This is a genomic window from Domibacillus indicus (assembly GCF_023715895.1).
GTDB lineage: Bacteria > Bacillota > Bacilli > Bacillales > Domibacillaceae > Domibacillus > Domibacillus indicus_A.
Genome location: NZ_JAMBOO010000006.1, coordinates 57672 through 115342 on the forward strand (window position 1 = coordinate 57672; position 57671 = coordinate 115342).

The 57671-nt window shown below is 41.7% G+C and carries 59 protein-coding genes and 3 pseudogenes (2 of these 62 cut by a window edge); 15 read left to right on the forward strand and 47 right to left on the reverse strand.

What is annotated here, in order from left to right:
* Both M3221_RS11915 and M3221_RS11920 read right to left on the reverse strand, forming a co-directional pair.
* Positions 1 to 80, reverse strand: the 5' portion of a protein-coding gene (locus M3221_RS11915) for a hypothetical protein (protein ID WP_242233814.1). 91 nt of this gene lie to the left of the window's left edge; only the first 80 of its 171 coding nucleotides appear in the window; it begins with the start codon at positions 78 to 80; the stop codon falls past the left edge of the window.
* Between the two features lie 169 nt (positions 81 to 249).
* A complete protein-coding gene (locus M3221_RS11920) occupies positions 250 to 471 on the reverse strand; it encodes a DUF378 domain-containing protein (protein ID WP_242233815.1) in 222 nt (73 codons plus the stop codon).
* 175 nt (positions 472 to 646) lie between these two features.
* Here M3221_RS11920 and M3221_RS11925 point away from each other — a divergent pair, with 175 nt between their 5' ends.
* On the forward strand, positions 647 to 1909 hold the full coding sequence (locus M3221_RS11925; protein ID WP_251271989.1) for an erythromycin esterase family protein: 1263 nt from the start codon (positions 647 to 649) through the stop codon (positions 1907 to 1909).
* A gap of 15 nt (positions 1910 to 1924) precedes the next feature.
* Here the strand turns inward: M3221_RS11925 and M3221_RS11930 are convergent, their stop codons facing one another.
* From M3221_RS11930 to M3221_RS11965, 8 genes and pseudogenes are all read right to left on the reverse strand, one after another.
* Positions 1925 to 2581, reverse strand: a complete 657-nt coding sequence (locus M3221_RS11930) for a M50 family metallopeptidase (RefSeq protein ID WP_242233817.1) — start codon at positions 2579 to 2581, stop codon at positions 1925 to 1927.
* A gap of 640 nt (positions 2582 to 3221) precedes the next feature.
* On the reverse strand, positions 3222 to 3554 hold the full coding sequence (locus M3221_RS11935; protein WP_251271990.1) for a hypothetical protein: 333 nt from the start codon (positions 3552 to 3554) through the stop codon (positions 3222 to 3224).
* A 17-nt stretch (positions 3555 to 3571) separates the two neighbouring features.
* Positions 3572 to 3988, reverse strand: coding sequence for a hypothetical protein (locus M3221_RS11940; protein ID WP_251271991.1), 417 nt, complete (start codon positions 3986 to 3988; stop codon positions 3572 to 3574).
* Positions 3989 to 4452: 464 nt separating this feature from the next.
* Positions 4453 to 4671: pseudogene (locus tag M3221_RS11945) on the reverse strand (tunnelling fold family protein); the annotation flags it as partial.
* Between the two features lie 44 nt (positions 4672 to 4715).
* The gene (locus M3221_RS11950; RefSeq protein ID WP_251271992.1) at positions 4716 to 5876 is read right to left on the reverse strand and encodes a site-specific integrase; all 1161 of its coding nucleotides are present in this window, start codon (positions 5874 to 5876) and stop codon (positions 4716 to 4718) included.
* 160 nt (positions 5877 to 6036) lie between these two features.
* Positions 6037 to 7587, reverse strand: a complete 1551-nt coding sequence (locus M3221_RS11955; RefSeq protein ID WP_251271993.1) for a caspase family protein — start codon at positions 7585 to 7587, stop codon at positions 6037 to 6039.
* Positions 7588 to 8554: 967 nt separating this feature from the next.
* Positions 8555 to 9541, reverse strand: a complete 987-nt coding sequence (locus M3221_RS11960; protein WP_251271994.1) for a hypothetical protein — start codon at positions 9539 to 9541, stop codon at positions 8555 to 8557.
* A 671-nt stretch (positions 9542 to 10212) separates the two neighbouring features.
* Complete coding sequence (locus M3221_RS11965; protein ID WP_251271995.1) at positions 10213 to 10944, reverse strand: hypothetical protein; 732 nt, start codon at positions 10942 to 10944, stop codon at positions 10213 to 10215.
* Positions 10945 to 11284: 340 nt separating this feature from the next.
* Between M3221_RS11965 and M3221_RS11970 the strand changes: the two genes are divergently transcribed.
* On the forward strand, positions 11285 to 11920 hold the full coding sequence (locus M3221_RS11970) for a hypothetical protein (protein ID WP_251271996.1): 636 nt from the start codon (positions 11285 to 11287) through the stop codon (positions 11918 to 11920).
* Positions 11921 to 12004: 84 nt separating this feature from the next.
* Here M3221_RS11970 and M3221_RS11975 read toward each other — a convergent pair.
* The 7 genes and pseudogenes from M3221_RS11975 to M3221_RS12005 form a co-directional block, all read right to left on the reverse strand.
* Positions 12005 to 12124, reverse strand: a pseudogene (locus M3221_RS11975) (integrase); the annotation flags it as partial.
* Between the two features lie 276 nt (positions 12125 to 12400).
* Positions 12401 to 13246 (reverse strand): HNH endonuclease, encoded by an 846-nt coding sequence (locus M3221_RS11980; protein WP_251271997.1) that lies wholly within the window; start codon positions 13244 to 13246, stop codon positions 12401 to 12403.
* A gap of 29 nt (positions 13247 to 13275) precedes the next feature.
* Positions 13276 to 13509: pseudogene (locus M3221_RS11985) on the reverse strand (tyrosine-type recombinase/integrase); the annotation flags it as partial.
* Positions 13510 to 13638: 129 nt separating this feature from the next.
* On the reverse strand, positions 13639 to 14322 hold the full coding sequence (locus tag M3221_RS11990) for a DUF7003 family protein (protein ID WP_251271998.1): 684 nt from the start codon (positions 14320 to 14322) through the stop codon (positions 13639 to 13641).
* 37 nt (positions 14323 to 14359) lie between these two features.
* Positions 14360 to 14863 (reverse strand): HEAT repeat domain-containing protein, encoded by a 504-nt coding sequence (locus M3221_RS11995; RefSeq protein WP_251271999.1) that lies wholly within the window; start codon positions 14861 to 14863, stop codon positions 14360 to 14362.
* A gap of 37 nt (positions 14864 to 14900) precedes the next feature.
* A complete protein-coding gene (locus M3221_RS12000) occupies positions 14901 to 15575 on the reverse strand; it encodes a hypothetical protein (protein WP_251272000.1) in 675 nt (224 codons plus the stop codon).
* Positions 15576 to 15718: 143 nt separating this feature from the next.
* Positions 15719 to 16204, reverse strand: a complete 486-nt coding sequence (locus M3221_RS12005) for a hypothetical protein (protein WP_251272001.1) — start codon at positions 16202 to 16204, stop codon at positions 15719 to 15721.
* 722 nt (positions 16205 to 16926) lie between these two features.
* On the opposite strand from M3221_RS12005, the gene M3221_RS12010 reads away from it, so the two are divergent.
* Together M3221_RS12010 and M3221_RS12015 are read left to right on the forward strand one after the other, a co-directional pair.
* Entirely contained in the window at positions 16927 to 17604 is a 678-nt protein-coding gene (locus M3221_RS12010) for a GIY-YIG nuclease family protein (protein WP_251272002.1), read from the forward strand.
* A gap of 407 nt (positions 17605 to 18011) precedes the next feature.
* Entirely contained in the window at positions 18012 to 18779 is a 768-nt protein-coding gene (locus M3221_RS12015; RefSeq protein ID WP_251272003.1) for an SH3 domain-containing protein, read from the forward strand.
* A gap of 289 nt (positions 18780 to 19068) precedes the next feature.
* Here M3221_RS12015 and M3221_RS12020 read toward each other — a convergent pair whose 3' ends face one another.
* From M3221_RS12020 to M3221_RS12030, 3 genes are all read right to left on the reverse strand, one after another.
* Complete coding sequence (locus tag M3221_RS12020) at positions 19069 to 19425, reverse strand: hypothetical protein (RefSeq protein ID WP_251272004.1); 357 nt, start codon at positions 19423 to 19425, stop codon at positions 19069 to 19071.
* A gap of 52 nt (positions 19426 to 19477) precedes the next feature.
* Positions 19478 to 19792, reverse strand: coding sequence for a hypothetical protein (locus M3221_RS12025; RefSeq protein WP_251272005.1), 315 nt, complete (start codon positions 19790 to 19792; stop codon positions 19478 to 19480).
* Positions 19793 to 19951: 159 nt separating this feature from the next.
* Complete coding sequence (locus M3221_RS12030; RefSeq protein WP_251272006.1) at positions 19952 to 20131, reverse strand: hypothetical protein; 180 nt, start codon at positions 20129 to 20131, stop codon at positions 19952 to 19954.
* A gap of 226 nt (positions 20132 to 20357) precedes the next feature.
* Between M3221_RS12030 and M3221_RS12035 the strand changes: the two genes are divergently transcribed.
* Positions 20358 to 21023 carry a DUF3885 domain-containing protein gene (locus M3221_RS12035; protein ID WP_251272007.1) on the forward strand — a complete coding sequence of 222 codons (666 nt, stop codon included), beginning with the start codon at positions 20358 to 20360 and terminating at the stop codon, positions 21021 to 21023.
* A 183-nt stretch (positions 21024 to 21206) separates the two neighbouring features.
* On the opposite strand, the gene M3221_RS12040 is transcribed toward M3221_RS12035, so the two are convergent.
* Entirely contained in the window at positions 21207 to 21650 is a 444-nt protein-coding gene (locus M3221_RS12040; RefSeq protein ID WP_251272008.1) for a hypothetical protein, read from the reverse strand.
* A 310-nt stretch (positions 21651 to 21960) separates the two neighbouring features.
* Positions 21961 to 22458: a preQ(1) synthase gene (gene queF, locus M3221_RS12045; protein WP_242233818.1), complete on the reverse strand. Its 498-nt coding sequence runs from the start codon at positions 22456 to 22458 to the stop codon at positions 21961 to 21963.
* 77 nt (positions 22459 to 22535) lie between these two features.
* On the opposite strand from queF, the gene M3221_RS12050 reads away from it, so the two are divergent.
* Positions 22536 to 22856: a thioredoxin family protein gene (locus tag M3221_RS12050; RefSeq protein WP_251272009.1), complete on the forward strand. Its 321-nt coding sequence runs from the start codon at positions 22536 to 22538 to the stop codon at positions 22854 to 22856.
* A 56-nt stretch (positions 22857 to 22912) separates the two neighbouring features.
* Positions 22913 to 23488, forward strand: coding sequence for a beta-class carbonic anhydrase (locus M3221_RS12055; RefSeq protein WP_251272010.1), 576 nt, complete (start codon positions 22913 to 22915; stop codon positions 23486 to 23488).
* Between the two features lie 186 nt (positions 23489 to 23674).
* Here the strand turns inward: M3221_RS12055 and M3221_RS12060 are convergent, their stop codons facing one another.
* Genes M3221_RS12060 through M3221_RS12070 form a run of 3 tightly spaced genes read right to left on the reverse strand, consistent with a single transcriptional unit; the run spans position 23675 to position 25425 of the window.
* Positions 23675 to 24811 (reverse strand): zinc-dependent alcohol dehydrogenase, encoded by a 1137-nt coding sequence (locus M3221_RS12060; RefSeq protein WP_251272011.1) that lies wholly within the window; start codon positions 24809 to 24811, stop codon positions 23675 to 23677.
* 29 nt (positions 24812 to 24840) lie between these two features.
* Positions 24841 to 25200, reverse strand: a complete 360-nt coding sequence (locus M3221_RS12065; protein ID WP_242233822.1) for a spore coat protein — start codon at positions 25198 to 25200, stop codon at positions 24841 to 24843.
* Between the two features lie 18 nt (positions 25201 to 25218).
* Complete coding sequence (locus M3221_RS12070) at positions 25219 to 25425, reverse strand: spore coat protein (protein WP_251272012.1); 207 nt, start codon at positions 25423 to 25425, stop codon at positions 25219 to 25221.
* A 153-nt stretch (positions 25426 to 25578) separates the two neighbouring features.
* On the opposite strand from M3221_RS12070, the gene M3221_RS12075 reads away from it, so the two are divergent.
* Both M3221_RS12075 and M3221_RS12080 read left to right on the forward strand, forming a co-directional pair.
* Entirely contained in the window at positions 25579 to 25785 is a 207-nt protein-coding gene (locus M3221_RS12075; protein WP_251272013.1) for a hypothetical protein, read from the forward strand.
* Entirely contained in the window at positions 25782 to 26078 is a 297-nt protein-coding gene (locus tag M3221_RS12080) for a spore coat protein (RefSeq protein ID WP_251272014.1), read from the forward strand. The genes M3221_RS12075 and M3221_RS12080 overlap by 4 nt, the downstream gene beginning before the upstream one ends.
* 115 nt (positions 26079 to 26193) lie before the next feature.
* On the opposite strand, the gene M3221_RS12085 is transcribed toward M3221_RS12080, so the two are convergent.
* Positions 26194 to 28230 (reverse strand): catalase, encoded by a 2037-nt coding sequence (locus M3221_RS12085; protein ID WP_251272015.1) that lies wholly within the window; start codon positions 28228 to 28230, stop codon positions 26194 to 26196.
* 288 nt (positions 28231 to 28518) lie between these two features.
* On the opposite strand from M3221_RS12085, the gene M3221_RS12090 reads away from it, so the two are divergent.
* Positions 28519 to 29559 carry an N-acetylmuramoyl-L-alanine amidase gene (locus M3221_RS12090; protein WP_251272016.1) on the forward strand — a complete coding sequence of 347 codons (1041 nt, stop codon included), beginning with the start codon at positions 28519 to 28521 and terminating at the stop codon, positions 29557 to 29559.
* Positions 29560 to 29603: 44 nt separating this feature from the next.
* On the opposite strand, the gene M3221_RS12095 is transcribed toward M3221_RS12090, so the two are convergent.
* From M3221_RS12095 to M3221_RS12155, 13 genes are all read right to left on the reverse strand, one after another.
* Positions 29604 to 30593, reverse strand: coding sequence for a lipoate--protein ligase (locus M3221_RS12095; RefSeq protein ID WP_251272017.1), 990 nt, complete (start codon positions 30591 to 30593; stop codon positions 29604 to 29606).
* An 81-nt stretch (positions 30594 to 30674) separates the two neighbouring features.
* Positions 30675 to 31505: a DUF1206 domain-containing protein gene (locus tag M3221_RS12100; RefSeq protein ID WP_251272018.1), complete on the reverse strand. Its 831-nt coding sequence runs from the start codon at positions 31503 to 31505 to the stop codon at positions 30675 to 30677.
* 206 nt (positions 31506 to 31711) lie between these two features.
* The gene (locus tag M3221_RS12105; protein WP_251272019.1) at positions 31712 to 32644 is read right to left on the reverse strand and encodes a sensor domain-containing diguanylate cyclase; all 933 of its coding nucleotides are present in this window, start codon (positions 32642 to 32644) and stop codon (positions 31712 to 31714) included.
* A gap of 76 nt (positions 32645 to 32720) precedes the next feature.
* A complete protein-coding gene (locus tag M3221_RS12110; RefSeq protein WP_251272020.1) occupies positions 32721 to 33935 on the reverse strand; it encodes an NRAMP family divalent metal transporter in 1215 nt (404 codons plus the stop codon).
* A 2-nt stretch (positions 33936 to 33937) separates the two neighbouring features.
* Positions 33938 to 34702, reverse strand: a complete 765-nt coding sequence (locus M3221_RS12115; RefSeq protein WP_251272021.1) for a LamB/YcsF family protein — start codon at positions 34700 to 34702, stop codon at positions 33938 to 33940.
* A 17-nt stretch (positions 34703 to 34719) separates the two neighbouring features.
* Positions 34720 to 35472: an IclR family transcriptional regulator gene (locus M3221_RS12120; RefSeq protein WP_251272095.1), complete on the reverse strand. Its 753-nt coding sequence runs from the start codon at positions 35470 to 35472 to the stop codon at positions 34720 to 34722.
* A gap of 97 nt (positions 35473 to 35569) precedes the next feature.
* Positions 35570 to 36349 (reverse strand): putative hydro-lyase, encoded by a 780-nt coding sequence (locus M3221_RS12125; protein ID WP_251272022.1) that lies wholly within the window; start codon positions 36347 to 36349, stop codon positions 35570 to 35572.
* Between the two features lie 2 nt (positions 36350 to 36351).
* Positions 36352 to 37716: an acetyl-CoA carboxylase biotin carboxylase subunit gene (gene accC / locus M3221_RS12130; RefSeq protein WP_251272023.1), complete on the reverse strand. Its 1365-nt coding sequence runs from the start codon at positions 37714 to 37716 to the stop codon at positions 36352 to 36354.
* A gap of 13 nt (positions 37717 to 37729) precedes the next feature.
* Positions 37730 to 38191, reverse strand: a complete 462-nt coding sequence (gene accB / locus M3221_RS12135) for an acetyl-CoA carboxylase biotin carboxyl carrier protein (protein ID WP_251272024.1) — start codon at positions 38189 to 38191, stop codon at positions 37730 to 37732.
* A gap of 19 nt (positions 38192 to 38210) precedes the next feature.
* Positions 38211 to 39215, reverse strand: coding sequence for a 5-oxoprolinase subunit C family protein (locus M3221_RS12140; RefSeq protein ID WP_251272025.1), 1005 nt, complete (start codon positions 39213 to 39215; stop codon positions 38211 to 38213).
* The gene (pxpB, locus tag M3221_RS12145) at positions 39212 to 39943 is read right to left on the reverse strand and encodes a 5-oxoprolinase subunit PxpB (RefSeq protein ID WP_251272096.1); all 732 of its coding nucleotides are present in this window, start codon (positions 39941 to 39943) and stop codon (positions 39212 to 39214) included. Before pxpB ends, M3221_RS12140 begins: the two co-directional genes overlap by 4 nt.
* 144 nt (positions 39944 to 40087) lie before the next feature.
* A complete protein-coding gene (locus M3221_RS12150; protein ID WP_251272026.1) occupies positions 40088 to 41713 on the reverse strand; it encodes a family 14 glycosylhydrolase in 1626 nt (541 codons plus the stop codon).
* Positions 41714 to 41855: 142 nt separating this feature from the next.
* Complete coding sequence (locus tag M3221_RS12155) at positions 41856 to 43079, reverse strand: MFS transporter (RefSeq protein ID WP_251272027.1); 1224 nt, start codon at positions 43077 to 43079, stop codon at positions 41856 to 41858.
* 194 nt (positions 43080 to 43273) lie between these two features.
* Here M3221_RS12155 and M3221_RS12160 point away from each other — a divergent pair, with 194 nt between their 5' ends.
* On the forward strand, positions 43274 to 44698 hold the full coding sequence (locus tag M3221_RS12160; protein ID WP_251272028.1) for a PstS family phosphate ABC transporter substrate-binding protein: 1425 nt from the start codon (positions 43274 to 43276) through the stop codon (positions 44696 to 44698).
* Between the two features lies 1 nt (position 44699).
* Here M3221_RS12160 and M3221_RS12165 read toward each other — a convergent pair whose 3' ends face one another.
* From M3221_RS12165 to M3221_RS12190, 6 genes are all read right to left on the reverse strand, one after another.
* On the reverse strand, positions 44700 to 45800 hold the full coding sequence (locus tag M3221_RS12165; RefSeq protein ID WP_251272029.1) for a GGDEF domain-containing protein: 1101 nt from the start codon (positions 45798 to 45800) through the stop codon (positions 44700 to 44702).
* Between the two features lie 297 nt (positions 45801 to 46097).
* Positions 46098 to 46355: a YciI family protein gene (locus M3221_RS12170; protein WP_242233843.1), complete on the reverse strand. Its 258-nt coding sequence runs from the start codon at positions 46353 to 46355 to the stop codon at positions 46098 to 46100.
* Between the two features lie 64 nt (positions 46356 to 46419).
* Positions 46420 to 47814, reverse strand: a complete 1395-nt coding sequence (locus tag M3221_RS12175; protein ID WP_251272030.1) for an amino acid permease — start codon at positions 47812 to 47814, stop codon at positions 46420 to 46422.
* Between the two features lie 20 nt (positions 47815 to 47834).
* Positions 47835 to 49226: an NAD-dependent succinate-semialdehyde dehydrogenase gene (locus M3221_RS12180; RefSeq protein ID WP_251272031.1), complete on the reverse strand. Its 1392-nt coding sequence runs from the start codon at positions 49224 to 49226 to the stop codon at positions 47835 to 47837.
* 2 nt (positions 49227 to 49228) lie between these two features.
* The gene (locus M3221_RS12185) at positions 49229 to 50551 is read right to left on the reverse strand and encodes an aminotransferase family protein (RefSeq protein WP_251272032.1); all 1323 of its coding nucleotides are present in this window, start codon (positions 50549 to 50551) and stop codon (positions 49229 to 49231) included.
* A 330-nt stretch (positions 50552 to 50881) separates the two neighbouring features.
* Positions 50882 to 52279 (reverse strand): sigma-54 interaction domain-containing protein, encoded by a 1398-nt coding sequence (locus tag M3221_RS12190; protein ID WP_251272033.1) that lies wholly within the window; start codon positions 52277 to 52279, stop codon positions 50882 to 50884.
* Between the two features lie 80 nt (positions 52280 to 52359).
* On the opposite strand from M3221_RS12190, the gene cidR reads away from it, so the two are divergent.
* From cidR to M3221_RS12205, 3 genes are all read left to right on the forward strand, one after another.
* Positions 52360 to 53256 (forward strand): cidABC operon transcriptional activator CidR, encoded by an 897-nt coding sequence (gene cidR, locus M3221_RS12195; RefSeq protein ID WP_251272034.1) that lies wholly within the window; start codon positions 52360 to 52362, stop codon positions 53254 to 53256.
* A gap of 146 nt (positions 53257 to 53402) precedes the next feature.
* Positions 53403 to 53933, forward strand: coding sequence for an acyl-CoA thioesterase (locus M3221_RS12200; protein WP_242233849.1), 531 nt, complete (start codon positions 53403 to 53405; stop codon positions 53931 to 53933).
* 13 nt (positions 53934 to 53946) lie between these two features.
* Positions 53947 to 54321 (forward strand): hypothetical protein, encoded by a 375-nt coding sequence (locus tag M3221_RS12205; RefSeq protein ID WP_251272035.1) that lies wholly within the window; start codon positions 53947 to 53949, stop codon positions 54319 to 54321.
* A 77-nt stretch (positions 54322 to 54398) separates the two neighbouring features.
* On the opposite strand, the gene M3221_RS12210 is transcribed toward M3221_RS12205, so the two are convergent.
* Entirely contained in the window at positions 54399 to 54950 is a 552-nt protein-coding gene (locus M3221_RS12210) for a DUF1836 domain-containing protein (RefSeq protein ID WP_242233851.1), read from the reverse strand.
* A 138-nt stretch (positions 54951 to 55088) separates the two neighbouring features.
* Here M3221_RS12210 and trhA point away from each other — a divergent pair, with 138 nt between their 5' ends.
* Positions 55089 to 55733 carry a PAQR family membrane homeostasis protein TrhA gene (gene trhA / locus M3221_RS12215; protein WP_251272036.1) on the forward strand — a complete coding sequence of 215 codons (645 nt, stop codon included), beginning with the start codon at positions 55089 to 55091 and terminating at the stop codon, positions 55731 to 55733.
* Between the two features lie 48 nt (positions 55734 to 55781).
* Here trhA and M3221_RS12220 read toward each other — a convergent pair whose 3' ends face one another.
* Positions 55782 to 57671 carry the 3' portion of an amidase family protein gene (locus M3221_RS12220; RefSeq protein WP_251272037.1) on the reverse strand. Its footprint extends 180 nt past the window's final position, so only the last 1890 of its 2070 coding nucleotides appear in the window; its start codon lies off the right edge, out of view — the gene reads right to left on this strand; the stop codon is at positions 55782 to 55784.

Consider the following 57671-nt stretch of genomic DNA (forward strand, 5'->3'; position numbering starts at 1 on the left):
TTGCCGCCTGCATTTTGTGCTTTCTTTTCTTCCAGCTTTTTCATCATTGCTTCTTGCAGCGTCATTTTCTTTTCAGCCATCCTTATTCCTCCATGCTTGTTTTTTTCAGTGTATCATGTTTTTGCTTCATTTGCTTTTTATTTATAGAAACTTGCAGCCGGCTTTTTTGCCTTTTACGCAAAAAAGCTGTTTTAAACATCCAGTAAGCGCGATGCTTAAAACAGCTTTTTATCCATACTCAAAGTAGTGTTAGTGAGTAGTGTGACGTGCATTGTCCCGGTTGATAAGCGACAGAAATTTTAGTGAATATAATGCAGATAATCCAACAAGAATGTAAACGATTCTTGCCAGAAGAGCATCTTGTCCACCGAAAATGGAAGCCACTAAGTCAAATTGCAGCAAACCGACAAGAAGCCAGTTAATACCACCTACAATCAACAAAATGAGTGCAACAGAATCAAGAGCCTTCATGTTTCTGCACCTCCTTTCACTTCGTTACAATTAGTATTACCTTTATCCTCCATTTTGAAACATACAGCCAAAATAAGTTTTAAAAAAGCAGGATTGGGTTATAAATAAAACGTTTTACAACCGCAATGAAGTTCGTGATTATGGCTATACTAAAAAAAACGTGAGGAGTGAAAAAATGCTCAAAACAGAACAGTACGTGGACCGCATTAAACAGCACGCTGTCCGTTTTTCGCATGCTGAAGATCTGTCTCCTGTTGTTCAAGCGGCCAAAAATGCAAAATATGTCCTGCTTGGCGAGGCATCACATGGAACGTCCGAATTTTACACTACACGTGCCGCCATTACGAAACGACTGGTTGCGGAGCATGGCTTTTCCTTTATTGCAGTGGAAGGAGACTGGCCAGCCTGCTTTGAAGTGAACCGCTATATAAAAGGACAGGCGCCGGAGTATGCCAATGCGGAGGAAGTGCTTCGTTCTTTTCGCCGCTGGCCATCCTGGATGTGGGCAAACGATGAAATAGAAGACCTGGTAAATTGGCTATACGATTTTAATCAAACAAATGAAAAACAGGTTGGGTTTTATGGGATGGATGTGTACAGCCTGTGGGAATCCATGGAAGCCATTGTTGATTACTTGGAAGAGATTGGATCGCCTGATGTGGAGAAAGCGAAGCGGGCATTTGAATGCTTTGAACCCTTTCACCGCCAGGCCGAGCAATATGGCATTTCTGCTGCTTTTTACGGTGAAAGCTGCATGGAAGAAGTCATGGATTTACTCAAGACCATCCAGCAAAACCGAAAAACATATACGCATGATCCGGAAGCAGCCCTTAGTATGCAGGTAAATGCCCTTGCAGCGAAAAACGCAGAATCGTATTATCACGCAATGGTAACCAACGGAAATGAATCATGGAATATCCGTGACCGTCATATGGTAGAGGCTCTTGGATTTATTACGGCTCATTACGGAGCCGGCTCAAAAGGAGTCATATGGGAGCATAATACACATATTGGCGATGCGCGTGCCACAGATATGGCAGAAGAAAATATGATAAACGTCGGGCAGCTGACCCGGGAAATATACGGGCACAATCAAGTATTTGCAATCGGATTTGGTACTCACCGTGGTACTGTGATCGCTGCTGACAGATGGGGAGAAGAAATGGAAGTGATGCCGGTGCCGGAAGCAATGCCTGGAAGCTGGGAAGATATGCTTCATAAGGCCGGCGCCTTTAATCAATACATTTTATTTGGTCCTGAAAACCAGGATCTGTTTCGGGAAACAGTCGGACATCGGGCTATCGGTGTTGTTTATCACCCTGGAAGAGAACGATTTGGCAATTATGTTCCGTCGCGCTTATCCGAACGCTATAACGCTTTTATCCATATCGACAAAACGCACGCTTTGTCGCCGCACTTTTTTCATGGACTGCTTTAACAAAATAAAATTTTCCTACCCGGCAAGCAGCTTGCCGGGTAAATAAATGCCGAAATACAAAGCCTGAATCAAAAAAAGCAGTCCCCAAACGCGGCTTGAAATCCCGGTAGAGCGCTTTAAAGCAGAAGCATCTCCCGCTTTTTGAGGAGAAATAAGGCTTAAGTAAAAAATGACCCAGCTGCTGCGGACAGATTCCACCAGCAAAACCGCTGTAATCACATACATATATGCCTGCTGAACAGCCCCGGATGCGTACATATAAATGGCCGCGGTTCCTGCAAAAAACGCTACAAGCCAAAGAAAGCCGAACCAGTTGCGCACCCATAACACTAAACTGACCGCTAAAATCATAAACAAGCCGTAATACAGCCAGCCGGTATAACCATTCAGTGATGCCCAGGCAACAAAAAACGCAGAAGCAGATGCGAACGGATAGCCGGCAAGCGATGTAACAATCGCAGCGAGCCTGTTGGCATGCGTTGTATAGGCCACGCCGCTCGTATCCCAAAACAGCTGAACGTGGTGGATGCCGCCGCCCGACAAGAGACTTGCGAGTACGTGGCCAATCTCATGCAAAAGCGTATTTAACACACGAAAGTATTTCCCCGCTATCGGAATACACGTTAAAAGGATTGCTGCTCCAACGAACAACATCGCCTGGCTGATTGTCATCGCATCCCCTTCTTTATCCGCTTATTTCACACGTATAAGAACTGATTATATGCTTCAATTTATTTATTTTATCATGCACGAATAAAGTCCACCAACTTTCGGATGACTGGTGAAAAAAGCGATGCAGAGCACCGCTTTTTATTCAAGCCCGGCTCTTACATGAGTGGACTGTAAGATCATTTATCTCCATGCTGCCGCTTTTCTAGTCCTTATTAAAAGAACAGCATGTTTAATACGATCGTTAAAACAATCGATAAAACAATGGAAATGAGAATGCTTCCCATACAGGACATACGCATAGTTTATAACCCGCCTTTTGTAGTAGTGCCTTTCTTTTACCCCCTTCTGTTAACGCTTTAAACAAGCTTTATCCGTCCAGCCAGAAAAGCCTCTGCCTCCACTCTTTACTATGGGCATTTTCCGAAAAAAAACCCAATAAAATCCTCTCTCTTCTGTCGTAATGAAGTTCCATGAGAAAGAAGAGACCATTTTTCTTTTCTTCATTTATCCTTTTTACAGAGCGGCTCGCAGCAGTCCAAACAAAAGAAGGTGTCTTCATGAGACACCTTCTTTTGTTTGGACTTTATATTCATCTGGCTATATACGCAGCAGATATACCACGGCCCTGAATGAATCTTTCCTACCATCCGCGGTGCTGGTTATTTGTTTGGATATGGTCTGTTTCAGAATCAATCGTGCGTGCCATTTCTTTTATTTTAGCTAAACCATCATCAATCTGGCGCTTACTTGTACCGATACGGCTAGCTAACTGGGATAGTTGTGACGATTGTGGCGGATACGGTGCATTCGCCAATGCATTCAACTCTTGCTGGGCGGACTCTAAACTGATGGCAGCGTTATTTACCATATCTACGGCAAATTGAATTTTATCGGCAATATGGTCTACTTTATTCGCCACATCATTTGTATGCTGGTTTCCCCAGCCGTTTGAGTTGGAGTTAATATAGCTCATGACAGTACTCCCTTCTTTTAGCCTTGAACTTTATCTGTAATATCGTCAATTTCTTTAACCTTATTGTTGATCCGGTCTGTTAATGTATCAATTTCATCTGTAAGCTTATCGACGTCTTTCACATTTTTCTGTACTTCAGCTAAGTTGTTTAATGTGTTTCTCACTTTGCCGGTAATCCCGTCTGAAATGGTTCCGACCAATACCTTGATATGATCTGGTGCATCCTTGCCAACTTGAGCCACAAGTGAATCGATAAGCGGCTGAATTTCACCTAATGTTGTTTGCGCATTGATCAGCTCACGCGAGCAAGAATTTAACTCGTTGTCAATTTTATCAGAAGAACGGTCAATATCCGATTGAATATCTTTAATCTCTAACAAAACCTTATCAATATTGTTTCCAATTTCCCTTACTGAACTTTTGCTTTTAAACATGGTCAGTTCCTCCCTTAACAAAAATAAATATATAATTATGAGGCATAATTATAGACGATCACAAACACTATAATGCCTGCCCTTTGAGTGGGCGGAGGCCTCTTTTTGTGTGCATACAAAAGGTTCCAATTTCCTTATTTACCAGTATGCGTGATACATACTAGGTAGATAAAGTGAAAAATGACCTATCTCGGTGAAAACGACATTTTTATGAAATGCGATAAAAAGGTTCCTGTTTTGCTATTTCAAAACAAGCCTTCCACTTTTCTCTCATATATACGGATAAATATATAAATGGTTTCGTTCCTTTTTCTCATTCAGATATTTATTTAGACTCCATCGTTTTCCATGAAAAATCAGCGGCTGAAAACAAAAAAGAGATGCCTTATTAAGGCATCTCTTTTTTGTACATGTTATGATGGCGAATCGCTTGAATTCCATTTTAAACGAATACCCTGCGCCTCTTACCGGTTATCCACCGTTTCTGGATACAGGTCATGGTTCATCATGCGGTACTCAGCCATTTTCTCGTATTTCGTGCCAGGCTTCCCGTAGTTCGTGTACGGGTCAATGGAAATCCCGCCACGAGGCGTGAATTTGCCCCATACTTCAATGTAGCGTGGGTCCATCAGTTCAATCAGGTCATTCATGATAATGTTCATGCAGTCCTCATGAAAATCACCGTCTGTAAACCCAGTTATATCAAGGGCTGAGCGGCTTCATTCAATCATTGGTCACCACTATGGTCACTCGACTTGAACAATTCATCAAACGTGCCAGCCGCTTCAAGCTGCATCGATGGTAAAACATGACTGTATGTGTTCAACGTCACCGTTACATTTTTGTGACCAAGCCGCTCCTGAATGATTTTCGGATTCACCTTATTAGCCAGCAAGAACGTGGCATGTGTATGTCTTAGATCATGAAGACGGATTTTGGGAAGTCCTAACTGCTGGACGGTCACCTTAAACGCTCGTCTAAAGTTATTTGGATGCACCCAGTTTCCGTTTTTCGTACAAACAACTAAATCATATTGAAGGTACTCATCTGCCAGCACCTCTCGCTCACGAAGGATACCCTCACGATGTGCTTTCAGGCTACTCAGCAGAGCGTCAGGGACATAGACAACTCTTAGAGCGGCATTGGTCTTCCCTTCATCGATAAAGCCGTACACGCTATCCTCATCGATCTTACTAAGTGTTTGGCGAATGAAGATTCGTTTACCTTCAAAGTCAATGTCACTCCAACGTAATCCAAGGACCTCACCCATCCGCATACCTGTCTGAGCGGAAATATTGAAGCCGATAAAATGTCTTGTTAAGTTCAACACTCGCTGAGGAGCGTCTAAAAACAACATTATTTCATCCGCTGTCCATACCCGAAGCTTTTTTGGCATTCTTGGCAATGAAATATCGTCTAACATTGACTTGTTTAAGATGCCTTTCTGAGAAGCCTTATAAAGCACTTCTGCCACGATACCGTAAGCAGCTCGGATTGTCGCTGGAGACAGTTTACGCTCTTTGTGGAGTGTCTGAATATAGGTCTGTATGATTAATTCATTGAACTCATTCATTCGTACATCCCCAATATACGGCACAATGTTGTAGCGGATTTGCTGCTCATAATTTTGAATTGTACTCGGCTTTAGCTTAATCTTTTTTGCATTGAACCACTGTTCCAGATACTTGTGAAAATGAAGCTTAGATATGCTGACTTCTTTTTCTTCACTGATTTGTACTTGAAGTTTTGCCAGTGCTATCTTAGCTTCTTTTTTTGTTTCAAATCCCCTTCTGCGATATTGATTTCTCTTTCCGCTAAAAGGGTCTTTCCCTGCATCTAAAACAAAATAATATTTTCCCGTATTTAAATCTTTTTTTATTGAAGTCATTGTCACCACTCATCTCTCTAGGTGATGTGACTTACATTATACGCAAATTCATTTTAGCACATTTTTTAATCAGAAATAAGAAAATGCAAAAACAAAAGGAGCTAAACCTTTTCATAGTAAGGTTTAACTCCTTCTTTGTTATATATCCTCTATCTCATTGTTAATCTGTCCCATCAATAAATGCTCTAACCTCTTTCTCCCTGCTAGAATTCCATTTACTAATTTCCTCACTAATATCCCAAAAATCATCGATGTCTAAATCCGAAACTTTAGGCTCTAAATCTTCATCAATAATATAACTGCATGGCAACACCCTACTGTTCTCTATAACGCTATCTTTCTCGCCATCCCAATCTATTTTGAAATAGATAAAGAAAATTACAATGCCCCATTTTGCTTGATAAATAAAAAAGCCTAATCCAAAGGAACACTTAGTTATTTTGTTTGCTTTATATATTTCAATGAAATATTCAAAATGGTCACTATTATAATCAATCACATAATTATATTCCTTAGGTTTAAAAGTACCTGGATAAAAATAATTTTGAAATGATTTAGGTGTACTCATACTTGCTATTTGCTGTAACAAAGAAGTATCTGATTTTAACTTAACTTCTTCCTTAGAAAAAATGTCGTTTAGGGGCATTAGGTTTCTATTTTCTGCTATGTCATAGATTTTTTTATGAAAATCATTTAAATTATATTTTTCTTTGAATAAATAGCCTTGAATATCTTTAAAACTTTCTTTTGTATACTCACTTAAAAGTTCTTCTAAATTTTTTGAAGTAAAGTCTTCTACTTTCTTTAATACAGTCTTATAGACAAACTCCTGGGCAGTAGCCCTTGAATCGAAGTCTAACTTAATCTTACTTCCTATATTATCTGAATCATGAGTTGAATTTAGTTCTTCAGGTTCATCCTGATGCTCTTCATTAATAGGAATTTTTTTTCTTTGTTCAGAAGATTCTTTCTCAGGTGCATTAATTAATTGTTGATTATCTATTTTTGCTAGTGGATATACACCCGCTATTCTATTCTCAATAACAGGAATTTGAGAAAATACACTATCTCTAGCAGTTGCTTTAGTAACATAATCTTGAATTACTGTAGGTGTTAAAATTCCATCACTATCATAAAGAGTATCCTCATAGATTGCTTTAATAAAATAACTACTTAGCAACCCATGTTCTAATGCTGAATATTCACCCGCCCACTCATTTGTCCCACAAGCAAATAACATCATTGCTCCATTTGCTGTAGCTTCATACTGATCTAATATATTTGTAACCTGCCCGCTTCTAGTCATAACTTTACCACCAGATTGACAAGCGTCAATAACATACAACTGAACACTAGGGTTTAATTTAAATGATATTTCATTAAAAATGTCCTCTATTGGGTATTCACTCTCATGCAAACATATTTTAGATTTTTCTTGTTCAAAAAAACCATGTCCAGCAAAGAAAAAGAAAAAGGAATCCTCTTCTGATTTAAATGTCTTTGAAATAGTGCTTACCGCTTCCTTAAACTTGCCTAGCACTTCTTTAACTGGATGCTGTTTATCACTTATAATTAAATGAATATTTTCTTCTTTAAACATACATCTATCTATTAAAGCATCGTTGATGGCATTGGCATCATTTACACAATAATTTAATGGTTTAACGCTGTAATCATTTATGCCAATCACAATTGCATACCTAGTTCCCATTTTTCCATCTCCTTAATAATTCTCTAACTATACTACCTTGATCGGAAATTTGATAAGGTGTATCTACAACATAATCTCATACGCCGTCCATACCCAAAAATTTTTCGGCTTTCTTGGTAGTGGAAAACATCTAACACTATGACTGATTAAGTTCTGTATTTTGGATTTTCTTTTGTGAACCACCTATAATTAGGTCCATCCCATCCCTGGTATTTTGATGTGAACTGTCCTATGGCTGCTTCATATTGCCCAAGAATAAGTACAGCATCGCTCTATTTTGTGGTAAAGTTTCATCATCTAGCAAATCCAAATATTCAACCGCTTCTTCGTTGTTTAATATCTGTTCTTTAATTTTTTTGAGTAACCGATTAATTAATTTCACTTTTAAAAGATATAATTTTATAAAAATTGATAATATTTAATCATTTTTATCTCTACCTATGATTCTACATTATTCCCAATTTTAAGGCAATAAATTCAACATTTTGTCTAAATACATGAATAATTATAGTCTTATGTAATTATTTTCCGAAAATTGATTAGGAAAGAACGATATTCTTTCCCTATTGTGTTGAAATGAAGCATCCGTCAAACAGATGACATTTAAGCGTATCTTAATTTTATTTTGGATTTGTACTTAAAGCGATTTATTATTGAATAATGATGTAATCGCTTTAAATTTTTAAGGTGGTTGTGTTCGAAGGTCGTCAGGTGATAATTACACATTACTAGTTGCTTGATTCTTTATACATTACCTCTAACAATTAAAAAGCATTATTTCTATCATGAGTGATAATCACCTACAATAAGAAAGTACATTCATTTTTTAACAAAAATCTAAAAGGTTATATATTTGACTAATCTTTAAAAGGCTTTAGTCATTGATGACTTTCTCTTCTAGCTTTTACATACAAAATATAATGCGTTTTATAGAATGGTCATATATATAACCTTTTAAAATCATTCATCAATAAGGCAGTGCATCCAATGGTATATCTGCTTTCTTTTTCTTAGATTTTTCTTCTCGCTCCTTTTCCTTTCTTTCCAAGATTGCTTCATATTCCTTCCGACTAATGTGTTTGATTTTTTTATAAAATGTATCGCCTTTGTCATTAAAATTTTGTTCTTTATTGGTTATGTATGTGCTGCTTAATCTTTCTTTTTCCTCTAAGCCCACCGCAAAAAACTCTTGATTATGTATAACTTGTATCATTCGGTATCTTTTTAAAGAATCCATCGTATTTACTAATGTCCCGCGTGAAAATCCTAAATCGTTTTCCAATTGTGTCAAGGATACTGTATAACCTTCTTCATATTTATCGTTCATCATCTTTAAATAACTATATAAATAAAAGCCATTGCAGCCAATCTTTCGATGCTCCATACAAAAAAGAAATATTTCAAATGGGATAAGGGTTGTATTCTCTATATTATAAAAAGTACCGTCTGGATAAATTTCTTCATATACTGAATAGTCATCTTCAATGTCTCTATGAAATGCTTTTAACGGCTTGCTGACCTTTAAATTGTTCTTGTAGATCAGCTTCCATTCATCTCTTAATCCCTTTACATCCTCGATATATTCTTCGTAATAATAAAATTCCAATTCCCTATTTCCTACAAAATCGTCTGTTATTTCCACCGACATCGGGATTTCTCTTGTTAATTTAATATAATTTATTTCTTCGAGAATCCCACCCTTTTTTATCAGATAGTCTACGGGCTTATAAAGTGGTGAATAACCCAGGATACATTTCAAGTCTTTTTGAATAATAATACGATTTCCATATTTAGCATTCCGGTACAGGTAATTAACTAAATAGTAAAATGAGAATGCAAAGGGACGATGATATTTCCTTATTTTCTCATTTTGAAAATCTTTAAAAATTTCGTTTGGTACAAAAATTTTCCCTTCCCTTTCCTCATGTTCTAAATATTTTTTTAAATTCTTCAAACTAAATTCTCCTCTTGCAATAAGATTTTTTTGTTTTTATTTAAGATAGTGTATGTACTAAAACAGATGATTAATCATTTATAAACCCGGTAATATACCTCATAACATCCACCTCACTTTTAATTCTTAATTTCAACGGCTTCAGAAACAGAACATAAGGTTCTACTTTAAAATTTTTATATCCCCTTCAAAAAAATTCTCTTTTTTTATAAATCTGTTGACAAAAGATATTGTAATTGTTTATAATTATTATATGATGGATATTTTTATGTTTTGAAGTAGATTGAATAAATTTTACTATCTTTAATTCTATATGTCAATATTTCTTATTAAAAAAACAGCAATTCCTCATTGTATAAGTTAAAAAGAGAATTTTATGCACACGTAGAACACAAGTAAAAAACCTGTTTATTGAGGGGATTCCGAGTATATGATACGCACATTCACACGTACATAAAAATAAACTGATTGCAGCGATTAAAGTGCCTTACTCCTCTTGATAAAGAGCATTGGGTCAAATGGTGAAAACCAGCCCCCTGATTTGAAAGCTTACAGAGATGTCGATTTAGTTCAGTTACATGAAAAGAACCGCCTTGTATGTGACGGTATCATGCGGAAACTTCATGTTTTTGTTCAAAATGCAACCTTTAATTGGAACACTCAAGACCGCTTTAAAAAATCTTCTCGATCTTCTTCAATTTCCTAATATACTCTTGTTGCTTTTTTATATATTCTTTAGAAGATTCAGTTCCATATCTAGACACTGCTTCTTCCATGTTAATGCCCATTCTAATACCTCGACCTAATATGGCAGTTGGTCTACCATGACGTTCATTAACTGAATCATCCAAATCCTCTACCCAGCGTATTATCCTAGCATGCATAAAGCACTGTTCAACACAATTTCTATATTCCCACTTAGTCATTTTGTTTTTAACAGCCATATATTTAATGGCTTTATCCCAAGCATTTAAATCTAGATTATGTTTTATCGACGCAGTTTCGAACCAGACAAAAGGATTATCGGCTGATTTAGATTTGTTTAAACTGGCGGACAGTGGAAGCATATTTTCATAAGTTGTACCGCCAATACCATATTCAACTACTATTTCTCCTAAATTAATGGGGACAAAGTGATCTAGAACTACTGCTTCACTTGTGCCTGAAAGCATACATTTTGAATTAGCGTGTTCGACCAATATAAGATACTTTTCTTTACTTGTTAGTGTATTAGGAAGCTTTTTTTTCAATTGATTTCTTTTTTTGGAATGATGTCTAAAGCGTTCATTATGACAGGACTTGCATTTACCTCTTCGACCGTGTTTTCCATCTTTGTTCGGATAAAAATCATGTAACGCTTTCTCTTTTTCGCAACGTGTACACCTTTTTAATATTTCGCTCATAATGCCTTCCCTCCAAACTATTTCTTCCAAGTTTTTATTTCACTCTAAGTATTTCTGCCTGACTACCTTATATCCTTTTAAGATTATTATGCCGACGTTACAGTTAGGAAAGCTTTATACATTTTGTAGGGGCGGAAATGCCAACCTTATTCCCCCTTTACAAGCACATCCATTTGGTGAAAAGCACTCTTTCCTTTTGTAAAAACTATTTTCGAGAAGTTCATTTTGCTAGTACATTTAAAGTGGCGTTATGTAACATCAAGAAGAGACGGAAAAAATCATTTCTTAGTAGGTCGCACAAGATTGGAAATTATTTCTCATGTAATGAAAGGGTGATTCTATGGCAAAAAGAGGAGAAGTAAAAACAAGTAGAAAGAAAAAATCAGAGGAATTGGACATAACGGGCTTTAAGTTGCTCCCTTCTGCTAAACCGCCGCTGTTTCATGGATACACAGTAAGAAAGACTGTTAGTAGTTACTTCTGGGGAAAGAAATTGCGTCCTTTCATATTAGAACAGCAAGGGAAAAAATGCGCTGTTTGCGGCTGGACACCTAAACATGAAACTGAAATGAAACGCCTTCACTTGCACGAAATAGAGAAATACGATTTTGATAATAAAGTATGCCACTTAATCGACATTCAACTCATTTGTTGGAAATGTCACTCATTCCAACATATTGTACGAACTAAATCAGTATCGACAAAGGAACAGTGGGAGGATTTGATGCTGCATTTCATTCGTGTAAATGGCTGCCCTGCTGAAATTGTAAACCAGTTTGACTTGGTGGTAACGAAAGCACTACAGCAAGAAGACAATAGTGGAAAGCCCTTAGAAGCACGCTCTTTAGAGGAGATTTTTAAATTAGCAAAAAAGCCTGCAAAGTTTACTATTCATCCTTCCATCCCTTTTGCAGAGGAATTAAAGAAGCAAATAGAAAAAAAGGGGTTGCTCTATGAGTTTGAACAGCAAGAATAACTATATCTTTAAATAATAACCTTCATGCTACCTTTAACAGGGCAAGCATGAAGGATTTCTTATGTGTAGTCTTTTTATGATCGATTAAATGTCCAATGAATTGAGCGGATTATATTTGTCATTTTGCTCCCTCAATTCATTTCCCCACATTGCAACATAACGCATGGTCACGTTGATATTTTTATGCCGTATTAATTTCTGTATAACACGCTATTACTATTACTTAGCTTTATAATCCTCTTTTCATAATCCTTGTTCATATTTTTGTTTTTGGCTCTTACCTTGATTCATAAAATCAAAGTTTTATGCACACGTAGAACACACGGAAAAACCTTGTTTATTAAGAGGATTTTAAGCATGTTATGAAAGCATGCACACGTACAAAAAAATGAAGCTGAGTGCGGGGATGAAGGTGCATTAACCAAACTAGAAAATGCACCTTGGGTATCTGGTCATAAACACCCCCTTGCTAATGTGAACTTATTTTTCTAAATTTCTGAGCATCCTATCTACCGAATGCCAATAGGAATCTTGGTATAAACGCCCCTCTTTGCAAACAAGCACTCTTCCGAATTTAAATTCCCCTTCGTTTGGAAACATATCAGAATTTGCTTTGAGATTGACTGAACCAACATATTCTCCTGCAATACCAAGATGAACGATAACTCTGGTTTTAGACAAAGTAAATAATACAGACGATCCCTTCAAATAATTAATTTGCATTTTTATTAATCCGGCTTGCCCTTTATCTTTGTCTTCAACCTTTCTTAAATTATCATAGAAACGTAATCCATTTACTTTTCCTATTTCTTCTTTTAAATCCTTCGAAAACACAATTCTTCTTAACGAATCATGGTCTGCGTGTTCTAAAAATGTATTGCCGTATACAAAAAAACCGGCTGCTAAGGCAACTTTGCAAATAAATTTTATTCGAATGTGAGGATTAATCATAAACTCTGTTTTTAATTGTAGCGAACCAATGTTAATAATTTCTTTCCTCTTAATTGGATCAAATAATTCTAGACCTTTTTCAGTAAAACTCACAATAATTGGTTTTCCGTCAATTGTTTTTGATTTTTTTAAATCTAGACGGGGCAACTTGCCGGAATGCCCGCGAAAACTGCTTTTTATAAGTTTCATCTTCATTAATGGGTCACTGTGAAAGTTACCGTCAACCTTATTGCCTACTGTAGAATTTAAATGCTTATCCACTAGAATTGTAAAATCGTTTGATCCGCCCAAACTCAAAGGAATGATATGTTCAACATTACATTTTTCACGATCTATTTCTTTATTTGAATAAATACAATATAATTTACTGCTCAATTTTTGCACCCCTTGTTTAAATAAATGAATTAAAGCTTAAATATATCAAAGTCCATCTCGATTTCTTCCGCTGTAATTCCAATATAATCTAGTGGGATGGCTGGATGGGAATGGTTTAGTATCTTTTGCAACTTTGCTACGTCATAGAATTGTTTGTAATGCCAGTATCCGAACGTTTTACGCATCGTGTGTGTTCCAATTCCTGTACTTATATCAGCCATGTCTGCTGCTTTATTCAATTGTCTGTACGCTTGTATGTGTGTTCATTCAACGCCCCTTTTTACAAACAAAAAAGGCACGTGATGGATCACCACGAACCTTGATGCTTTATTTTAATCTCTAGCTAACAGTAGACCGATAGTGTTGATTAAACAACCAAGTCTTTGGGAAACTCACTCTTCGTCCTGTTTTTCAAAATCACTCCATGTCCAGTTTGACCAATGAGTGTTTGGATTTTCTTCATGTATTACATTTTTATCATTTAGCTCAATAGCGTTTGCAAGGCTTTGAAAGAAATGATTTTCACTTGGTTTTTCTTCATCTATGTGTTCCCACTCTTCTGTTTGGTAAAATAAAGGAAGGGAAGGGACAGCATCAATCTCTTGAAACATGTCTGAATTGCTCAGCCAAAATTTCTCTTTGCAATAGGTACTCAAAAAGCGAGCCAGTTTGGTTGGATTAAAGGATTCGGGTTCAATTCCTAACTGTGCGTAATCTCCAGCCTGAGATTCTAGGACAACTGTCTTTTTGTTTACAATTAAATCCAAATGGAAGGGATTCACTAAAAATTGATCGTCATCATCCCATAGTTCTCCCTTGTCTGCTAAAGTCACAATATCGTCTAAACTGATAATAAACCCTTGTTCCTCGGCATCATTCCCGTAAACATAAAGATCATTAGCAATGTTTTGGTTTTTATCGACACCTACGATTTCGAATACAATAAGCCAGTTTTCTTCATCTTTAAAAACCGACAGCCTGCATTGAGCTAAATCGAAATTGTAATTATCCAATACTGGAAAATCAAAATCTTCTGAATAGCTATCTAATGTTTTAAGTATTTCTTTTGCTTTCATTTCGAATTTCACTCTCCAATAAAGCTAGTCAACCAAGTTAGATAAAACTTGAAATAGCTTCCTTTAATTCTTCAAGAACTTCTTCGTCTTCTTCTATGTCTAACCGTTCTTGAAGCATTGGAAGAACCTTTTTGTTACCAATGTAATGTAAAGCATAGATAGAATACGCTCTAATTTCTTCATTTGGATCGTTAATACATGATAATAAAGAATCAACCAATCTTTCATCAGGAAAAGATTTGGCTATCTGTGTACCCCAATACCTCTTTCCTTCATTTTCGCTTTGTATGATTTCAATCAACTGTGGCACTATTTGGTCACTAGAAAAACTTTCTAATACCGCTACAGCATGGTCATATATCCCATAACTCTCACTTAAACTAAATGTCATCATAATAGGTGTAATACAGATTGGGTCTGGATGTTCGATAAAATAATTAATCGCATCAGCATATTCGTCTAACATTTCTTCAGTCATGCCTTCTTCATCAGGCATAGGAGAATATTTTTTAAGTCCTAACAGTGCTTGGTCTTTATTCACCAAAATTCACCTCTATTTTAATGTACACGAGTTGTTATTAGGTGTAAATTTTTGTAATCCAGCTACTGGATTTAGATTTCACCACAATTAAGTTTTCAGTCTGCCATCGAAGTGTCCCCAAAAATCTATTATATACAACCTCATTCCCTACTTCTGTTACTAACAATTGGTCAATCAGTCTTTTTCCACGTTCATTATAAACTTCACAACGCAATTGAAAACCTTCCGAACGATGAATCCCTTTTAAAATAGCTGTTTTTTTGCGGCTAGGACTTTTCTTTGGTGTTTTATCAATCAAAAAAACTGTTTCATAGTTTTGTTTCACAATTTCTGCAAGTGATTCTTCTATATAAGAAGAAAGGATAGGTAAAGGCAATGTTGTGTATTTTTCTAAGACAGGAACAATATAAGAATGAACCAATGATGAAAAACACTGAAATTTCTCTTCGATTGATTTTGAATTTAAAAAGGACATAAAATCATCTGGAACAAATATGCACATTTCCTCGAGAGCTTTATCTTCTTTGTAGGAGACAGATTTTTTTGGATTTGCTAAACAATAAACTCTTATGGTATCAAACCCCCTTAACACAACTCCCAACTTGTTTAGTTTCTCTGAGAAAATCAGTTCAAATATTCTCATTTCATGCAGCCGGTTGTAATGCTTTTTAGGACGGTTTTTTCCCCAATCTTGAAAGTGAATAGAGAGCATTTGTCACAACCCCTTTATCTAACTCTTTATGGTAAGAGAAAATTATATCATAGTAGCCTATACTCAACAGTACGTCCATACAAATGAACAACACTATTCCAGATTGGGAAGCAGCTGACCGTTGTACTAGCAGGGTCGTCAGTTCAATAAGGGATTTCCGCTTCTTTAAATACATTTTCATAAACGTTATCACTTGGCTTTTCAACACCGTTTTGAAGCAACTTTTTTCTAGCGGTATTAAATAAACCACTTGGGATATTTGGAAATTCATTTTCCCAGCCATCTCTTTCATCCAACTGACTTAGAGATTCAACAATAGCAAGATAAATGTTTGGGTATTGCTTCTTAATGTTAGAAGAGTATGTTAAAAACTCTTGAAGATACTTATCAAAATGATGACAGTCGTGTTCTTCAATACCTGTGCAAAACGGAAATCCACTTTCGTCTTCCCAATCTAAGAGAAGACCCCAAAAAGCAAGAAGTGAACCTGCTCTATATCTTGGGTGATTATCATTAAAATGTTCATAATATGTGTACAACAATTTGCCACACCAATCCAAGTCTATGATCCCGCCCATTTCCTTTATTTCATTATGTAATAAGTCCAATTTTCCTTGAATGGAATACATTAATAAATTTCCTTTCCAAACATAGATTTCATAATTATTGTATCAGGTTTCATGTACTACTTAGACTAACCTAACCCATTGGTTTAACAAGAGATTCAACAACGAAGCTTAGGAAAGCTTAAATAAAAACCCCCACGCTACCTTTAACAAGGAAAACATGAAGGTCGTTTTGCTCTTGATATTGATTAAATATCCAGAGAGTTAAGTGGATTATACTTATCATTTTGCTCCCGTAGTTCATTTTCCTACATGGAAACATAATACACTTACACATTGATGTTTTATGCGCATTAATTTCTGTATAGCCCGCTGTTATCCGTTACTCAGCTTTATGATCCTCTTTTCATAATCCTTATTCGTGTTTTTGTTTCCGGCTTTGACATTGATTTATAAAATCAGAGTTTTATGCACACGTAAAGTACACGTAATAATCCCGTTTATTAAGAGGATTTTAAGCATGCTATGAAAGCATGCACACGTACAAAAAATGAAGCTGAACGCGGGGATTGAAGTGCCTTACTCCTCTTGATAAAGAGCATTGGGTTAAATGGTAATAAGGCACGCCCACTCAATTACACATCTTCACAATTAGCCCAAACTTCTAACAATATTTCTTGTTGTATTCTTTTACCTTAATTATTATGCTAGGTTTATAGGAAATTAATACTGCATCTTCAGATCATAGACAGATAAAAAGACATCTTAGAAAGTGAAGTGAAAAAATGTTAAAGGAATTACTATCAAGATTTTCACAGAAGTCTAAACCTAAAGAAATAATAAAAGAAACTGTTGTCACCGCACCTCAAAAAATTTTCTTGTTTCAACCCAATTCAAAAGAGTTAGAAAGTGTTATTAACTCTCCTTATCCAGATGGCAAGGCTCCAGGTTATGTTTATTTTGTTCAAGAACATTTAAATGGTTCTTTTAAAATCGGTAAAACTAAACACATTGACCAGAGAATGAACCTTTTCAATGTTAAATTGCCCTTCGAGAATGAACTTATTTTTCTTATCAAATCGGGGAATCACCATCAAACTGAAGTCGCTTTTCATAAACATTTTGCCCATAAGCGTTTAGAAGGAGAATGGTTCGCTTTAACGCGAGAGGATATTACATGGATTAAAGAAAGAAATTACACAGAAGACATAAATGTGACTATCAATAATCCGTCAGGTTCAGAGCGTAAACAGAAAGATGAAACTATGGCTCTCCCTTTAACAGAGAAACAGATTGAATATGCAAAGTCTATGATTAAAAAGTTAGATCAAGAATACGATTTAATGGTTGATTACTCATCCTTAACCAAGAAGGATTTAGACAGATTAATCGTTTATTTTAGATACAAAAACGTTGGTGCTTTGAATAGCCTAGTTAAAAATGGTGTGCTTAAAGTTAAATAAAAAATCTACTATCATCACAAAATTGGTGAACTACATATTGATATGTGGTTCTTTTTCTTTTTGATAAACAATAGTTTTTAATCACTACATAAGAAAGCTTCTTAACAATAGAAACACGCAGCTAGTTAGCGTGTTCAAAATGGAGGTTTTTGTTGCAAACGCCCTTCCTAAGCGTAGGGTTTTCCTCTCATCAATTCTCCCTCAATTTTTAATTAAGAGGAAATACTGTACCCAAAAGGATATTCTATAAGGCATACCCTCTTTCATAATCGGACTTTAATATACAGGACTATCTCACTTAAAACATTTACAATAAAAGAAAAATATAGAAAAAAACCAGCAACCAAATAAAAAGTTGTGGTAAAATAGTACCGTATCAAGAAAACTATTTAAGCAGGGGGAACAGTATGAAAAAGGTCGTTGGCTTAATTGCAGCTTTATTTTTAATACTCACTTTATTGCCGTTACAAAAAGCAGAAGCAAGTCCAGTAAACAAGAATTACACAGTAAACGTAAGTAAGTTAGATGTACGTGAAAAACCAAGTCCTAAAGCAAAAGTAGTAGGGTCTCTAAAAAAAGGAAAGATTGTATTCGTTTATAGTACCGAATCCGGCGGCTGGTCAAAGATCAAATATAACAACAAAGCAGGTTATGTAGCATCTAGTGGATTAAAAGCAACACAAGGATCAACAACTACCCCTCCTCCTGTCAAAGCTGTTCCGGTTGGTACTGGGAATTTAAAAGGAACAGTAACGTGGCAATATAACAGATATATTGGCACAAAACCAGATGTTGGAGCTAAGGTATTTTTAATACCAATGAATTTCGACTATACAAAATATTCTGAATCGGATTTAACTTTTTACGGTACTATTGGTTCAGTACCCGCAAATTCTAACCTTCATTTTGCGAAGGTAAATGGATATGGACAATATGAAATCTCTGACGTACCAGCCGGAAAGTATCTAGCTGTTATTGTTTCTAACAATACAACTCGTGATTTTAATCAACCGCTTTACATTGAAAGTACATTGAAACCTCTTTTAGGTGCAAAAGCTTATGCAAATTTTAAAATTATGAATTTAAACTTAGACAAGCACGATTGGACTACAATTGAAATTAAACAGGACAAGACACTAGATTACAGCGAGGATTTTGGATACACATACTTGTAATAAACAGATTTGTTAAAGATGTAGAGGGCTATTCCGAAAGAATAGGACTTCCTGTTGGAAGTCCTATTTTTGCTGTTAACGTCTCATACGTATAAAAAAGCTAAGCTGAGTGCGGGGATGAAAGTGCATACGCTGGTTTTAAGAAAGCTTTGCGGTTATTTGGTGATTAATACCCCCATCTATTTGTACACTCCCCCTTTACTTAGAAAAAACACATCTTTAGTTGACATTTAAAAAAATAGTAGCTGCTTAGACAAACTCTTCTTCTAAGCTTGTTATTTTTAGCTAATCACCTTCTCCAGAACTTTATTGCGTTCGCATAGCTTCTTGCTGACGTGGAAGGGGAAAATTTTATTTTGTGCTTTCCTTCCAGTTCCTTCTTTGCTTTTTTAGTCAGTTCTATTCCCTGTCTATTATGCTCTACTTCAAGTTCGATTCCATTGGGCAGCAGCTTGTCTTTATCCCAATCAATCCATTCTCCATATCTTGTCATCCAATCCCGAAGTTCTTCTTTTAATCCCTCCGAAATGGAGATTTCATCTATATCAAGGTTGCTGCCACAATGACTACACCATATAGGATCGCCACCCATATCCCCTTCGATTATCAATTCATAAGGTATGCTTTGTTCACAAGAGCATTCCATTCTCTTCAAGCTCCTTTACTTTCGAATTTCACTGAACGACCTACTGAATTGCTTAAAATTCAATTTTTTTCTTAGGAGAAATGTTTGGTCTGTCTATTAATGCAGCAACCTTCTTTCCTTTTTTAAATCTAATATGATTAAGCCAGTAAACAAAAGCTTCCGTATCGTAATTAACAATATATCCTATCTCTTCATCGTATACCCAATACTTATGGTCATTGTTTCTATCAAAAAGCCAATCGAAAAATTCCATTTGAAGTTGACCAATGTTTCTTCCTACTTTGGCAGGACATCGAACATATTGTGTATCAGGTCCTAAAGACACCTCTATAATCATCTTGTCGCTCCTTTTTGTTTCATTTTCCATTTTAGTCTTCTTTAGCTTTCTTTAACTAACCTAAACAGTCCAACCATACGGATAAACAGCACTAATGTCTAATTAGTTAGTATTTGACCTAAACTGTTGATTAAGAAATCTAACTTTACTAAACATTAATATTGATTTTCAGTTAGTACACAAGGTTTTTTACGCCTTCTTTTCCCGCTCTTTCAAATTCATATAGATAAGAATACTCAAAAAGAAAGCACCTCCGATTGAACTGGTAATCACCCGTAACAATCGAGTTTCATCAAAACCAAAAAGCAAATGCCCTAAAGTATACAATCCTGACAAAACAATAATCCATCGAAGTAATATTTTTTTCATATGCTAGTAACTCCTTATTTTAAACAATAAAAATGTCGTGAAAATATACAATGCTTATGTAAGTTTACTTCTGTCTTCTTTTAAAAGAAAGACGTAGTTAATCAACAGTACGTCCATACTGCACGAAAACGTTTTAAGTTAAAAAGTGAGAGCATCATTTCTTTAATAATAAATAGATGTTAATATGTTATTTTCAATGAATTATTAAAATAAATGGAGAAACAAAATGACTAAAGTGCTGCAATTGTTTTTAGATCAATATTATAATGGTTTAGTTTTAGCACCCGGTTTGTTTTATTCGTGGGAGAATAGTATTCGTTTTGAAATTTCACCGCCTTTCCGATTCGATGAAAAACAAACTTTTCAACGAGCCATCACCTTATTCAATAAGGCTTTTGAGGAAAACAACCATATATTGCTTGTTACAGATGTGCATTCCACAAGCGGGGACAATTTTCTTCAAAGAAAACCTTTAAATGTTTATCTAAAGTACGCGAAACACAAACAAACATTATACAAGCTGCAATATCAACTGTTACCCAGTGTTTTTGATGACCAAGATGAAGAAGACAACGAGGACGAATCGATCACTCATCGTTTTGTTCTTCCTTGTCTGAAAAATGAAATTAAGTATTCCCAACTTTTAAAAGCTATTAGCTATGAAGACTTTGCTCACCCATCTACAATATTGAAAAACAATTATCAAAACGGGTATGATATTTACTTTATTAATCTCTCTAAGAAGATAATTTATCATTTGTATGATGACCGTGGTTGCGATATTCTGGCGGCTGATAAAGAGGATATAAGATTTTTTTACGAAGAATATAGTGATTGGATTTTGGATTATGACCGTGTAAAAATTGATCTGCTGTTTAGAGAGAGAGCATAAGTCTTATTTCAATAATGAGGATTGCTTAATAAAACAAAATAACAACCTTCATGCCGCCTTTTACAGAGGTAACATGAAGGTTGTTTGTTCTTGGTGTTAATTAAATATCTAGAGAGTTAAGTGGATTATATTTATCATTTTGCTCTCTCAATTCATTTCTCCACACGGCAACGCAAGGCAGTGTCACCTTCTAGACGAGGAGGTAAAAAGGGCAACGATAAACAGAAGAAGAAACGCAAATGCCGCTGCGTAAAGGAACAACTTTCCCCCTTCAAATAAAAACCAACCAACAAAACCTATTTCAGCAGCCCCTAATAGAACTTTGAGAGAAGTATTAATTTTACCCTCTTCTAATGATAAAGTAGCAATATTTGTAATACCCATCCATAAAAGCAAAAGAGCAGATATTACATAAAGTGCGATTGGCAACCAAATATTCATTGCTGCACTATAGCTTTGCTGCTCTTCGAAGAGGTTTTGAATATTAATAGAAATAAACTCTGATAAAGAAAGGCCTGTAGTGTCAATGGATAGGGATTTTGCAAGTATTGCTAATCCAAAACAAATAAGAATAAAAAGTATTTGTACGGCATTTATTTTAAAAATTTTTACCCCTAACTCAAACATTTGCATCCCTCCTTTTTAACCACTATATGTAGTCGTTACCTTTATTAAGACAAGTGTATTTGATATCTAAAAAGTATTGAATAATATAAATTTCATTGGAAATTTTTTCGTGTTTGAATTATAGGTACAACCCTAAAATAAAAAGAGATATCTCCATGTAGAGATACCTCTTTTTAACGTATAATGCGTGGTCACATCACTTTATTTTCAACTTCTATTGGTCACACATTTGGTCACATCTTTTGAAAAAAGGCTGTATTTCTGGTCACATTTCAGCTAATTTTGTGTGACCACGCTCTGTTTTCACCTCTTACCGGTTATCTACCGTTTCTGGATACAGGTCATGGTTCATCATGCGGTATTCAGCCATTTTCTCGTATTTTGTGCCAGGCTTCCCGTAGTTCGTGTACGGGTCAATGGAAATCCCGCCACGCGGCGTGAATTTGCCCCATACTTCAATGTAGCGTGGGTCCATCAGTTCAATCAGGTCATTCATGATAATGTTCATGCAGTCCTCATGAAAATCACCGTGATTGCGGAAGCTGAACAAGTACAGCTTCAACGATTTACTTTCGACCATTTTCACATCGGGAATGTAACTGATGTAAATAGTCGCAAAGTCCGGCTGACCCGTCATTGGGCAAAGCGACGTGAATTCCGGGCAGTTGAATTTTACAAAGTAATCACGGTTTTGATGTTTATTGTCAAACGTCTCAAGAACGGATGGGTCATAGTCAAATATATAGTTTGTTCCTTGATTACCAAGTAGCGTAATGTCTTTTAGTTCTTCTTCTTTTCGTCCAGCCATGCCGGAGCCTCCTTATAAATCATATTCTTTTTTATTATAGCAGAGACAGTTTACAATGAGGAAAAGGAGTGGTACAAATGCAGCATGTAACCTCATACACGGAATTTTCAGATATTCTTTCATCCAGCGAAGCCGTGCTGCTTTATGTTTCAAGCCCTGGCTGTTCTGTTTGTCACGCCCTGCTGCCTCAGGTCCAGGCACTTATGCAGGAGTTCCCCCGTGTCACAACGGTTTACGCGAATACGGGAATCGCCCCAGATATTGCCGGCCAGTTTACTGTTTTTTCCGTGCCAGCTGTTCTTTTCTTTTTAAAAGGCAAGGAGCAATTCCGCGTGGTCCGTTTTGTTCCGATCGGAGGCTTAAGAGAAAGTATTGCCAATGCTTTAAAAATCATTTGACAAAAAATTATGAAATCCTTCACAATAATAAGGGAGTATGGAAAGGAGAGAATACAGTGACATTATTAACAAACATTTTAGCGTTTAACGAAACGTTTGTAGAAAACAAAGAATATGAAAAATTTGAGACAACAAAGTTCCCGGATAAGCGTGTCGTCATTTTAACATGCATGGATACACGCCTTGTCGAACTTGTAACTGAAGCCATGAATTTTAAAAACGGAGATGTAAAAATCGTTCGTAACGCCGGCGCGATCGTCAACCATCCGTTTGGATCGATTATGCGAAGCCTGCTGGTTGCTGTGTATCAGCTTCAAGCGGACGAAGTATTGATCGTCGGGCATCATGATTGCGGTATGGGTTCTCTTTCAAGCGATGTCATTATTGATGCAATGAAGGAACGAGGCATTCAGCAGGAAGTAGTGGATACCCTTCGCAACGCTGGAATTGAAGTAGATAAATGGCTGAGCGGCTTTAACAGCGTAGAAGAAAGTGTCGAGCACAGCGTGAAAATGGTTAAGTCTCACCCATTGATGGTGGATTCTATTCCTATACACGGGCTTGTTATTGACCCTTCAACGGGCAAATTAGATCTTGTGGTGGATGGATACAAAAAAGAAGAGGCTCTTTAAAAGAGCCTCTGAGAGTGTAGGCAAAGTAAGAAAGCAGGCTGATTGAAAACATCTGTCTTTCTAGGAACGCCGCCGGCTGGGAAGCGGAGTGACCTTTTCGGGGTCATGAGCATTCACAGCTGGCAAGTGACGCCGAAAGCGGGCGTTTGCGGGCAGCCTGAGCGGCTCTTTAAAAGAGCCGCTTTTTTATGGCTTTAACACCACTTTTATACAGTCATCCGTTTTTGTATCAAACAATTCATAGCCTTTTTTTGCTTGATCGAGCGGCAAAATGTGCGTCACGACATCACCCGGATCCACTTTTCCTTCCGCAATCAGCTTATATAAATAAGGCATGTAGTGAATAACAGGAGCCTGGCCGCCCCGAATATTAACGTTGCGCTGAAAAATGTCACCGAGCGGAAAAGCGTTATAGATTCCACCGTATGCACCTGTTATTTGAATCGTACCGCCTTTGCGGACAGCCTGGCTGGCTGCCACAAGAGCACTTAAAGCACCGCCCTGAAGCTTCATGCCGACCGCAAGAAATTCGATTGGTGTCATTTTCGCATCCATTCCAACGCAATCCATGACTACCTCCGCCCCGCCGCCTGTCATTTCTTTCAGATGATTGCCAATGTTTTGCTCGTCTTCAAAATTCACAATTTCTACTTTATTCGTTTTCTTCGCATGCTCAAGCCGATATCCCACATAATCAACCGCAATGACACGTTTTGCTCCTTTTAACCAGGCAAATTTTTGAGCAAGCAGTCCAACTGGACCGCAGCCGAAAATAATCGCTGTATCTCCCTCTTTTAAGCCGGAATTGTCGACGGTCCAGTAAGCCGTTGAAGCGGCGTCTGCTAAGAGGACGAGTTTCTCATCCTCCACCTCACTGTCTTCTGGAATTTTAAACGGTGTAAAATTCCCATACGGAACACGCATATATTCGGCCTGCCCGCCAGGATATCCCCCTGTCGTGCCGCTATATCCAAAATAAGCGCCCATCTCGCCATTATCATTAGAATTGTCACACTGACTTTCCAGGTCATGCTTACAAAACCAGCATTCTCCGCAGCTGATGTTAAACGGAATAATGACACGGTCTCCTTTTTTTACTTTTGTAACAGCCGGACCGACTTCTTCTACAATCCCCATTGGTTCATGCCCGATAATATAATCTTGTTGAAGATTCGGAATCATGCCATGAATCAAATGCAAATCGGACCCGCAAATAGCTGTTAATGTAGGCTTGACGATAATATCGTCCGGTTTTTGAATGCTGGGTGCTTCTACTTCTTTTACAACCACATTTTTCACACCTTGATATGTGACGGCTTTCATTTTTGAAACCTCCTCCACGATAATGGCATTTATTTAGGCGGGGTTGGAAATAACCCTTTTCGATTTGTATTGGTCGGGAAGAGCGGCAGCCGGGCAATGTCGACAGCCGTTTCAGCAGACTTAATGTCCAGCTGCATTTGTTTATCCACGTCATACGGATAGAGCCAGCCTTTATGCAGCATTAATTCTGTTACTTCACCATGCAGGTCGATACCTTGTTCCAGATGCTTAATCAGCACAGAACGAACTTCCGGCGTAGCTGCTTCTGTTATAGCCAACGCACAGTTTCTTACTCCATTTTTTACAGAGGTCAAAAATTCAAGTGCAATAGCAGAATCAGCAAGTTCCGGCATTCCCACTGAATTGATCGGATCTAAATAATCGTTCACATCTTCTACCTCCAAAAATTAAAATGTTCTGGCTCCCTTATACAGCTCTAACAACTCGTTCGTTTGGTGAATCGACTGCTGTGCGTCTTTTTCCAGCATCGCTTTTAAATCACTGTCAAAGCAGGCACCCTGCATTAGTTTTGATTTGAGCATGCAGCTCGTTTTAAAGTTAATCATCTCATGGAGCTCCATTGTTTCATGAAAGGCCAACTTTTTTTGGTCCATATTTCTCACCCCTATAGTTAGTCACAACATTCATTTTCCCTTTCATTTTCTTCATTTATTCAGAGGGTTCATTCAATCCGTGCATGTTTGAATAAGGAACAGATGAAAAGCCAAAATAAGAAGCGTATATGAATAACTGAAGAGGTGATAAATGTGAGGAATCATTTAGGTCAGCACGAGTCTCTGGAACTGCATGAATTGGTCGTTTTTAAAAGCCTCTGTACGACAAAATCAGCGACGATGAGCAAACTTGCACAGGATCCGGAATTAAAAACCTTGCTTGAAGCAGACGCACAAGCCGGCCAGCAGCACCTTCAACAGCTGAAGCAGCTTTTGCCGGGAGGTGGCGTGACACAATGAATGATTTATTTAAAAGCATAGCAGGCATGGGCGGCATGACGGATCAGGTGATTGCAACGGACTTTTTGATTTCTGCCAAATCCGGTGTAAGGAATGCAGCGTTCGCGCTTACGGAAGCCGTAACACCTGAATTGCGTTCGGCCCTGCGTGAACAGCTTATGGCCACTGTTTCAACTCATGAAAGCATCAGCAAATATATGATGGAAAAAGGATATTACCATCCTTACAACCTGGAAGAACAGGCGAAAATCGATCTGGCTGTCGCACAAACAAGCCAGGACCTTGTAAAATAGCAACCCCATCCTCCTGCTTTGTCTGCTCCTACTAAGTGAAAGACAAGGCTTTTATTCACCTTTAAAACCATAAAAAAACTGCCGGCATCCCATTCGGCAGTTTTTATTTCTTTCTTTATACAGAGCGGTTCCAGTGACGGTGTTCAGCAAGAGCAGCGAGGAAGGTGTCTGCATAGCCCTCAGAAGGCGATGCTTCCGCTACTACGCCCGGATCACCAGGCAAATCCGCGATCAAATCCACGCTGTCATCTGTCGCTCCTACGGTTTTAAAGTGTTCATATGCTTCTGTTAAAAAACCTTTTGCCTGCTTTTTCGCTTTTGGATCGGCACTCAGCCCGCTTGCTGCGTAAACGGCATCAAATAAAACCGAGTCGGCTGTCAGGAAAGTATGGTCTACTTCAAGCTCCGCTCCGTCATCGCCTTTGATTGTTCCCTGCTTTGTGCTCACCACTTCAGGACGAGTGCCGGCTTTTTCAAAGGCTTTGTAAATATCGGTCATCGTTTTGCCCGAGAAGCCCTCGCCTGCTAGGATTGCAATTTTGCGAGTTGCCACCCCTTTAACCGGGTTTGCTTCCTGGCTTAGTGCCGGCGAAGATTTGGTAATGGACGATTCCTCTACATCGGATGGTGCCTGCACACCAATGGCATCAGCTACTTGTGCCGCCAGGCCTGCATTGACATTCGCAAACATATTCACAACCTGCTGGCGAATATCTTTGCTTTTTACTTTGCCCAGTTCAAAGCTGAATGCTTCAATAATATGTTTCTTTTCAACCTCTGTCATACTGTTCCAAAACAGGGCAGCCTGTGAAAAATGGTCTTTAAAACTGTCGCTGCGGCGCGCTACTTTACGGCCTTCTACTTTTTCCTGGTAATGAGCGTAGCCGCCTTCTTCTTCCTTGGCCGGTGACGGCGTATTTTGAGCCAGCGAGTTTTTATGGTAGCTCACCTGCCCGACGTTAATCGTCTGGCGCCCGTACCCATCACGCTGGTTATTAAAGAACGGGCAGACAGGGCGGTTAATCGGCAGCTCATGGAAGTTTGGCCCGCCGAGGCGGATAAGCTGTGTATCGGTATAAGAGAAAAGCCGTCCCTGCAGGAGCGGATCATTGGTAAAATCAATTCCCGGTACAACGTGGCCCGGATGGAAAGCCGCTTGTTCTGTTTCGGCAAATACATTATCGACGTTACGGTTAAGCGTCATTTTTCCAATGATTTTTACCGGTACGTCTTCTTCCGGCCAAATTTTAGTTGGATCAAGCACATCAAAATCAAATTTAAATTCGTCTTCTTCGTTAATCATCTGCACGCCAAACTCGAATTCTGGATAATCCCCCATTTCGATCGATTCCCACAGGTCGCGGCGGTGGAAATCCGGATCTTTACCGGCAATTTTTTGCGCTTCATCCCATACGAGTGATTTAATACCGAGAACCGGCTTCCAATGAAACTTTACAAACCGCGCTTTTCCTTCTTCATTCACAAAACGGAATGTATGAACACCGAATCCTTCCATCATCCGGTAGCTGCGTGGAATCGCACGATCGGATAAATGCCACATCACCATATGAGCTGATTCCTGGTTGTTAGCAATAAAATCCCAGAATGTATCATGGGCACTTGCTGCCTGAGGCATTTCATTGTGAGGCTCCGGCTTGACGGCATGAATCAAGTCTGGAAACTTGATCGCATCCTGGATAAAAAAGACCGGGATGTTATTACCGACAAGGTCGTAGTTTCCTTCCTCCGTATAAAACTTCGTTGAGAAGCCGCGCACGTCACGAACCGTATCTCCCGAACCGCGGGAGCCCGCTACAGTCGAATAACGAACAAAGACCGGTGTTTTCTTCGATGGATCCTGTAAAAAGCCGGCTTTTGTATATTCTTTCATAGACTCATATACTTGAAAGTACCCATGCGCTGCAAACCCGCGTGCATGAACGACCCGCTCTGGAATGCGCTCATGGTCAAAATGGGTCATTTTTTCACGAAAATGAAAATCTTCCATCAATGTAGGCCCGCGGTCCCCCGCTTTCAATGAATGTTCATCTTCTGACACGCGAAGTCCCTGATTCGTTGTTAATTTTTCTCCTTGATCGCTTACACGGAACTCATCCAGCTGTTTGTTTTTGCTGTTTTCGTTAATCGCCATGCTTTAGCCCCCTTATTGATACATTCACTAAAAGTTCATTACTTACTGTACGTACCACTTTTTAAATGGACTAAAACAAAAAAAGACAGCATATTCATCCAAAACAGACAAATGTTGTGGATTACATTGCCATATTCGACCCAATTATTCAAAATATCCTGCTCAAACAGGGAAATTTTTCTTTTATTCAGACCAATTTTCTTACAAAATGAATCATTATTTTTGCTGATGTGACGCTTTCTTCCAAATGATACGATAGAAGTGAAATGAATGAATAGGCGGTGGATTATGGAAAAAGCAAGACTCGGCATTTTACTTCTTTTTTTACTCGGCTTTGTCGGACTGGCAGGACAGCCGGCTTCAGCCCACGCTCAAACGGGCTCCATCACAGGAGACCGCGTAAATGTACGTGAAAGCCCTTCTCTTTCGGCTTCTGTTCTTGGACAGGTACATACGGGAGACCGCGTCTCTATTCTTTCATCCCAAAATGGCTGGGTGCAGATCTCCTACGGAAGCCAAAAAGCCTGGGTTAGCGGACAATTTGTCGGAGGAGCAGCCGAAAAAACAGCTTCTTCAGGAGAATTTGTCCGCATTCAAACAGAGGGGACCAATTTGCGAAGCGGCCCTTCGACATCTTCCTCTGTCATTGTTCAAGGATCTGTCGGTGAGCGTTACCCGGTTACAGGACGAAGCGGAGATTGGATTCGTATTCGCCTTGCAAGCGGAAATGAAGCTTATGTAGCAAGCTGGGTTGTATCTGGACAAGGCCAAGGAACCCATGCCTCTACTTCTGCTTCTTCTTTACAGGGCAAAGTGATTGTTCTGGATCCCGGCCATGGGGGAGTGGACGGCGGAACGTCTGGTTTATACGGCACCATTGAAAAAAATGTGACGCTTCAAACAGCTTGGAAGCTGCGTGATATTTTGGCTGCGAGTGGAGCAACCGTTGTATTAACCCGGACAGGTGATCAATATGTACCGCTGCCATCCCGGACAGCTGATTACGGAGCAGATGCTTTTATCAGCCTGCATTATGACGGGGCACAGAGCCAGCAGGCAGCCGGCCATACAGCTTATTACTATCATGCGGGGCACCAAGAGCTTGCCCGTTCTTTAAACGAAGGGCTAAATGGAACGCTGCCGAATGCAAACCGCGGGACACAGTATGGCGATTATTTCGTTCTTCGTGAAAATCAGCGGCCCGCTGCCCTGCTTGAGCTTGGTTATTTAACAAATCCAGCTGAAGAATCCTCAATCGTGTCAGCTGCCTACCAGCAGCAGGCAGCAGCCGGGATTCGAGACGGCTTAGCCTCTTATTTTTCTCGTTAACAGCACAAACAGCGCCCGGCTTTTTGCCTGGCGCTGTTTTTTTATCAATATATTAGGTCAACAAGATCCTCGGTCGTAACATTTCCGAAGTAATGCTTCATATCCAGCGGCTCAAGCGCCTGGCGTATAGCGCCCTTTTCATACTTTGTTCCAAGGAGCGCCTTTTCCACTTCAGCTACATCCCCCGCACCAAAAAAGTCACCGAAAACGCGTGCTGTTTGAATGTCTCCTCCTTTTACATGGAGGCGCACATCAATAAGCCCAACCGGAAATCGATGAGAGCGTTCAATATTAAAAGCCGGCGATTTGCCGTAGTTCCAATCCCAATTTCCGTAGCGCTCGGCTGAAATCTGGTGAATGGCTTTCCAGTCTTCTTCCGTCAGCACATATTCTTTTACTTGCTCTTCACCATTAAAAATTTGGGTTAAAATAAATTGTTTAAACTGGGTAATAGACATTTTTTGCTCAATCAAGTCAGATATATTTGCCACACGGCTGCGAATCGATTTAATGCCTTTAGATTCAATTTTGTCTTTACGCACCTTAAGGGCAGCCACGACATCATTCATATTCGTATCAAACAGGAGCGTCCCATGTGTAAACATACGCCCTTTTGTGGCAAATTGGGCGTTTCCTGAGATCTTAAACCCGTTAGCTGTTAAATCATTGCGCCCGCTCATTTCCGCATTCAAGCCGAGTTTGTTCAATGCTGCTACAACAGGCTCGGTAAACTTGCGGAAGTTATGAAAGCTGTCTCCATCATCTTTTGTAATAAAGCTGAAATTTAAATTGCCAAGATCGTGGTAAACCGCGCCGCCGCCGGACAGACGGCGGACAACGTGAATACCGTTTTCCTCGACATAATCTACATTTATTTCTTCAATGGTATTCTGGTTTTTACCGATAATGATAGAAGGTTCGTTAATGTAAAAAAGCAGATAAGATTCTTCAATATCCAAGTGTTTAACGGCATATTCTTCAATCGCTAAATTAATGCGCGGATCGGTAATCCCTTTGTTGTCAATAAAAAGCATCGTACACCTCCGAATTGGTTTAGTTCAAATGTAGCATATTGAGATTCGTTCTCAAAGAAAAAGCACCCGATTCCGGATGCTTTATTCTCTGCCGAAATTCATGCGCTGGTAACGGCCGCGAATCATTTCGTATATGCCATATAATAGAAGCCCTGCTGCGGTAAGGCCGAGTAAAAACTGTCCGTACGGCTGCGAAGCAAGCTCTGCCAACGCCCCGTCAATGCCTTTTGTTTCATTCGGATTGGCTGTAACAGCCGTTTTAATAAAGAAAAAACCGATCATCGCGAGCACAATTCCCCTTGCAAGGAGTCCAGCTTTTCCTGCTCTTCGGGCAAGGCCTATTTCTTTTTTATTCATTTCATTCGTTTTAAAATATTGCATAAATTTTCCCTTAAAGCCCCGGTATAATTCTATACATCCATACACAATAATGATAAGTCCAATACAGCCAATGATCCACTGCCCAAACGGCTGGGCCAGAAGCTTTGCGGAAATGGTTTTCTCCGAGTTTCCTCCTCCGCCGGCATGGATAGCAAGCCGGATGGCAGTGAGAGCCAGGCTGCCATAAATAGCCGCACTGATCATGTAACCAATCCGTTTTACCGTTCCTTTAGCTCCAGTGCCTTCATGCTGGACATCTTTTATCGACTTGATGAGTTCCCATATCACATATCCAATCAGACCAATGCCAATAAGCCAGAGCAATATCTGGCCAAATGGTTCGTCAGCTACAGTCACGAGGGCGCCGCTTGTATCGGTCGTTCCTCCGCCGGCGCCTGCTGCTGCCATCAGGGCAAAGAGGCCAACGAGCACATACACCGTTCCTTTTGCCATATGCCCCAGCCGCCCGAATCTCCGAATCCACGGTTTAGCTTCATGTACTTTTGATCGCATGCTTTCTTTTGCTGTCATCTTTTCTCCCTCCCTCCACTTTCGTTTTCCTTTCTTATTCCCGTTTTTTGTTTTTACGCAAACTGGTATTTTTTTGGTCCATGAGTCCTTTTTGGTACGCAGCCATGGAAAAAGAACGAATAAAGTTATGCACTTGGCTTTCTTTTCTTCCATTTAAGCGAAGCATGCAGCAGAACGAAAAAAGCACCCTTTTTTAGGTGCTTTTTTCAGATAGATACACGGCAGCCGCCGTTTCGCTTTGATTGATACAACAGTCCATCTGCTTCTTTCATTAAAGACTGAACCGGTACTCGTTTCGTGTCAGCGATCCCAGCCGATAAAAGAACGCCATATGTACGGAGTTCTTGATTCCGCTTGCTTTCATCGATTATTTCCTGGGCGAATAGAGATGCTTCCTCTGCTGATCGGTGCAAAAAGAGCACACCAAATTCATCACCGCCAAATCGAAAACCATAGGCATCGTCAGGAATGATTTGCTTGATAACTGAAGCAACCTCTATTAAAACATGGTCTCCCGCTTCGTGTCCAAACCGGTCATTTACTTGTTTAAACTTATCCAGATCGATCATTAAAAGAGCATGTGTCTCTTTTTCAATCCAATCAGATGTCAGGACCCGCTTCCAGTAAACACGATTGTACAAGCCGGTTAATCCGTCCTGGATAAGCAGACGCTCGGTATCAATGGCATAAGACAGGAAGGAAGCAAGCTTCTTCAGAATTTGAACTGTTTTGTTGTCGTATCGATTTAAGGATGTGTGAATGGAGCAAAGAGCACCGAATGTGCTGCCGTCCCCTAAAGAAATAGGTACACCTGCGTACGAGCCAATATTCAGCGAGTACGTAAAATCATGACGCTTTGTACGCTCGTCTTCCTTAGCATTCTTAATCAGCATCGGCTGTCCGCTTGCATAAGGGATTTGGCAATACGTATCCTGGAGCCGGACAGTTTTCCCTGCTTGAACCAAAATATCACTTTTAGAAAGGGTCTGTAATACCTTCAGACGATCCCTTTCAACCAAGCTGATATAAAATGTTTCATCGCCGATTAAATCGTTGGCTATCGACAAAATATCCGCAAAGACGCGGGAAAATGCTGCTGTTTCCAGCCAGTCTGTTTTCACTTCTTCACCTTCTTTCATCCATGCAATCATTCATTTCAGTATAACGATGAAACAGCAAAAAGTCAGCTCTGCGCGGCTGACTTTTTGCTGTATTTTATTCGAATAATGTTGGAAGCTGGTTGATTAATGTGTAGCCGCCCATAAAGGCCATAAGCACAACGACAATGACTCCTGCGGCTGTCATCCAAATCGGGTGGCGGTATTCACCAACAATCGATTTTTTATAAGCTGCAATGAGCATAACCGTAAGTGCGATCGGCAGGATAAGACCATTTAATGCCCCGGCTAAAATAAGCATTTTCACCGGTTTACCAATGGTTATGAAAATAACAGTGGAAAGCAAAATAAATACGACAATGATTGACTTATCATACTTTGCAATCGTTGGGTGGAACGTGCGGATAAACGAAACAGATGTGTAAGCTGCGCCGACAACAGATGTAATGGCAGCTGCCCACATCACCACACCAAACAGGCGGTATCCGATGTTACCTGCAGCCAGCTGGAACACAGACGCTGGCGGGTTTTCCGGATTAATCGGCAAGCCCTGCGCCACAACACCGAGTGCAGCAAGGAAAAGAAAAATACGCATGATTGAAGCGATTCCGATAGCAGATACTGAGCTCTTCGTCACCTGCGGAACTGCACCGACTCCTTTTATTCCTGCATCTAAAAGACGATGTCCTCCAGCAAATGTAATATAGCCGCCCACTGTACCGCCAACAAGGGTAACGATCGCAAGCAGGTCAATCGTATCCGGGGCAAATGTTTTGATTACCGCTTCCCCGACCGGAGGGCTTGCCTTAAAGACAACAAACAGGGTAAGGCCAATCATGACAAACCCCATTAGTTGTGTAAACTTATCCATTAATAGACCGGCTTCTTTCACAAGAAAGATGGCGACGGCAATGACAGCACTAATAATAGCACCCATCACCGGGTCTATCCCGAAAATAACATTGGCACCAAGACCGGCACCACCAATATTACCGATATTAAAAGCAATGCCGCCCAAAACAATCAGCACAGCAAGCACGTAGCCCAGACCCGGGAAAACGAGGTTTGCAATATCCTGCGCCCGCTTTTCCGCCACAACAAGAATTCTCCAAATATTCGTCTGAGCGCCAATATCCAGCAAAATCGAAACTAAAATAACAAAACCGAAGCTGGCGGCGAGCTGCTCAGTAAAAACCGTTGTCTGCGTTAAAAAGCCAGGTCCAATGGCGGAAGTTGCCATTAAAAAGGCAGCGCCTAATAATATACTCCAATTTGATTTTTCCTGCTGTTGAAGCTGTTTTTGTTTTGACATATTTATTCCTCCCTGGCGATTGAACGCACGTCAATCCCTTCTTCCTGCAGCTTTGTCCGGATCAGTCGGGCAAAAGAAAGCGCGTGAGGTCCGTCGCCATGTATACAGACCGTGTCCGCTTGAATATCGACCTCTGTCCCGTCTGCTGCCCGTACTTTCTTTTCTTTCGCCATACGGATTACCTGAGATACCGCTTCTTCCGAGTCCTCAATTAATGCATGGGGCAAACGCCGCGGCGTCAGCATCCCTTCCCGGGTATAAGTACGATCCGCAAAAACTTCACTGGCTGTTTTCAGCCCTGCTTTTCGGCCGGCTTCAACCAGTTTGCTTCCCGCCAGACCGTATAGAATAAAAGACGTATCCACATCTTTAACGGCTGACGCAATAGCAGACGCCATCTCTTCATTTGAAGCTGCCATATTATAAAGTGCACCATGCGGCTTCACATGATGCAGGGCAGCTCCTTCTATTTGTACGAACGCCTGAAGAGCGCCGATTTGATACACAACAAGTGAGTATACTTCTTCTGGCGAAAGTGCCATGTTCCGGCGTCCAAAGCCGGCTAAATCTTGAAAGCCTGGATGGGCGCCCATTTTGACGCCGTGCTCCATCGCTAAATGAACCGTTTTTTTCATCACATCCGGATCGCCTGCATGAAATCCACAGGCAATATTCGCCGATGTAATGTATGGCATGATGTCCTGGTCATGGCCGATAGAGTATGCTCCAAAGCTTTCTCCCATATCACAGTTAATATCTATTTTCATAAACCGCCCCTCCAAAATCAGCGATCTACGGCACCGAGTTCAGCGGAGATCTGCCGTGATGCTTCTGTTAGCTTTTCAATCATTTCTTTTGCATGTGCTTCATCCTGAAAGCGGACTTCAGGACCTACCAGGCTGATCCCGGCTACTACGTCTCCTTTATGATTAAAAATAGGAGCAGCAATAGCAGAAGAATGATCTTCTAATTCAGAATGGCTGATCGACCAGCCATTCTTCCGTGTTTTCTCAATCAGCTGCCGCAGTTCCTCTTTGTCTTCCGGTGTTCCTTTTGCGTATCGTACAATCTGGAAGGATTCAATTAACCGCTCTTGTTCGGCGTGCTCCATAAAAGACAGCAGTATACGCGGGCATGCCCCCCCATATAGCGGGGCACGGCGGCCAATTTGTGTGTAAACACGGACACGTTCCTGCGTATCAACCTTCTCAATGTAAACCGCTTCATCTCCATCCCGGATCACGAGATTCACAGCTTCCCCTGTTTCTTTCCGGAGTTTTTGCATGTAGGGCAATGCAATGGAGCGGATATCCAGCCGTTCAGCGACAAGATTGCCGAGCGCCAGAAAAATCAATCCTAAACGGTAGGCACCTTCCTGGTCTTTCTCCAGAAATCCGAGTTCAAGCAATGATTCTGCCATTCGATAAACAGACGTTTTCGGCAGCCCCGTTTTTTCTATCATTTGCAGCAGCGTTAATTTTTCTTCTGTAAAAAACAATTGAATGATTTCCATTGATTTAAGGACGGTTTTATTCACTTTTCTTTCTTCTCCCTGTTCCGATAAATGGAATAACCCCTCCATTTATGGTTTTGCTCCATTATATATGAAACAGTAGATAGAGGAGCAGCCAAATTTATAAAATGGAGTACTGGCTGTCTTTCTGATCAGTAATAAACATATGTCCAGGCGCATGGGTGATCATCAATGCCGGCTTGCTTGACATGGCAATAGATTGCGGGGTTGCACCGCATGCCCAGAAAACAGGCGTCTCACCTTCTTTTACGGTTACAGTATCGCCAAAATCCGGCTTGTCTAGCTGGGCAATGCCAATTTGCTCCGGCATGCCGATATGTACAGGTGAACCGTGCACCGCCGGGAAGCGGGACGTTACTTCAACTGCGCGTATCACATCTTTTGATTGAAACGGCCGCATGCTGACCACGAGATTCCCATGAAACACACCAGCCGGTTCACATGGCTGATTTGTAATATACATCGGTACATTCCGCTGTTCATCAATGTGGCGGATCGAAAGGCCATTTTCGAGCAGGGCATGCTCAAAGGTAAAGCTGCAGCCGATTAAAAAGGAAACAAAATCGTCCTGCCAGCAGGATTCGATGCTCGTTACTTCCTCAACAAGCTCTCCATGCCGGTAAATCCGGTACTTTGGTGTGTCATAACGTAAGTCAGCCGTTGGTGCCGTCAATCTTGGAACCGGCGAACCAACATCTGTTACTTCGAGGAGCGGGCATGCTTTTGGATTTCGCTGGCAAAACAGCAAAAAGTCATATGCCTGTTCTTTCGGCAAAATCACAAGATTGGCTTGTGTATATCCAGGGGCCAAACCCGCTGTCGGCTTCGTCCATTTGCTTTCCCGAATCTCCTTGCGAATCCGTTCCAATGATGTTTCCATTTTTACGCCCCCTTTTGCTTCTCTGGAAAAAGCTGAACCTCTTCTAAAAAACGTGTTGTGAACGTTCCTTTTTGGAACTGTTCCTGATCAAGAAGCCTTAAATGAAAGGGAATCGTCGTTTCGATTCCTGTGATGACCATTTCATTTAATGACCGTTTCATTTTTTGGATCGCTTCCTCCCTTGTTTCTCCCCACACAATCACTTTTGCAGCCATTGAATCATAAAAAGGAGGAATGGCATATCCGGTATAAACGGCACTGTCCACCCTTACCCCAAAACCGCCTGGCGGAAGATATTCCGCTACGCGTCCTGGAGACGGCCGAAAATCATGTTCGGGACTTTCCGCATTGATCCGGCATTCAATAGCCCAGCCCGTTATCCGGATATCTTCTTGTTTATACGAAAGCGGCAGACCGGCTGCAATCTTTATTTGTTCTTTAATAATATCTACTGTAGTCACAAGTTCCGTTACAGGATGTTCGACCTGAATGCGGGTATTCATTTCCATAAAATAAAACTGGCCATGCTTATCAAGCAAAAATTCAATGGTTCCCGCACTGTGATATTGAACCGCTTGAGCTGCTTTTACCGCTGCTTCACCCATTTGGCGGCGAAGCTGTTCACTCAGCGCTGGTGAGGGCGCTTCTTCTACCAGCTTTTGATGCCTTCTTTGAATGGAACAGTCTCGTTCGCCCAGATGAATCACCTGTCCGAAGCGGTCTGCCAGCACTTGAATTTCAATATGGCGCGGTTCTTCGATATATTTTTCAAGGTAAACAGCAGCATTGCCAAAGGCTTTTTCCGCTTCGGACTGTGCCTGATGAATCGCCTGCTGCAGGTCCTGCTCCGTTTCCGCCAGACGCATCCCTTTGCCGCCGCCTCCCGCTGTCGCTTTGACAATAACCGGATAGCCAATTTCTTTTGCTACTTTCAAGGCGTCATCCTGACTTTGGATGATGCCTTCTGTTCCCGGCACCGTTGGCACTCCTGCTTCTTTCATCGTTGAGCGCGCTACCGCTTTTTCGCCCATTTTGCGGATCGCTTCCGGCTCGGGTCCGATGAACACGACATTGCATGCACGGCACATTTCCGCAAAATCTGCATTTTCGGCCAAAAACCCGTACCCCGGATGAATCGCATCTGCCTGCGTCACCATAGCAGCACTCATGATATTATGCATATTCAAATAACTGTCTTTAGCAGGTGTTTTCCCGATACAAAGCGCTTCGTCCGCAAGCTTTACATGCAGCGACTCACGGTCTGCTTCGGAAAAAATGGCAACCGTCTGGATGCCCATCTCTTTGCAGGCGCGAATAATACGTACCGCAATTTCTCCTCTGTTTGCAATCAATACTTTTTTAAACATGTGAATGCTCCTTTTACGATCGCTTCTTCAGCTTAAAAAGCGGCTGCCCATACTCCACCACGTCTCCATCTTCCACCAGCACTTCAACAATTTCACCATCTACACCCGCCTGAACTTCATTAAACAGCTTCATCGCTTCTACAATGCAGACAACTTGTCCTTTTTGGACAATGTCTCCCATTTGAACAAGCGGTTCTTCGCCTTCGTTAGCACGTGTGTAAAAGGTGCCCACCATGGGAGAAGTAATGACTTCATCCTTCGATACAGCTTCATCCTTCGCTGCTTTATCTGTTTGTTCATTTGATAGCAGCTGATCAGGCACCGATACACTGACTTCTTCCTTTTGTACCTTATCTTGAAGGACTGGCTGTTTTTCAAGCTTCATTTTCATTCCTTCATATTCAAACGTGAAGACATTGACACTCGACCGGTCAATAATATTCACCATTTCCTGAAAGTCACTCATTTTAATCATGGGCTGTCTCCTTATACATTCATTCAAATGACCATTTCTTTAACAAAAGAGCGGTACGAATTTGTTTGATTTCCTGTTCGCGTTCCATGTAAAGCTGTTCTGCTTCATAAAGCGAAATTTCTTGAAAGCGGACGCGGTCTCCCGGCTTCATTTGAGCGATGATCGGTAAATCGGCCGCTGCAATTTGTCCAATTCTCGGGTAGCCGCCGGTTGTCTGACGGTCTGCAAGCAGTACAATTGGGTTGCCATCGCTCGGCACTTGAATCGTTCCATTGGCTACCGCTTCAGACAATAATTCAAACGGCTGTTTTAATCCGAGAGAAGCACCTGAAAGACGGTATCCCATCCGGTCCGACTGCGGGGTAATTTGAAATTCCTGTTCGAAAAACTGCTTTTGGGAAGATTCCGAAAACTTCTCAAATTCGGTTCCTTTTAAGACACGGACCACACTTTTATTGACATAACGTTCAAACGGCACATACCAGTCAACTGACGCAAATGACCTTTGTTTCAGCTTGCTTTGAAGGACTTTTTTTATTTTACGAGAAAAGCTGTTTTCCTCTCCCAGCGGAATCAAATCGCCTTCCTGGAGAGCGCGCCCTTTAAAGCCGCCAATTTCCCCGCGTATATACGTACTTTTGCTGTTCATCACATTTGGAATGGAAAAGCCGCCTGCCGCAGCAACGTACGCGCGGCATCCCACTTTACAGCCGGTGAACGAAAGAACCGTATTCTTTTGTACAAAAACAGGCCTCCATAAAGGAACGGGATTTCCATCGATGACCGGGTTTAAGTTTCCGCCCGTAATGGAAATCAATGTGTCTTCGTTAAACTGAAGAGATGTACCCATCATCGTTACTTCAATGGCTGCTTCTCCCTCTTCATTTCCGACTAATACATTTGCGAGACGAAGCGAAAGCGAATCCATTGCGCCGCCAACCACAACTCCGTACTGTTGAAATCCGTATCGCCCTAAATCTTGAATCGTTGCCAAGAGTCCCGGGCGGATGATTTGTACACTCATTGCCATCTCTCCTGATACTGGTCATATTCTTCCTTGGTGATCGGTATGAATTTCACGATGTCACCCGCCGACAGAACACTTGGCTGATCACGGTCCGGACGAAAAAGAGCCATCGGTGTCCGTCCGATCAGCTGCCATCCGCCCGGTGTAGAAATCGGATATACGCCTGTTTGACTGCCTGCTATTCCAACACTGCCGGCTGGGATAGACGTGCGCGGTGACGGCCGGCGTGGGGCATGTATTTTTTCAGAAAGGCCGCCCAGGTAAGGAAAGCCCGGCGCGAATCCGATCATGTAAACGGGATACTCGGCCGATGCATGCAAATGAATCACTTCGTCAGCTGAAAGGTTGTTATGAGCTGCTACAAAATCAAGGTCCGGTCCAAAATCATTGCCGTAACAAACGGGAATTTCTACAATCCGTGGCTTACTTTCTTCGTCTTCAACAAGTGTCTCTAACATCCGTTCTAAGGTCGCATGAACAATTTGAAAGGACGTTTTTGCTTTTTCCCCATATGCCTGTTTAACGATAAAGGGGTCATAAAAAACCGTTACACTGGCAAAAGCAGGTGTACATTCAATAAATCCGGAGAATGATTCATATTGAAGCTTTGATGCTAGCGCTTTCACTTTTTTATTGATAACCGGGCTGATTTCGGCTCCAAATTGAACAGTTATCGCCGACTCCCCTAACGGTTTCATTTGAATTTCTTCCAGGTTATTTTTCATCTTTTGAATCAATCTCACCACCTCCGTTCCGAATATCGGAACAGTAATTCTTATTTTCGGAATATAAAATCATTATAATTATCAGAAAAATGAAATGCAAGAAAAATGAAAAGCGACCAGAATCTTTCCTGGTCGCTTTTAGTATTACCATTCGCCGTTAAAAAACGCTTCCCCGGCTGAAGGAGTTGTGTAATGATTGTTTTGGCCGCTCTGCCAAATGCGTTCACCTGCTGCATTTTCATACCAAAACTTAAATGAGTATAAACGATCTGCCGCAAGATTTACGGAACCGCTCCAGCTGCCATCCATATTTTTAGTCAGCTCATATTTATACTGCCCCGGATTCCAGCGGCCCATTTCTCCGCGATCTCCAACTACATACACATGCTTTGCTTCTTCTGGGACATTTGAAACCGTAAATGTGACGGGCATTTGCACTAACGCCAGCTTATCCTTCATCATATGGAATTCATTCGTTGGATTGCCTGCTTCCTTAAATAAATAATTCATGCGGAGCAGTGTAAAACCATCAAATCCATAGTTAAATACCATTTCTGCTGCGTTGTTAAAGCCCCACTCATTATTAATCAGTGCCAGCGCGTTTTCGCCATTCAGTGAAATGCCCCGCTCATTCGCGAGTGTAGCGATTTGGGCTACAAGTGTTTTGGGCGCGCTGTAGTAAGGGGGAACCTGCGCATTGTTGTCATCCATTTCTAGGCAGGTGAATGTAAGGGCCAGATCTGCTTTTTTCACATGATCGAGCAGCCTGCCATACTGATAGTAGCCTGTGCTGTATTCCGCTGCATGCGGCATTTCTGGGTCATTCATTTTCCAGTGTATACCTGAAATTTTAATACCGATCGGCACATCAAATGTACGGTCAAACTGTTTATGGGCCGCTTTTGATATGTTCTCCATATGTTTTTCTAATGCACCCTGATACCAGCTCATAAACTCCTGGCCGTACCCCGGCTTGTAAGCATCGCCGCTCTCAAAAAATGCATCTCCATTTGCTGGAGGATCGATTTCAGCCCAGCTCTTGTACGCTGTGCCCCACGCTGCGTTGAGCTTTTTCACATTTTTATATTTCGTTTTCAAATAATCTTGATAGTCTTTTTCTGCTCCTTCTGTATAAGCCTGCAGCTGCCCTCGCTCAGGCCATTCCCATCCGTCCGCAAATTGATAAGACGGATACCGAAGTTCACCGGCTGGTCCACCGCTCAAGTAAATTTTGACAATCAATTCTTCCTCATCAGCAAACTGCCTCGCAAAAGCACGGTAAAATTCCTCATACTGCTTAGCTGTCCCTTCCCACCACGGAGCCAGCGCTTCTTTATTCAAGTAACCGCTTTCACTTTTGAACGCCATATTTTCAACACTGTCTTTTTTCCACAGCCAGGATGGAATAGGATAATTACAATCATCTCCGACATTGCCGCCGCACTGGTGGGTAGACATAATCGGCACCCATTTTAATCCGGACGCCTGGACAGCCTGCGCATACTTCTCATAATAAGACCAGTCGAATTGATTATCCCCTTTGCCTTCTACCATTCCCCACCAAATGTCTGTAGTGAGGGCATAAACACCGTTTTCCTTCATCGTTTTAAGCTTTTCTTCAAATGCTTCCCAGTCGGTAATTTCCGTTAGCGGTGCCATCACATAAAGCTTGTACTCTTTCTGTACATCCGCCTGAGCCGGCTGTACCCCCCCAACCGCAGCTACAAACAGTAAACTGAATAGCAGCCATCCGTACCATACTTTCCTCACTTAACACGACCCCCTTTGTTTTGTGCAAACGTTTGCATTTTGAAGCAAAAAAAGAAGCCCATTCCTTCTTTTCAAAGAAAGTATAGTAAATGAACTTCTATTCAGTCAATCCTGTTTTTAAAAATGAATCTTTATAGCTAGATTAAGAGAGCACTCTCCGCTCTATATCTGCGTCTTTTGACTTTCTGACGATTTTTCCATACCGATAGTAAACAAACGCCGCGGCTACAAAGCCGATCACCGCTAAAAAAGCATCAAAAATAAAAATAACCGCGATGTTGCCGGTTTCGGATAAAAGTCCAGTCAATAGGGGCATCACAATGGCTGCCAGCCCTCCTGCTGTCGCAACAATTCCTGTAACCGTACCTTTTTTCTGCCAAAACAGCTCCGTTATGATCGTAATCGCAAGCTGGAAAATACCAGCTGTTGAAAAGCCGATAAAAAAAGCTGTTACCACGGCGACGGCCGGAACTTTCACCATTAAAATCGTTGTGATCGCGATAAATGTCATAATTGGGTAAATGACAATCACAGTGACCGGACGAACCATTTTTTTCAACAAAATAGATAAAGAGAGAACGGAAATAAGCGCTCCGATACTGTAGTAGCTCAACAATTTTACCGCACTGTCTGCGGCCATTCCAAGCACTTCCTCCCCGTAGCTTGGCAGCCAGATTTGCGCGACTGTAAACAATCCGGTCGATGTAAACCCGATGATCACAAGCGCAATTCCTTCACGTGAAAATCTCGGTTCTGATAAAAACTTCGACTGGCCGGCGTTTTCAGCTGCCTGGCTGGCCACAATGGCCCGGTGATCCGGAAATGTAACCGTCATGAGAAACAGCATATTTACAAAGAAAATAGCCGCCGGCACAAAAAAAGCATAGCTATACGATGCGCCCTGATTGGCAAAAAACAAAATCACAAATGGCAGCAGCGCCGCCCCGAGAGAGATAAATGCCTTGACCATTACATTGGCAGAGCCGCTCGAACGCGGAAAAATTTCAACCAGGCCAGGATACGAGCCTGCATCCATTGCTGAGTTTGCGACTCCTGCTAAAAGCGCAAACATAAAGGCTACTTCATAAACGGGCGACAGTGGAATGCCCACAAGAAAAATCCCCATCGCAAGCGCCGAAAAAATCACAAGCGGCTTCCGCCCAAACCGGTCCGAAAGATGGCCGGATAATGCGTAAGTAAGCAGCTTCCCGATCCCGATTGCACTGATAATGTAACTGATCCCAGCCTTGTCTGTATCCCATTGCTCGGATAATGAGGCCATATTGGATGATAGAATAATATTGACCATACCAAGCAAAAAATAGTTTACATACAGGCCGGAAGCAGCTTTTGTGTATGTATTCATCGTAACCACCCTTCTTTCTACAAACTTTTTTCATTATAGCAAATATTCCAATTTCCTGTTTTTCTATAATTTGTCTTGCTTTACACCTCTGTTGCCACCAAAATACAAATAGTGTATTATTACACTAAACAAAACATATATTCATAAAAAGTGAAAATGTATGGAGTGCAATATGACAGAAAGGATGTGCATGGATGAATACAAACAAAGGAGTTTTTTATTTTTTTAATTATGGATTGGTTCCATTTTTGCTTGCTTTGCTTGCTGCCGGAGGACTTTTGATCTTTGAGCAGTTAACAGTAGTTTTTGCTGCTGTCTTTACAATTGGCGGTTTTGCTGCCGGCATATGGGCAGGCAGTAAAGCAATCGTCAGGCCGCTGGACACATTTCTTTATCCGCTTTTTTACACACTTGGATTATGGGCAGCGTGTATGATCATAAGCAAAGGCTTTTACGGAGCAGATGCGTGGTCCTTGTTTGCTCTGCTGCATCTTCCATTTGGGCCCGCGTACTTTTTCTCTTCGCTTTATGGAATTGGCTATTTATTTATTATGATTCCTGCACTGTATGAACTCGCTTTTTTAATCGGCTTTTTGGCCAGAAATCGAAAGCTGAACATTCAAGCTGTGAAAAAAACGGTTCTGACAGCAGCAGCGATAGTCCTTTTTGCCGGAACAGGCTTGTTTATTACATGGGAGCGGGCTAAAACGGTCCTCCCTTCTCATGGATTTGCTTATGAAGGAGGCAATTCGAGTACAGATTTAACTCCTTATAACGTGACCAATCCAGACAACATTCTTCCCAAACTGAATGAAAAATCTTTGTTTTGGATCGATAAGCGGCAAAATATGCTTGTACTTGACGGTGCTGAAGCGGCGTTTCCTGTTTACTCCGCTTTTGCACAGGCCGTTTATAAAAATGCAAATCAAAACAGCGATTTTATTACGCTTACCAACACGATCCATGCCTATGAACGGCTGCTTCGAGGGGAGACAGATATTTATTTTGGTGCTGAACCGTCTAAAGCTCAGCTGAAAATGGCCAAGGACGCCGGGGTCGAGTTAGTGATGACTCCGATCGGCAAAGAGGCGTTTGTATTTTTTGTTAATCAGCACAACCCGGTTCAAAACCTTTCAACTAGACAAATTCAATCCATTTACAGCGGTGAAACGAGAAACTGGAAAGAGGCAGGCGGAAACAGCCAGCATATTCTTGCTTTTCAACGCCCTGAAAATTCAGGAAGCCAGACGTGGCTGCAGAAAATCATGGCGGGCAAAACAATTATGACTCCTGTAAAAGAAGAAGTGCCGGAAGGGATGGGCGGTATTTTAGAAGAAGTCGCTGACTACCGCAATTACAAAGGAGCGATTGGCTTTTCTTTTCGTTTTTTCGCTTCCGGCATGCAAAGCTATGAGCAGCTTCGCTTTTTGTCCATTGACGGTGTAGCACCAATTCCACAAAATATAGCAGATGGAAGCTATCCTTTTACCGCCACTCTTTACGCCATTACGCTAAAAGAAAATAAAAAGCCGTCCTTGGCGCCTTTTCTTCAGTGGATGCAAGGCGAACAAGGGCAGCAATTGGTTGAGGAAACCGGTTATGTGAGGCTAAACCAATAAGTTAAGAGCAGGCCGCCGCCGGCTTGGCACAGACGATCCGGTTGCGGCCAGCCTGCTTCGCTTTATAAAGCGCATGGTCCGCTTCTTTGAGCAGCTGTTCAGGGATAAACTCATCCGATATAGCCAGTCCTGCTGAAAACGTAACGGGCACTTGGACATTATTCACAGAGACCGGCTGGCTGGCAACCGTTTCACGAATTCGTTCAATGGCCGCCAGCGCATTTTTTTTCGTACAGTCCGGCAGAATGATAACAAACTCTTCGCCTCCGTACCGGGCTACAATATCCACGCTGCGCACATTATTCAGCAGCCTCCCGCTCACTGCCTTTAGCACGCAGTCGCCGACAATATGTCCGTATGTATCATTTACCTGCTTAAAATGATCAATATCAATGAAAACTAAAACAAACGGCTTTTTTCCACGCTTTCGAGTTGAAAACTGCTGAAAGTAAACCATAAATGCCCCGCGGTTATACAGCTTCGTTAATGTATCTCTCCTGGCTGATTCAAGCAAATGCTGTTTGGACAGAAATTCACGGCGCAGGTCGTGGATCATCCAGACGATTAAAAAGCTGAGCAGGATGCTTGTCGGCAGAGCAACCGGTGTTATTTCAACTAAATAGGTCCGGGCGGGAATTATACCTAAAAAAGCAATAAACAAAACATTTACACTGTTTAAAGCTAAAACCGTCCAAATCACTTGCTTGAGCGGGGCCCAGTTTGAAAAAGCAGTACGTAAAATAACGCCTGCTGCTGAAACAGCCATTACCGTCCAAAATCCTGAGATGGCTGCTTCATTTACACCAAAAGACAAACGGGCCAGGCCAATTCCCAGTCCGGCCAGTAAAATACGTTCTTTTTTCCGCATAAACAACACGGCAATAATAATAGGCACAAAACGAAGATCAAAAATAACATGGTCATTCAGATGGATGCCAAAAAACATAGAAGCCCATCCTGAAAACACCACCATGGCTGTCAGCAGGCTGTTTTTCAGCTTTGGTCCGGCGTTGACTAGAAATTGTTTATATACCAAGCCGCCCATCGTAATAATAGCCATCAATACGGATGCATTCATGACAAATTCTTTGATGTTCATCATACCGTTTCCCCATCTCTCTTTGTGTCATTGCTTCACGTGCTTTACAAACGGTTTAAGGTACCGCTCCCGGGTGAGGCATATTCTGCTTTTTAGCCAGCCGTCCTTTACATTTGCTTTTCTTATTACAAGTAGATCTTATTCCATACAAAGTGTCATTTAATTCACCATATCTAATTCTTTCTGATCGAGATATTAGTCCCGTTTATGCACGTTTCTCTACCTTATACCCCCTTTTCGGTTATTTAGCCCTATCAAACATAAAAAAGACACCTGGAATGTGCCAGGTGTCTCTCTCTTTTAATTTTTCAGCCACTCTTTTAACTCAAGACGGCGTACCTTGTGCGTAACAGCCGGATCATTTTCAGCCAGCTGAAGTGCTTCTTCATATGTATCGGCTACATAAACAACCATTCCGCCGGATCCGTCAGCAAAAGGCCCTTTCCCAAACACTTTATTTTCTTTTTCAAGCTCTGCCAGATACTCCAGGTGAAGCGGTCGTACTTCCTTGTTTTTCTCTGGATCGATCATGTGCAACAACGCTGCATAATATCCCACGTTTATTCCTCCATTCGATTCTGAATACTCTGTCAGTATAGCAGAAAAAAAGGAAAGAAAACTGTTACGAGTTTAAGATTTTTTGCTCTGCTGTTTTATAGCTCTCCTGCTCCTCGACTGGTCTTTTTTTCTTGAAAAAGAAAGAAAGGATCAGCCCGCCGGTAATAAGCAGAGTCAATAAAAGCTGAGACTTCATAGAATCAATAAAGATCATAGAGATTAAAATGATGCCAATGCCGGCAATCACCGCATACGTGATATATGGAAAAAGCCACATTTTCATTTCAAGCTGAATATGTTCACGCTCCGCTTTCTTTCTCAGCCGCAAATGGGACACCGCAATAGCCAAGTACACAAGTAAAGCAATGGCCCCCGATGCATTCACAAGGAAAAGAAACAATTTATCCGGAGACACAAAACTGAAAACAGCACATACATAAGCAAGAACGGTGCTGAGCCAGACCGCACGAGCCGGTACGCCATGCTTATTCAGCTTGAGCAGCATTTTTGGCGCATCTCCTTTTTTCGCCAACGAATACAGCATTCTGGAATTGGTATAAAGCGCCGAATTTAAGCATGACAGGACCGCCACAAGCACGACTGCGTTCATAATTTGAGCACCGCCGGGAATCCCCGCTATCTTCAACATGGTCACATACGGGCTTGTTAACAGCTCCGCTGAATTCCACGGCAGAAGCATGACTAAAATGGATACAGAGCCCACGTAAAAAATTAAAATACGCCATACGACACTGTTGATCGCCATCGTTGTAGACTTAACAGGATCCTTCGATTCACTTGCCGCAATAGCCGCAATCTCCGCCCCAAAATAAGAAAAAATAACCGTTACGACTCCAACAAAAACCGAGCTAAATCCATTTGGCATAAAGCCGCCGTTTCCTGTTAAGTTAGATAAGCCTGGTGAATTGGTTCCCGGAATCCATTGAAATAAAATAGCGAGACCAACAAGCATAAATACAACAATCGCTGCTACTTTAATCATGGCAAACCAATACTCAAATTCACCAAACGACTTTACTGAAAAAATATTTGTTAACGTTAGAAGGAACGTCAGAATTAAGCTCCAGGCCCAAATCGGCACGGCAGGCACCCATTGATTCATAATGGCACCGCCTGCTGTTGCTTCAATCGCAATGACAATCAGCCAGAAAAACCAGTAGAGCCAGCCGACCGTATACCCTGCCCACGGGCCAATTGCCTGGCGGGCGTAGGTAGAAAACGAGCCGCTGTCCGGATTTGCCGTTGCCATTTCCCCAAGCATTCTCATTAGAAAAATAACGAGAAGGCCGGCAACCGCATAGGACACAATCGCCCCCGGCCCGGTCGCATTAATCACGGAACCGCTCCCGACAAACAAGCCGGCTCCGATAATGCCCCCGATTGAAATCATGGAAATATGCCTGGTTTTTAATTGATTGGTTAACTGCTGCTCTTTCATTCTTTCCCCTCCTCTGTTTTTCAAAGGTGCATAGAAATGTACTTTACTTCCACGTATTCATCGAGCCCATAATGCCCGCCTTCACGGCCAAGCCCGCTTTGTTTCCAGCCGCCGAATGGTGCTTGGCTCACAGATGGCAGTCCATCATTGATTCCGACGATTCCATATTCCAGCCCTTCACTGATCCGGATCGCATCGGACAGGTTTTTCGTGTACAGATAAGCGGCTAACCCGTATGGCGTATTGTTCGCCCGGCGAATCACTTCATCCATCGTTTGAAACGTGGCAACAGGAGCAAGCGGGCCAAATGTTTCTTCCTTCATGCACAGCATATCATCTGTTGCGCCGGCAATCACTGTCGGTTCAAAGAAAGTCCCCTGTTCCCCATGCTCATGGCCGCCGGAAAGAAGAACGGCTCCCTTTAAAACAGCATCTTCTACATGGTCCTTTACTTTTTCGAGGGCAGCTTGATTAATAACAGGACCGATATCGGTACTAGCCTCGAGCCCATTTCCTACTTTCAGCTTTGAAACGGCCTCAGCGAGTTTTCCTGTAAACGCCTCGGCGCATGACTCATGAACAAATACACGGTTTGTGCAAATGCACGTCTGTCCTGCATTGCGGTATTTCGAGGCAACTAGTCCTTCAACTGCCTGATCGAGATCCGCATCCGGCATCACGATAAAGGGAGCATGGCCGCCAAGCTCCAATGACAGCTTTTTCATCGTATCTGCCGCTTTTTTCATCAATAGCTTGCCAACACCCGTCGAACCCGTGAAGGACAGCTTGCGGATACGGCCGTCTTCCATCCATGTATCACCGATTTCTGCTGGATCGCCCGCTACAACAGCAAGCACATCACGGGGAATGCCTGCTTCGTAAGCCAGCTCGGCCAGCTTGAAGGCAGTCAGAGGCGTGAATTCAGAAGGCTTTACAACGAACGTGCATCCGGCTGCAAGTGCCGGTGCCACTTTACGGGTAATCATCGCGGCCGGAAAATTCCATGGCGTAATCGCTGCAACTACGCCGACTGGCTGCTTTTGAACGATAATCCGCTTGTTTCGGTCTGAAGCCGGAATGGTCTGCCCATACAGTCGTTTCCCTTCTTCCGCATACCAGGAAATGTAGCTGTTCGCATACCGGATTTCTCCGAGGGCCTCTTTCAGCGGCTTTCCCTGCTCTTTTGTCATCAGCTCTGCGAGTTCCTTCTCTGACTGGCTGATCAGGCGGTGCCAGTTCATCAAAAGAACACTGCGCTCTTCCGCTGTCCGCCCTGACCATTCCGAAAAAGCATTGTACGCAGCGTCTGCTGCCTGCTTCGCTTCCTTTCGTCCTTGTTTTGGCAACCGGCCCACGATCTGTCCGGTTGCCGGGTTGATCACTTCGATGATGTCAACAGCCGCTGCGTTCATCATTACCCCTCACTTCCCATTACCTTTTCTACTTCCTGCAAAGCCGTATTTAAGTTTACAATCAGTTCCTTAATTTCTGTTTCGTTAATGATCAGCGGCGGTGCAAACACAAGCGTGTCCTGCCCATCAAATGTGACAGACCGGCAAATCAATCCGTGCTTTGCTGCCTCGGCCACCACTGTTGGTGCAAGCGGCTCGCTGCCGGCCGGCGTGGCCAGTTCGACCGCACCCATTAATCCGCGCGCCCGTACGCTGCGGACAATAGAACGCTCTGCTTTGATCGCCTCAAATCCTTTCAGCAGCTCCGCTCCCATTCTTTCTGCGTTCGCAACAAGCCCTTCCTGCTCAATGATTTCAATGTTCTTTAAAGCAACAGCACAGGCCATTGGATGTCCGCTGTATGTGTATCCATGCAGAAGCGTACCTGTAGAAAGATCACCCAGTTCTTTATAAAGAGTCTCAGAAAACACGACGCCGCCAAGCGGTGCATATCCGCTTGTAACCCCTTTTGCAAAGCACATCATGTCCGGGACAACTTCATCGTGTTCAATACCGAAAAATGTACCCGTGCGGCCGAAGCCGGTAATGACTTCATCTGTGATAAACAAAATGCCATATTCATCACAAATGCGGCGCACCTCTTTGAAATATCCGTCCGGCGCGATATGAACACCACCTGCACCCTGAACCGGCTCAGCCACAAATGCAGCCACTGTTTCCGGCCCTTCTTCTTCAATAACACGGCGCAGCTCTTCTGTGGACATGTGATCTGCGTAATGAAAGTCCGGCGCGAGTGAATTCGTAAAATCACGGAATGGCTTTAAGCCGGTTGCGCTGGTCGCCCCAATATTGACGCCATGGTACGCTTTTGTTCTGGAGATAATTTTCTGGCGATCGGGCTGCCCTTTTAACACCCAGTAGTGGCGTGCGAGCTTATAAGCTGTGTCATTGGCTTCTGATCCGCCCGAAGTGAAAAATACCGCATTTAAATCACCGGGTGCAAGCTCTGCGATCTTGGCTGCCAGACGGATAGCCGGCTCATTGCTAAAGGATGCGAAAGACGAACTGAATGCAAGCTTTGACATTTGTTCTAACGCTGCTTCCCCCAGTTCTCTTCGTCCATGTCCGACATTTACATTCCAAAGCGAAGACATTCCATCGATTACTTTTCTGCCGCTTTCATCATACAAATACACGCCTTTTCCTTCTGTGAAAATAAAAGCAGGCCCGCTTTCCTGCTGTGATTTCACAGCGGAGGTAGGATGAAAAAAGTGCTTTTTATCTAGTTCTGATAGTTCCTGTAATTTTGCTTTTTCTTGAATCATTGTGATCTTCCTTCCTTGTTTAAATTGCTTGAACTTATTATTTCAAAAAATCTAAATTTTGAAATTACTATTGTCAGATTTTATAACAAACTTTCTTTCAACCCTTTTAAATCAATAAAAATATCTCTAAATGGAATCGCTTACAATATTAGATGAATAAAATTTTGTTATTTTAATATACTTTTATAAAATCTTGCATCTCCTTTGTTTTACTTATTGCAAGAAGTGTGCCAACAGCCGGATGTGCTATACATTCGCGTTTGTCATTTCTTTTGATTCAAAATGAATTAAAAAAGAAAAGAAAACCGATTCAAAATGAATCAGTTTAATTCATTTTGAATCGGTTTTTATTTTTTGAAGCCGGCGGAAAACAGTCGGCTGGCTGATCCCTAATGTTTTTGCCATTTGGTAAGTGGAAAGCCCCTTTCTTTCTGCTTGCCGCAGCCATTGCGTTTCCACATCAGCGATCATTTCTTTTAGTGTTTTTCCTCCCTCCTCAAACAGGGAGAGAGAAGGCCATTGTTCAGGCTGATCAGGTGTTTCCGTATGAAATGACAGCAGGCCCGGTGAAATCACAGGCTGGTCAGACATAATAACAAGGCGTTCGATTGTGTTTTCAAGCTCCCGTACATTTCCCGGCCAGTGATATGAAAGACATTTTGCCATTGTTTCTGAATGAAGACGCAGCGCTTTATTGTACTTTTGGTTAAACTGTGTTAAAAACAGCTCGACGAGCATAGGAAAATCTTCTTTTCGTTCACGCAGCGGGGGAATTTCTACCGGCACAACATGCAGGCGGTAAAATAAATCTTCGCGGAATTCTCCTCTTTCCACCAGCTGTTTTAAGTCACGATTGGTCGCAGCAACGAGCCGAAAATCGACTTTTGTGCATTTGACGGCTCCAATTTTTGTAATTTCCTTTTCCTGAAGGACTTTTAACAGCTTCACCTGCATTTCAAGCGAAAGCTCACCGACTTCATCCAAAAACAAGGTTCCTTTGTCTGCAGATTCAATCAATCCTTTTTTGCCTCTTTGACTTGCACCAGTAAAAGCACCCGGCTCATAGCCAAACATCTCCGATTCCGCCAGGCTTGCGGGAATGGCTCCACAGTTCACTTCAATAAACGCCCCGTCATGCCGCCCGCTTTCCTGATGGATGGCCCGGGCAAAAATGGTTTTACCCACTCCGGATTCCCCAGAAAGCAGAACCGTTGCTTCACTCGGGGCCACACGCCGCATCGTTTCACGTGCTTTTCTCATTTTCGGGCTGTTTGTGGCCAGACGGCCAAAAGCTGTTTCCTGTTCACGCAGTTTTTCGATCTCCGACTCGTAACGTTCAACTTTTGACTGCAGCTTCTCATAATCTTCCTTGAGCTTTTGAATTTCTGTTAAATCATGTGAGAGGCTGATTACACGGACGATGTTCCCCTCACGGTCAAATACGGGAATGCCTTTAGCCATGATCGTTTTCCCGACCGCTGTTTTTTGCATAAGCTGCACTTCCTGTCTCTGCTCAAGCACTTTTACGGTAACGGATGGGGAAAAAATATTTCTTTGTTCCAGCTCGTAAACGGAGCGGCCGATCATAGATTCCGAAGATTCTCCGTAAAATTCATCGCTGTTTTTAATCGCACGCAACACAATTCCATTGCCATCCGTTACAATGATATTATCATTGGATGCATGCAATATCGCTTCAAGCTCAAGTTCTAGATGCGTATGGTCCATCGCAATCACTACTCCGTTTTTTTGTTTTATTGTATCAAATCAAAAATAGAGCGACTACGGAAGAAATGGATGAATAACAAATGGATATTAAACACTTGCAATATTTTATCGAGGTTTCAAATTTCAACAGCTTTTCAAAAGCAGCCGATCACTTGTTTATCACGCAGCCGACTATCAGTAAGATGATTAAAAACCTGGAAGTGGAGCTTGGCGTGGAACTGTTTGACCGTTCCCGCAAAAAGCTGGTACTTACTGACGCAGGCAAAATTTTATTGGAGCAGGCAAAGCTTGTTAACAAAGCATTTCGTAATCTGGAAACCGAGCTCGATAATTTGCTGGAGCTGAAAACCGGACACATTCGAATCGGCCTGCCGCCTATTTTTGATGCGCACTTTTTTTTAAAGGTTGTCGGATTGTTTCATGAAAAATACCCTGGTATTACGTTTCAGCTAAAAGAAGAAGGTTCAAAATCTATTGAAGATGCCGTGGAACAAAACGAGCTGGATGTTGGTGTGATTGTTCTCCCTACACAAGACGAACTGTTTCATCACTTTGCCTTTATGGAAGAAGATTTAATGCTCATTCTCCCTACATCCCATCCTCTTGCCGGACGTGCGGAAATCGATCTGGCATCACTTTCATCTGAATCCTTTATTTTATTTAATAAAGACTTTGCGCTGAACGATCGGATCATTTCTTTCTGCAATGATGCCGGATTCCAGCCTCGTGTGATTTCTGAAAGCTCGCAATGGTCATTTATCGAAGAAATGGTCGCTTCAAAGCTTGGCATTTCCCTTCTTCCAGAAAGCATATGCCGGCATTTAAGCGATCACGTTTGTACAGTGAGAGTGGTCAACCCATCGATCAATTGGAATTTGGCTATTATTTGGAGAAAAAATCAATATTTATCCTATGCAGCTAAGGAATGGCTTTCATTCACTAAGAAAGAGCTTTCAAAAGCGGCTTCTCTCCAATGAAGCCGCTTTCTTTTATGCCGTTTATTTATGAATGAAAACATTTACATAGATAAAAGCTATACTAAAAATGAAAAACAACCATTTTACTTACATTGTAAACGGGCGTACACTGAGAGCGTGATTCCAACATGGAAGGATTGAAAACCATGAGCGCAGTAAAAGAAGCGATCAAAACACGTGAAAGCCGCATCGTACATACCGACCAAGTATTGTCATGCGATTTAAATAATTATCAAACTTTATTCGGCGGCGTGCTGATGAAAAAAATCGACAGCGCTGCCTGCCTGTCTGCAAGACGCCACTCTCGCGTAAAACAGTGCGTGACTGCTTCAACCGATTCCATCGACTTTTTAGATTCGATTCGTGAAACGGATTCGGTTTGCGTTGAGTCGTTCGTTACTTATACAGGCCGGACATCAATGGAAGTGTTCTGTAAAGTGATTGCCGAAGATATCGGCACAGGCGAACGCCGTATTGCAGCCACTGCTTTTTTAACCTTTGTAGCTATTGGCGAGGATAAAAAGCCTGTCGAAGTACCTGGCGTCATTCCTGAAACCGAAGAAGAAAAGTTTTTGTTTGAAACAGCAAAAGACCGTGCGGAAATGCGTAAAATCCGCAGAACAAAAAGCAAAGAACTTGCTGAATACATGACTCTGAAAAAACCGTGGGACAGATAAAGGAGGAACGAGAATGATTACAACATTGTGCAGTATTGATGAATTAAAAGAAGCGAAAACGGCGCTTGTCGATTTGCAGGATTCTTACCCTGCTCTTTGTGAAAAGTTCGTTCATGTAGCCGGATTAACACGCTCACTTCAGTTAAAGTATCAGTATATGGGCTGCTTGATTATGGACGAAAATTCTGATGACTGCATCCCAAATATTCCATACAGCTCTGTGCTTCGCCTTTATAAAAAAGAAGTTCAAACGCTGAAAAACGATGAGCATATTGATGCCTTGAAAAAGCTTTTCCGTTCATTTAAAGAAACAGGTTATGCGAAAATCAGCCTGCTTGCTCTTGGCCGTTCACCTGAATCTCTTATCGGGGCATCAAGCGTAAAATAATCAGAACCAGGAGAACTCTTCCTGGTTTTTTTGTTTTTCAGCAGGCCTGTATTCAAAAAGCAAAAAGAATCTCCTTTTTACGAGAGATTCTTTTTTTCTGCCAGCTGATCGACCAGCTTTTCTGCTGTTTTGCGGTACATGTTGCTCATATGAACAAGAGCTAGGATCTGCATGATCTGGCCAAGCTCATCGGTACGAGCCGTAATGTCTTCGATCCGGCCGGCAATATCTGCCCTTCCATGCTTCACGTTATCAGCCGCTACTGTTAAAAATTCTTCATAAAAAGAATCCAAATCAATGTCACCGATCCGCTCATTAATACCGGAGAGAGTTGTTTTAATGTCGTTGATCGACAATGACCCTTTCAACTGGTAAATAAGGCTGATCAGCAGCAGATGCTCTTTCGAATACTTTTTTTGCTGAATAGGAAACAACAGTTTTCCTTTTGCATAGTTGTTGATCATTGTTTTTGTTAATACTTTTTCTTCTTCATTCCGCGTCGAGCTTTCGAATGTTCGTTCGAATAATTGAATAACCTGATCCATGTATAAGTCAATACTCGGTATCTTATCCGGTGTCAACTGGTTATCAAGATGAAGTTCATTTAAAACGTCTGTCAGTTTTCCCACATAAACACCTGCTTTTTAGATCGTTATATTACTTTTATTATAAGGGAATATCCTCCACATGTAAAACTTGACTATATAACATAATAAAAGTATCATAATATGTAGTTATAAAAACTACATGCAACAGGAGGAATGTCCATGACCTCTCTTATTCGCGAACCAATCAATGCCCTTACTCACTGGTTTGGAGCATTTTTATCTGTAGCTGCTCTTGCTGCGATGCTGCTTAAGGCTTCTACAACCGGCTCTGCACTGGCCCTTTTAGCTGTATCGGCCTTTGGCATCAGCTTAATTCTTTTGTACTCAGCTTCTGCGCTTTATCACTCCGTTATTGCGTCTGACGCGGTGATTGCCCTTTTCAGGCGCTTGGACCATTCGATGATTTTCGTGCTCATCGCCGGCTCTTATGCACCCTTTTGCTTGATCAGCCTGCATAGCCGGACCGGGTTGATTTTATTTTGGATCGTCTTAGCCGCAGCTGTTTTAGGTATTTTGTTTAAAATGATTTGGTTCACCTGCCCGAGATGGATGTCAACCGCTCTGTATATATTCATGGGCTGGATGGCTGTGTTTGTTTTTTCCCCGCTTGCTTCAAGCATGGAAACTGGCGGTCTTGTCCTGCTTGTAGCTGGCGGCATTTTTTATACGATCGGCGGCATCATTTATGGGCTGAAGCCGTCCTGGATGCAATTTGGACAGATGGGCTTTCATGAAATTTTCCACATTTTTATTTTACTTGGCAGCCTCGCTCACTTTTGGAGTGTGTTTATTTACGTCCTTTAACTTCAATAAAAAACCACGGGCTCGCGAGTCCCGTGGTTTTGTCCGATTTTATTCAAAGTCTGGTGCCTGACGGTGTTCCGTTCCTTCTTGATACGAGTAAGCAAGCTTGATCAGCGTCGGCTCGCTAAACGCTGTCCCAAGCATCTCCATGCCAATCGGCAGTCCTTCATCACTGAATCCGATTGGAACCGACATCGCTGGATAGCCTGAGAATGGGCTTAATTTAGGATTTGGCCCGCCGCCCTGATCACCGCCAATTTTTTGCGGCAGTATAGCTGAAGTTGGATACACTAAAGCGTCTATATCCTGTTCTTCGTACACTTCCATTAAACTTTCAGTCGTAATTTTAGGACGATTTACGATGATGTCCTGATAAGTGGCATCTTCTTCTAGAGATACTTTCGCATCCCGCGCTCTCATTGATTCTTCCATTGCAGGATGATATTTTCCGCTCTCGATAATCTCACTCAGCGATTTTACAGGTGCATTTTCTCCAAGCGAAGCTAAATAATCATTTAACTGAAATTTAAACTCATAGGAGCTTAAGCTTGGGTAAGCCATAATTTTATCCAGGTTTGGAATGGTAACGTCTACTACCTCCGCTCCGAGCGCTTCCATATCATCAATCGCCTGCTCGGTCGCTTCAATAATCTGCTCGTCTTCTCCAAATAGAGCTTTGACAACGCCGATCCGCGCACCTTTTAACCCATCTTCATCCAGGTAATCGGTGTAGCTGTCCGGAATATGGCCATTGCTTTTTTCCGTGATCGGATCCGCCTCATCGTAACCAACAATTGCATCCAGCACAACAGCCGCGTCTTCCACAGTTCTAGCCAGCGGCCCGCCCGTGTCCTGCGTCAGTGCAAGTGGAATAATGCCATCCCGGCTGGCAAGACCCATTGTCGGCCTGATTCCAACAAGGTTGTTGAAAGAAGCCGGTACCCGAATCGAACCGCCTGTATCTGTTCCCAGTCCTGCTGCCGCAAAGTTTGAAGCAACAGCAGCACCGGTTCCACCGCTTGAGCCACCGGGATAACGTGTTAAGTCATACGGATTCAAAGTCTGCCCGCCCAATGAACTGTATGTATTAAAGCCAAAAGCAAATTCATGCAGGTTTGCTTTGCCGATAATGACGGCACCTTCCTCACGCAGCTTCGCTGTCTGGAAAGCATCATCCGGTGCCATCGATCCTTCCAATGATAAGGAACCAGCTGTAGTTGGCATATCGACTGTGTCATAATTATCTTTTAACACAATAGGAATGCCATGCAGCGCTCCGCGGATTTTTCCTTCTGCCCGCTCTCTATCAAGCTGTTTTGCGGTTTCGATCGCTTGTGCGTTCACGGAGATCATTGAGTTGATCTTTGGCCCCTGCTGGTCAAACTTTTCGATACGATCCAAATAAAAACGGACCAGCTCTTCTGAACTCAATTCTCCTTCTTCCATCGCAGCACTCATTTCAGCAATGGTTGCTTCTTCTATATCGAACTGCTCAACCAGTTCTTTTTGGAGAAAGTGAAACAGCCGTAAAATGGTTGCGGCAGATTGTTCACGTGTCATATGCAAGGCCGGATTGAACTTGCCGTTCGTGTCGCCATACATAAATTCAGCTCTTTCAACCGCTCCAATCGAACCGGCGAACGCCCCGTCATCCTTTACATCCTCGAACGATTCGGCTGCAGACGCAAGCTCCGCGGTTTCGGCTAAAATTCTGGCAGCCTGCTCGCGCGAAACCGGCTCGTTTGGCCGGAATGTTCCATCACTGTAACCGGCAATCCAGCCTTTTTCCGCCGCTTTTAAAATCGCAGGGCCTAATGTGCTCGCAGCAGGAACATCTTTAAATGTTTTCGAGGAACCTTCCGGCAGCTCCTCTCCACCAGCTGACTCGTATACAGCCACAACGAGCCGGGCAAATTCCCCTCTTGTCACAGCCTGCTT

Excerpts from the sequence above, each read along its gene's own strand:
- M3221_RS11920 (WP_242233815.1), bottom strand. The coding sequence starts at position 471 with ATGAAGGCTCTTGATTCTGTTGCACTCATTTTGTTGATTGTAGGTGGT.
- M3221_RS11925 (WP_251271989.1), top strand. The coding sequence starts at position 647 with ATGCTCAAAACAGAACAGTACGTGGACCGCATTAAACAGCACGCTGTC.
- M3221_RS11930 (WP_242233817.1), bottom strand. The coding sequence starts at position 2,581 with ATGACAATCAGCCAGGCGATGTTGTTCGTTGGAGCAGCAATCCTTTTA.
- M3221_RS11935 (WP_251271990.1), bottom strand. The coding sequence starts at position 3,554 with ATGAGCTATATTAACTCCAACTCAAACGGCTGGGGAAACCAGCATACA.
- M3221_RS11940 (WP_251271991.1), bottom strand. The coding sequence starts at position 3,988 with ATGTTTAAAAGCAAAAGTTCAGTAAGGGAAATTGGAAACAATATTGAT.
- M3221_RS11950 (WP_251271992.1), bottom strand. The coding sequence starts at position 5,876 with ATGACTTCAATAAAAAAAGATTTAAATACGGGAAAATATTATTTTGTT.
- M3221_RS11955 (WP_251271993.1), bottom strand. The coding sequence starts at position 7,587 with ATGGGAACTAGGTATGCAATTGTGATTGGCATAAATGATTACAGCGTT.
- M3221_RS11965 (WP_251271995.1), bottom strand. The coding sequence starts at position 10,944 with ATGAGCGAAATATTAAAAAGGTGTACACGTTGCGAAAAAGAGAAAGCG.
- M3221_RS11970 (WP_251271996.1), top strand. The coding sequence starts at position 11,285 with ATGGCAAAAAGAGGAGAAGTAAAAACAAGTAGAAAGAAAAAATCAGAG.
- M3221_RS11990 (WP_251271998.1), bottom strand. The coding sequence starts at position 14,322 with ATGAAAGCAAAAGAAATACTTAAAACATTAGATAGCTATTCAGAAGAT.
- M3221_RS12000 (WP_251272000.1), bottom strand. The coding sequence starts at position 15,575 with ATGCTCTCTATTCACTTTCAAGATTGGGGAAAAAACCGTCCTAAAAAG.
- M3221_RS12005 (WP_251272001.1), bottom strand. The coding sequence starts at position 16,204 with ATGTATTCCATTCAAGGAAAATTGGACTTATTACATAATGAAATAAAG.
- M3221_RS12010 (WP_251272002.1), top strand. The coding sequence starts at position 16,927 with ATGTTAAAGGAATTACTATCAAGATTTTCACAGAAGTCTAAACCTAAA.
- M3221_RS12015 (WP_251272003.1), top strand. The coding sequence starts at position 18,012 with ATGAAAAAGGTCGTTGGCTTAATTGCAGCTTTATTTTTAATACTCACT.
- M3221_RS12020 (WP_251272004.1), bottom strand. The coding sequence starts at position 19,425 with ATGGAATGCTCTTGTGAACAAAGCATACCTTATGAATTGATAATCGAA.
- M3221_RS12025 (WP_251272005.1), bottom strand. The coding sequence starts at position 19,792 with ATGGAAAATGAAACAAAAAGGAGCGACAAGATGATTATAGAGGTGTCT.
- M3221_RS12030 (WP_251272006.1), bottom strand. The coding sequence starts at position 20,131 with ATGAAAAAAATATTACTTCGATGGATTATTGTTTTGTCAGGATTGTAT.
- M3221_RS12035 (WP_251272007.1), top strand. The coding sequence starts at position 20,358 with ATGACTAAAGTGCTGCAATTGTTTTTAGATCAATATTATAATGGTTTA.
- M3221_RS12040 (WP_251272008.1), bottom strand. The coding sequence starts at position 21,650 with ATGTTTGAGTTAGGGGTAAAAATTTTTAAAATAAATGCCGTACAAATA.
- queF (WP_242233818.1), bottom strand. The coding sequence starts at position 22,458 with ATGGCTGGACGAAAAGAAGAAGAACTAAAAGACATTACGCTACTTGGT.
- M3221_RS12050 (WP_251272009.1), top strand. The coding sequence starts at position 22,536 with ATGCAGCATGTAACCTCATACACGGAATTTTCAGATATTCTTTCATCC.
- M3221_RS12060 (WP_251272011.1), bottom strand. The coding sequence starts at position 24,811 with ATGAAAGCCGTCACATATCAAGGTGTGAAAAATGTGGTTGTAAAAGAA.
- M3221_RS12070 (WP_251272012.1), bottom strand. The coding sequence starts at position 25,425 with ATGGACCAAAAAAAGTTGGCCTTTCATGAAACAATGGAGCTCCATGAG.
- M3221_RS12080 (WP_251272014.1), top strand. The coding sequence starts at position 25,782 with ATGAATGATTTATTTAAAAGCATAGCAGGCATGGGCGGCATGACGGAT.
- M3221_RS12085 (WP_251272015.1), bottom strand. The coding sequence starts at position 28,230 with ATGGCGATTAACGAAAACAGCAAAAACAAACAGCTGGATGAGTTCCGT.
- M3221_RS12090 (WP_251272016.1), top strand. The coding sequence starts at position 28,519 with ATGGAAAAAGCAAGACTCGGCATTTTACTTCTTTTTTTACTCGGCTTT.
- M3221_RS12095 (WP_251272017.1), bottom strand. The coding sequence starts at position 30,593 with ATGCTTTTTATTGACAACAAAGGGATTACCGATCCGCGCATTAATTTA.
- M3221_RS12100 (WP_251272018.1), bottom strand. The coding sequence starts at position 31,505 with ATGACAGCAAAAGAAAGCATGCGATCAAAAGTACATGAAGCTAAACCG.
- M3221_RS12105 (WP_251272019.1), bottom strand. The coding sequence starts at position 32,644 with ATGAAAGAAGGTGAAGAAGTGAAAACAGACTGGCTGGAAACAGCAGCA.
- M3221_RS12110 (WP_251272020.1), bottom strand. The coding sequence starts at position 33,935 with ATGTCAAAACAAAAACAGCTTCAACAGCAGGAAAAATCAAATTGGAGT.
- M3221_RS12115 (WP_251272021.1), bottom strand. The coding sequence starts at position 34,702 with ATGAAAATAGATATTAACTGTGATATGGGAGAAAGCTTTGGAGCATAC.
- M3221_RS12125 (WP_251272022.1), bottom strand. The coding sequence starts at position 36,349 with ATGGAAACATCATTGGAACGGATTCGCAAGGAGATTCGGGAAAGCAAA.
- accC (WP_251272023.1), bottom strand. The coding sequence starts at position 37,716 with ATGTTTAAAAAAGTATTGATTGCAAACAGAGGAGAAATTGCGGTACGT.
- accB (WP_251272024.1), bottom strand. The coding sequence starts at position 38,191 with ATGATTAAAATGAGTGACTTTCAGGAAATGGTGAATATTATTGACCGG.
- M3221_RS12140 (WP_251272025.1), bottom strand. The coding sequence starts at position 39,215 with ATGAGTGTACAAATCATCCGCCCGGGACTCTTGGCAACGATTCAAGAT.
- pxpB (WP_251272096.1), bottom strand. The coding sequence starts at position 39,943 with ATGAAAAATAACCTGGAAGAAATTCAAATGAAACCGTTAGGGGAGTCG.
- M3221_RS12155 (WP_251272027.1), bottom strand. The coding sequence starts at position 43,079 with ATGAATACATACACAAAAGCTGCTTCCGGCCTGTATGTAAACTATTTT.
- M3221_RS12160 (WP_251272028.1), top strand. The coding sequence starts at position 43,274 with ATGAATACAAACAAAGGAGTTTTTTATTTTTTTAATTATGGATTGGTT.
- M3221_RS12165 (WP_251272029.1), bottom strand. The coding sequence starts at position 45,800 with ATGATGAACATCAAAGAATTTGTCATGAATGCATCCGTATTGATGGCT.
- M3221_RS12175 (WP_251272030.1), bottom strand. The coding sequence starts at position 47,814 with ATGAAAGAGCAGCAGTTAACCAATCAATTAAAAACCAGGCATATTTCC.
- M3221_RS12180 (WP_251272031.1), bottom strand. The coding sequence starts at position 49,226 with ATGAACGCAGCGGCTGTTGACATCATCGAAGTGATCAACCCGGCAACC.
- M3221_RS12185 (WP_251272032.1), bottom strand. The coding sequence starts at position 50,551 with ATGATTCAAGAAAAAGCAAAATTACAGGAACTATCAGAACTAGATAAA.
- M3221_RS12190 (WP_251272033.1), bottom strand. The coding sequence starts at position 52,279 with ATGGACCATACGCATCTAGAACTTGAGCTTGAAGCGATATTGCATGCA.
- cidR (WP_251272034.1), top strand. The coding sequence starts at position 52,360 with ATGGATATTAAACACTTGCAATATTTTATCGAGGTTTCAAATTTCAAC.
- M3221_RS12200 (WP_242233849.1), top strand. The coding sequence starts at position 53,403 with ATGAGCGCAGTAAAAGAAGCGATCAAAACACGTGAAAGCCGCATCGTA.
- M3221_RS12205 (WP_251272035.1), top strand. The coding sequence starts at position 53,947 with ATGATTACAACATTGTGCAGTATTGATGAATTAAAAGAAGCGAAAACG.
- trhA (WP_251272036.1), top strand. The coding sequence starts at position 55,089 with ATGACCTCTCTTATTCGCGAACCAATCAATGCCCTTACTCACTGGTTT.